The organism is Pseudomonas sp. CCI1.1, from assembly GCF_034348165.1.
GTDB classification, from domain to species: Bacteria; Pseudomonadota; Gammaproteobacteria; order Pseudomonadales; family Pseudomonadaceae; genus Aquipseudomonas; species Aquipseudomonas paracarnis.
The window spans coordinates 5,671,465-5,729,135 of record NZ_CP133780.1 but is presented as its reverse complement, the minus strand read 5'-3'; the positions used below and the strand labels follow the sequence as shown (position 1 = coordinate 5,729,135).

General features: G+C 60.0%; 51 protein-coding genes, 2 tRNA genes and 1 pseudogene (2 of these 54 only partly in view). 35 read left to right on the top strand and 19 right to left on the bottom strand.

Annotated elements, in window-relative coordinates:
- From RHM69_RS25915 to RHM69_RS25890, 6 genes are all read left to right on the top strand, one after another.
- Positions 1-1,402, top strand: partial view of an ABC transporter substrate-binding protein gene (locus tag RHM69_RS25915; protein WP_014716897.1) — the 3' portion only. 197 nt of this gene lie to the left of the window's left edge; 1,402 of the gene's 1,599 nt are visible here — the last part of the coding sequence; its start codon lies beyond the left edge, outside the window; the stop codon is at positions 1,400-1,402.
- 76 nt (positions 1,403-1,478) lie between these two features.
- Complete coding sequence (locus RHM69_RS25910; RefSeq protein ID WP_003171721.1) at positions 1,479-2,489, top strand: ABC transporter permease subunit; 1,011 nt, start codon at positions 1,479-1,481, stop codon at positions 2,487-2,489.
- Positions 2,490-2,499: 10 nt separating this feature from the next.
- Positions 2,500-3,411 (top strand): ABC transporter permease subunit, encoded by a 912-nt coding sequence (locus tag RHM69_RS25905; RefSeq protein ID WP_003188486.1) that lies wholly within the window; start codon positions 2,500-2,502, stop codon positions 3,409-3,411.
- A gap of 10 nt (positions 3,412-3,421) precedes the next feature.
- Entirely contained in the window at positions 3,422-4,390 is a 969-nt protein-coding gene (locus RHM69_RS25900) for an ABC transporter ATP-binding protein (RefSeq protein WP_014716896.1), read from the top strand.
- Positions 4,390-5,361 carry a peptide ABC transporter ATP-binding protein gene (locus tag RHM69_RS25895; RefSeq protein WP_014716895.1) on the top strand — a complete coding sequence of 324 codons (972 nt, stop codon included), beginning with the start codon at positions 4,390-4,392 and terminating at the stop codon, positions 5,359-5,361. Before RHM69_RS25900 ends, RHM69_RS25895 begins: the two co-directional genes overlap by 1 nt.
- Before the next feature lie 393 nt (positions 5,362-5,754).
- The gene (locus RHM69_RS25890; protein ID WP_014716894.1) at positions 5,755-8,013 is read left to right on the top strand and encodes a TonB-dependent siderophore receptor; all 2,259 of its coding nucleotides are present in this window, start codon (positions 5,755-5,757) and stop codon (positions 8,011-8,013) included.
- Between the two features lie 73 nt (positions 8,014-8,086).
- Here RHM69_RS25890 and RHM69_RS25885 read toward each other — a convergent pair whose 3' ends face one another.
- Both RHM69_RS25885 and RHM69_RS25880 read right to left on the bottom strand, forming a co-directional pair.
- A complete protein-coding gene (locus RHM69_RS25885) occupies positions 8,087-8,347 on the bottom strand; it encodes a hypothetical protein (protein ID WP_014716893.1) in 261 nt (86 codons plus the stop codon).
- Between the two features lie 165 nt (positions 8,348-8,512).
- Positions 8,513-10,096: a peptide chain release factor 3 gene (locus tag RHM69_RS25880; protein ID WP_003188476.1), complete on the bottom strand. Its 1,584-nt coding sequence runs from the start codon at positions 10,094-10,096 to the stop codon at positions 8,513-8,515.
- Positions 10,097-10,428: 332 nt separating this feature from the next.
- Between RHM69_RS25880 and RHM69_RS25875 the strand changes: the two genes are divergently transcribed.
- From RHM69_RS25875 to RHM69_RS25855, 5 genes are all read left to right on the top strand, one after another.
- Positions 10,429-11,145 (top strand): ABC transporter permease, encoded by a 717-nt coding sequence (locus RHM69_RS25875; protein ID WP_004372306.1) that lies wholly within the window; start codon positions 10,429-10,431, stop codon positions 11,143-11,145.
- Positions 11,146-11,164: 19 nt separating this feature from the next.
- The gene (locus RHM69_RS25870; RefSeq protein ID WP_014716892.1) at positions 11,165-12,058 is read left to right on the top strand and encodes a glycine betaine ABC transporter substrate-binding protein; all 894 of its coding nucleotides are present in this window, start codon (positions 11,165-11,167) and stop codon (positions 12,056-12,058) included.
- A 12-nt stretch (positions 12,059-12,070) separates the two neighbouring features.
- Positions 12,071-12,724 (top strand): ABC transporter permease, encoded by a 654-nt coding sequence (locus RHM69_RS25865; RefSeq protein WP_003188473.1) that lies wholly within the window; start codon positions 12,071-12,073, stop codon positions 12,722-12,724.
- Positions 12,721-13,878 (top strand): betaine/proline/choline family ABC transporter ATP-binding protein, encoded by a 1,158-nt coding sequence (locus RHM69_RS25860; protein WP_014716891.1) that lies wholly within the window; start codon positions 12,721-12,723, stop codon positions 13,876-13,878. The genes RHM69_RS25865 and RHM69_RS25860 overlap by 4 nt, the downstream gene beginning before the upstream one ends.
- A 444-nt stretch (positions 13,879-14,322) precedes the next feature.
- Positions 14,323-15,486: a type III PLP-dependent enzyme gene (locus tag RHM69_RS25855; RefSeq protein WP_014716890.1), complete on the top strand. Its 1,164-nt coding sequence runs from the start codon at positions 14,323-14,325 to the stop codon at positions 15,484-15,486.
- A gap of 120 nt (positions 15,487-15,606) precedes the next feature.
- Here RHM69_RS25855 and RHM69_RS25850 read toward each other — a convergent pair whose 3' ends face one another.
- Positions 15,607-16,350 (bottom strand): tetratricopeptide repeat protein, encoded by a 744-nt coding sequence (locus RHM69_RS25850; RefSeq protein WP_322255322.1) that lies wholly within the window; start codon positions 16,348-16,350, stop codon positions 15,607-15,609.
- 2 nt (positions 16,351-16,352) lie between these two features.
- On the bottom strand, positions 16,353-17,033 hold the full coding sequence (locus tag RHM69_RS25845) for a Fe2+-dependent dioxygenase (protein WP_003188464.1): 681 nt from the start codon (positions 17,031-17,033) through the stop codon (positions 16,353-16,355).
- Between the two features lie 205 nt (positions 17,034-17,238).
- Here RHM69_RS25845 and RHM69_RS25840 point away from each other — a divergent pair, with 205 nt between their 5' ends.
- Together RHM69_RS25840 and RHM69_RS25835 are read left to right on the top strand one after the other, a co-directional pair.
- Positions 17,239-19,539, top strand: a complete 2,301-nt coding sequence (locus RHM69_RS25840; protein ID WP_014716888.1) for a TonB-dependent receptor — start codon at positions 17,239-17,241, stop codon at positions 19,537-19,539.
- 123 nt (positions 19,540-19,662) lie between these two features.
- Positions 19,663-22,188 (top strand): PepSY domain-containing protein, encoded by a 2,526-nt coding sequence (locus RHM69_RS25835; protein ID WP_014716887.1) that lies wholly within the window; start codon positions 19,663-19,665, stop codon positions 22,186-22,188.
- 123 nt (positions 22,189-22,311) lie between these two features.
- Here RHM69_RS25835 and RHM69_RS25830 read toward each other — a convergent pair whose 3' ends face one another.
- The 4 genes from RHM69_RS25830 to ptsP form a co-directional block, all read right to left on the bottom strand.
- Positions 22,312-23,853: an alkaline phosphatase D family protein gene (locus tag RHM69_RS25830; RefSeq protein WP_014716886.1), complete on the bottom strand. Its 1,542-nt coding sequence runs from the start codon at positions 23,851-23,853 to the stop codon at positions 22,312-22,314.
- A gap of 190 nt (positions 23,854-24,043) precedes the next feature.
- The gene (locus RHM69_RS25825; RefSeq protein WP_014716885.1) at positions 24,044-25,753 is read right to left on the bottom strand and encodes a PTS fructose-like transporter subunit IIB; all 1,710 of its coding nucleotides are present in this window, start codon (positions 25,751-25,753) and stop codon (positions 24,044-24,046) included.
- A gap of 11 nt (positions 25,754-25,764) precedes the next feature.
- Positions 25,765-26,685 carry a 1-phosphofructokinase gene (gene pfkB, locus RHM69_RS25820; RefSeq protein WP_014716884.1) on the bottom strand — a complete coding sequence of 307 codons (921 nt, stop codon included), beginning with the start codon at positions 26,683-26,685 and terminating at the stop codon, positions 25,765-25,767.
- Positions 26,686-29,544 (bottom strand): phosphoenolpyruvate--protein phosphotransferase, encoded by a 2,859-nt coding sequence (ptsP, locus tag RHM69_RS25815; protein WP_032904000.1) that lies wholly within the window; start codon positions 29,542-29,544, stop codon positions 26,686-26,688.
- 284 nt (positions 29,545-29,828) lie between these two features.
- Between ptsP and cra the strand changes: the two genes are divergently transcribed.
- Positions 29,829-30,824, top strand: a complete 996-nt coding sequence (gene cra / locus RHM69_RS25810; RefSeq protein ID WP_014716882.1) for a catabolite repressor/activator — start codon at positions 29,829-29,831, stop codon at positions 30,822-30,824.
- A gap of 2 nt (positions 30,825-30,826) precedes the next feature.
- The gene (locus RHM69_RS25805; RefSeq protein WP_020301289.1) at positions 30,827-31,603 is read left to right on the top strand and encodes a TatD family hydrolase; all 777 of its coding nucleotides are present in this window, start codon (positions 30,827-30,829) and stop codon (positions 31,601-31,603) included.
- Here RHM69_RS25805 and RHM69_RS25800 read toward each other — a convergent pair.
- From RHM69_RS25800 to RHM69_RS25780, 5 genes are all read right to left on the bottom strand, one after another.
- Positions 31,550-31,978, bottom strand: a complete 429-nt coding sequence (locus tag RHM69_RS25800; RefSeq protein WP_019816973.1) for a hypothetical protein — start codon at positions 31,976-31,978, stop codon at positions 31,550-31,552. The genes RHM69_RS25805 and RHM69_RS25800 overlap by 54 nt on opposite strands.
- A 125-nt stretch (positions 31,979-32,103) precedes the next feature.
- The gene (locus RHM69_RS31180) at positions 32,104-32,808 is read right to left on the bottom strand and encodes a methyl-accepting chemotaxis protein (RefSeq protein ID WP_416151978.1); all 705 of its coding nucleotides are present in this window, start codon (positions 32,806-32,808) and stop codon (positions 32,104-32,106) included.
- A 1,477-nt stretch (positions 32,809-34,285) separates the two neighbouring features.
- The gene (gene ampE, locus RHM69_RS25790) at positions 34,286-35,122 is read right to left on the bottom strand and encodes a regulatory signaling modulator protein AmpE (RefSeq protein ID WP_019816975.1); all 837 of its coding nucleotides are present in this window, start codon (positions 35,120-35,122) and stop codon (positions 34,286-34,288) included.
- Entirely contained in the window at positions 35,119-35,682 is a 564-nt protein-coding gene (ampD, locus tag RHM69_RS25785; protein WP_014716878.1) for a 1,6-anhydro-N-acetylmuramyl-L-alanine amidase AmpD, read from the bottom strand. Before ampD ends, ampE begins: the two co-directional genes overlap by 4 nt.
- A gap of 61 nt (positions 35,683-35,743) precedes the next feature.
- Positions 35,744-37,891 (bottom strand): DUF1631 domain-containing protein, encoded by a 2,148-nt coding sequence (locus RHM69_RS25780; protein WP_200599253.1) that lies wholly within the window; start codon positions 37,889-37,891, stop codon positions 35,744-35,746.
- Positions 37,892-38,136: 245 nt separating this feature from the next.
- Here RHM69_RS25780 and nadC point away from each other — a divergent pair, with 245 nt between their 5' ends.
- Positions 38,137-38,985, top strand: a complete 849-nt coding sequence (nadC, locus tag RHM69_RS25775) for a carboxylating nicotinate-nucleotide diphosphorylase (protein ID WP_014716876.1) — start codon at positions 38,137-38,139, stop codon at positions 38,983-38,985.
- A 49-nt stretch (positions 38,986-39,034) separates the two neighbouring features.
- Here the strand turns inward: nadC and RHM69_RS25770 are convergent, their stop codons facing one another.
- From RHM69_RS25770 to RHM69_RS25760, 3 genes are all read right to left on the bottom strand, one after another.
- Positions 39,035-39,340, bottom strand: coding sequence for a DUF6388 family protein (locus RHM69_RS25770; RefSeq protein WP_019816977.1), 306 nt, complete (start codon positions 39,338-39,340; stop codon positions 39,035-39,037).
- A 149-nt stretch (positions 39,341-39,489) separates the two neighbouring features.
- A tRNA-Thr gene (locus RHM69_RS25765) sits at positions 39,490-39,565 on the bottom strand.
- A gap of 64 nt (positions 39,566-39,629) precedes the next feature.
- Positions 39,630-40,043 (bottom strand): pilin, encoded by a 414-nt coding sequence (locus RHM69_RS25760; protein ID WP_014716874.1) that lies wholly within the window; start codon positions 40,041-40,043, stop codon positions 39,630-39,632.
- Positions 40,044-40,244: 201 nt separating this feature from the next.
- Between RHM69_RS25760 and RHM69_RS25755 the strand changes: the two genes are divergently transcribed.
- From RHM69_RS25755 to yacG, 4 genes are read left to right on the top strand one after another with little or no spacing between them, the layout of a single operon-like run.
- Entirely contained in the window at positions 40,245-41,453 is a 1,209-nt protein-coding gene (locus RHM69_RS25755) for a type II secretion system F family protein (RefSeq protein WP_019816978.1), read from the top strand.
- Positions 41,450-42,316 (top strand): prepilin peptidase, encoded by an 867-nt coding sequence (locus RHM69_RS25750; RefSeq protein WP_014716872.1) that lies wholly within the window; start codon positions 41,450-41,452, stop codon positions 42,314-42,316. The genes RHM69_RS25755 and RHM69_RS25750 overlap by 4 nt, the downstream gene beginning before the upstream one ends.
- Entirely contained in the window at positions 42,313-42,936 is a 624-nt protein-coding gene (gene coaE / locus RHM69_RS25745) for a dephospho-CoA kinase (protein WP_200599254.1), read from the top strand. Before RHM69_RS25750 ends, coaE begins: the two co-directional genes overlap by 4 nt.
- Positions 42,933-43,133, top strand: coding sequence for a DNA gyrase inhibitor YacG (gene yacG / locus RHM69_RS25740; protein WP_003188437.1), 201 nt, complete (start codon positions 42,933-42,935; stop codon positions 43,131-43,133). Before coaE ends, yacG begins: the two co-directional genes overlap by 4 nt.
- On the opposite strand, the gene RHM69_RS25735 is transcribed toward yacG, so the two are convergent.
- Positions 43,130-43,345: a hypothetical protein gene (locus tag RHM69_RS25735; protein WP_003171680.1), complete on the bottom strand. Its 216-nt coding sequence runs from the start codon at positions 43,343-43,345 to the stop codon at positions 43,130-43,132. The two genes, yacG and RHM69_RS25735, sit on opposite strands and share 4 nt — an antisense overlap.
- A 64-nt stretch (positions 43,346-43,409) precedes the next feature.
- Positions 43,410-44,099: an energy-coupling factor ABC transporter permease gene (locus RHM69_RS25730; protein ID WP_014716870.1), complete on the bottom strand. Its 690-nt coding sequence runs from the start codon at positions 44,097-44,099 to the stop codon at positions 43,410-43,412.
- Positions 44,100-44,228: 129 nt separating this feature from the next.
- On the opposite strand from RHM69_RS25730, the gene RHM69_RS25725 reads away from it, so the two are divergent.
- Genes RHM69_RS25725 through RHM69_RS25715 form a run of 3 tightly spaced genes read left to right on the top strand, consistent with a single transcriptional unit; the run spans position 44,229 to position 46,445 of the window.
- Positions 44,229-44,858: a DUF1780 domain-containing protein gene (locus tag RHM69_RS25725; RefSeq protein WP_003188431.1), complete on the top strand. Its 630-nt coding sequence runs from the start codon at positions 44,229-44,231 to the stop codon at positions 44,856-44,858.
- Positions 44,859-44,912: 54 nt separating this feature from the next.
- The gene (locus tag RHM69_RS25720; protein WP_014716869.1) at positions 44,913-45,086 is read left to right on the top strand and encodes a DUF3094 family protein; all 174 of its coding nucleotides are present in this window, start codon (positions 44,913-44,915) and stop codon (positions 45,084-45,086) included.
- Between the two features lie 60 nt (positions 45,087-45,146).
- Positions 45,147-46,445: an NAD(P)/FAD-dependent oxidoreductase gene (locus tag RHM69_RS25715; protein ID WP_014716868.1), complete on the top strand. Its 1,299-nt coding sequence runs from the start codon at positions 45,147-45,149 to the stop codon at positions 46,443-46,445.
- A 192-nt stretch (positions 46,446-46,637) separates the two neighbouring features.
- On the opposite strand, the gene RHM69_RS25710 is transcribed toward RHM69_RS25715, so the two are convergent.
- Positions 46,638-46,714, bottom strand: a tRNA-Pro gene (locus RHM69_RS25710).
- Positions 46,715-46,956: 242 nt separating this feature from the next.
- On the opposite strand from RHM69_RS25710, the gene RHM69_RS25705 reads away from it, so the two are divergent.
- From RHM69_RS25705 to RHM69_RS25650, 12 genes and pseudogenes are all read left to right on the top strand, one after another.
- Positions 46,957-47,817: a ParA family protein gene (locus RHM69_RS25705; RefSeq protein WP_008437313.1), complete on the top strand. Its 861-nt coding sequence runs from the start codon at positions 46,957-46,959 to the stop codon at positions 47,815-47,817.
- Between the two features lies 1 nt (position 47,818).
- A complete protein-coding gene (locus RHM69_RS25700; protein ID WP_008437314.1) occupies positions 47,819-48,577 on the top strand; it encodes a hypothetical protein in 759 nt (252 codons plus the stop codon).
- Complete coding sequence (locus tag RHM69_RS25695; RefSeq protein WP_008437315.1) at positions 48,574-49,275, top strand: DUF2786 domain-containing protein; 702 nt, start codon at positions 48,574-48,576, stop codon at positions 49,273-49,275. Before RHM69_RS25700 ends, RHM69_RS25695 begins: the two co-directional genes overlap by 4 nt.
- Complete coding sequence (locus tag RHM69_RS25690; protein WP_020301295.1) at positions 49,272-49,991, top strand: HNH endonuclease signature motif containing protein; 720 nt, start codon at positions 49,272-49,274, stop codon at positions 49,989-49,991. Before RHM69_RS25695 ends, RHM69_RS25690 begins: the two co-directional genes overlap by 4 nt.
- 178 nt (positions 49,992-50,169) lie before the next feature.
- Positions 50,170-51,669: an IS21 family transposase gene (gene istA, locus RHM69_RS25685; protein ID WP_102619021.1), complete on the top strand. Its 1,500-nt coding sequence runs from the start codon at positions 50,170-50,172 to the stop codon at positions 51,667-51,669.
- Positions 51,662-52,465, top strand: a complete 804-nt coding sequence (gene istB, locus RHM69_RS25680; protein WP_029241171.1) for an IS21-like element ISPsy20 family helper ATPase IstB — start codon at positions 51,662-51,664, stop codon at positions 52,463-52,465. The genes istA and istB overlap by 8 nt, the downstream gene beginning before the upstream one ends.
- 169 nt (positions 52,466-52,634) lie before the next feature.
- Positions 52,635-53,234: pseudogene (locus tag RHM69_RS25675) on the top strand (nucleoid-associated protein); the annotation flags it as partial.
- Between the two features lie 33 nt (positions 53,235-53,267).
- Positions 53,268-53,504 (top strand): Arc family DNA-binding protein, encoded by a 237-nt coding sequence (locus RHM69_RS25670; RefSeq protein WP_008437327.1) that lies wholly within the window; start codon positions 53,268-53,270, stop codon positions 53,502-53,504.
- Positions 53,501-55,267 (top strand): ParB family protein, encoded by a 1,767-nt coding sequence (locus RHM69_RS25665; protein ID WP_008437328.1) that lies wholly within the window; start codon positions 53,501-53,503, stop codon positions 55,265-55,267. Before RHM69_RS25670 ends, RHM69_RS25665 begins: the two co-directional genes overlap by 4 nt.
- A gap of 28 nt (positions 55,268-55,295) precedes the next feature.
- Positions 55,296-55,991 carry a DUF2857 domain-containing protein gene (locus tag RHM69_RS25660; RefSeq protein WP_008437329.1) on the top strand — a complete coding sequence of 232 codons (696 nt, stop codon included), beginning with the start codon at positions 55,296-55,298 and terminating at the stop codon, positions 55,989-55,991.
- A complete protein-coding gene (locus RHM69_RS25655; protein ID WP_019816979.1) occupies positions 55,988-57,289 on the top strand; it encodes an STY4528 family pathogenicity island replication protein in 1,302 nt (433 codons plus the stop codon). Before RHM69_RS25660 ends, RHM69_RS25655 begins: the two co-directional genes overlap by 4 nt.
- Positions 57,286-57,671, top strand: the 5' portion of a protein-coding gene (locus tag RHM69_RS25650; protein ID WP_164545322.1) for a hypothetical protein. 298 nt of this gene lie beyond the right edge of the window; the window shows 386 of its 684 coding nt (coding positions 1-386); its start codon is at positions 57,286-57,288; the stop codon falls past the right edge of the window. Before RHM69_RS25655 ends, RHM69_RS25650 begins: the two co-directional genes overlap by 4 nt.

Sequence of the window (57,671 nt, the reverse complement as noted above, 5' to 3'; positions counted from 1 at the left end):
CACAGAAGTGGTGCCTGCCCTGGCCAAAGACCTGCCGGAAATCAGCGCCGATGGCCTGACCTACACCTTCCACCTGCGTGACGACATCAAGTTCCACACCACCGACTATTTCAAACCCACGCGCAACCTGAATGCCGATGATGTGCTTTGGAGCTTCCAGCGCCAGCTGGACCCGAATCACCCTTGGCATAAAAAGTCCAACGTGGGCTATCCGTACTTCGAAAGCATGGGCTTTAAAGAACTGCTCAAGAGCGTAGAGAAAACCGACGATCACACCGTCGTCTTTACCCTGACCCGTCCTGAAGCCCCGTTCCTGGCCGACCTGGCCATGGCGTTTTCCTCGATTCACTCCGCCGAATATGCCGACCAGTTGCTCAAGTCCGGCAAGACCGATGACCTGAACGCCAAGCCCATCGGCACCGGGCCGTTCATCTTCAACCGCTACGCAAAAGATGCCCAGGTGCGTTTCAAGGCCAACCCGGAGTACTTCCGTGGCAAGCCGCCGGCCGACCCGCTTATTCTGGCAATCACCACCGATAGCAATGTGCGCCTGCAAAAGCTCAAGGCCAACGAATGCCAGATCGCGCTGTATCCCAAGCCCGATGATGTACCCAGCGCCAAGGCTGATCCCAACCTGAAAGTGGCGGAACTAGCGGCGATGACCACCAGCTACACCGCCATGAATACCACCCACAAGTACATGAGCGATGCGCGGGTACGTCACGCGATCAATATTGCCTTCGATAAAAAGGGCTACAACGAATCGCTGTACGGCAAAGGCAACGCCGTCGATGCCACCGGGCCGTACCCGCCGACCCTGCTGGGCTTCAGTGACAAGCTGAAAAACCCAGTTCGCGACTTGGACAAGGCGCGCGCCCTGCTCAAGGAAGCCGGCGTACCGGAAGGCACCGAGTTCACCCTGTTTACCCGTAACGGCGGCGGCCCGACCAACCCCAACCCGATGCTCGGCGCCCAGCGCATGCAGGCGGATCTGGCCCAGATTGGCCTGAAGGTCAATATCAAGGTCATGGAGTGGGGCGAAATGCTCAAGCGCGCTAAAGCCGGCGAACACGACATGGTTTCTGCAGGCTGGGCCGGGGATAACGGCGACCCGGATAACTTCCTCACCCCTAACCTGAGTTGCGACGCAGCGAAAAACGGCGAAAACTACGCCCGCTGGTGTAACAAAGAGTTTCAAGACTTGATCGACAAGGCCCGCGCCGACGCTGAACCCGCCGAACGCGCCGCACTCTATGAACAAGCTTTGGCCGTTTTCGAGAAGGACCAACCGTGGATCCCCATGGCCTACCCGAAAATGTTTACCGCCATGCGCAAGAACGTCGAGGGTTATACCCAAAGCCCTCTGACTACCAATAACTTCGCCACCACCCAGGTGAAGTAAATAAGAAAAACGCTCGGCACCGTCGACACTGACGGTGCCGGACCTGCCTAACCGGCTGATTGAGGTACACACCAAGATGTTTAGTTTTATTGCCCGCCGACTGGGGTTATTGATCCCCACGTTCTTCGGCATCACGTTGCTGACCTTTGCGTTGATTCGCATGATTCCAGGCGACCCCGTAGAAGTCATGATGGGCGAGCGACGGGTTGACCCCGAAATGCACGCCCAGGCAATGGAGCGCCTTGGCCTTAACAAGCCGCTGTATGCGCAATACCTGGATTACGTCGGCAAGCTCGCCCAGGGCGACCTTGGCGAATCGTTGCGCACTCGCACCAGCGTGTGGACCGAGTTCACCGCCCTCTTCCCCGCGACCCTGGAACTGTCCATGGCCGCGCTGTTGTTCGCCGGTATTCTGGGCCTGTTGGCCGGGGTGATCGCGGCACTCAAACGAGGATCCCTGTTCGACCACGGGGTGATGGGCATCTCCCTGGCGGGATATTCGATGCCGATCTTCTGGTGGGGCCTGATCCTGATCATGTTCTTCTCGGTGAGCCTGGGCTGGACCCCGGTGTCCGGGCGTATCGACCTGCTCTACGACATCGAGCCACGCACCGGCTTCATGCTGATCGACACCCTGCTGGCCGACGAGCCGGACGCGTTCTGGGATGCGTTGCACCACCTGATCCTGCCAGCCATCGTGCTCGGCACCATCCCGCTGGCGGTGATCGCGCGCATGACCCGTTCGTCGATGCTCGAAGTGCTGCGTGAGGACTACATCCGTACCGCCAAGGCCAAGGGCCTGTCGCCGGCGCGCGTGGTGTTCGTGCACGGCCTGCGTAACGCGCTGATCCCGGTGCTCACTGTGGTCGGCCTGCAAGTCGGCACGCTGCTGGCCGGTGCGGTACTGACCGAAACCATCTTCTCGTGGCCCGGCATCGGCAAATGGCTGATCGAAGCCATTGGCGCGCGGGACTACCCGGTGGTGCAAAACGGCATTCTGCTGATCGCCTGCCTGGTGATCCTGGTGAACTTCGTGGTGGATATCCTCTACGGCTTCGCCAACCCACGCATCCGTCACCAGCGCTGAGATCATGACCATGACCACACCTACTCAAGTGTCAGCAGTCGATCAGAGCCTGCTGTACCCGTCCCCGTACAAAGAATTCTGGCAAGCCTTCTCCAAGAACAAAGGCGCGGTTGCCGGCCTGCTGTTCATGTTGCTGATCGTGTTCTGCGCGATCTTCGCCCCGTGGGTTGCGCCGCATAACCCCAGCGAGCAATACCGAGACTTCCTGCTCACGCCACCGGCCTGGCTGGAAGGCGGGCAGATGCAGTTCCTGCTGGGCACCGACGAACTGGGCCGTGACTTGCTCTCGCGCTTGATCCAGGGCTCGCGCCTGTCGTTGCTGATCGGTTTATCGTCGGTGGTGATGTCGCTGATCCCGGGCATCCTGCTGGGCCTGTTCGCTGGGTTCTTCCCGCGCTTGCTCGGCCCGACCATCATGCGCTTGATGGACATCATGCTGGCCCTGCCATCGCTGCTGCTGGCCGTGGCGATTGTCGCCATCCTCGGCCCTGGCCTGATCAACACCGTGATCGCCATCGCCATCGTGTCGTTGCCATCCTATGTGCGCCTGACCCGCGCCGCCGTGATGGGCGAACTGAACCGCGACTACGTGACTGCCGCCCGCCTCGCCGGCGCCGGCCTGCCACGCCTGATGTTCATCACCGTGCTGCCTAACTGCATGGCGCCGCTGATCGTACAAGCGACCTTGAGCTTTTCCTCGGCGATTCTCGATGCCGCGGCCCTGGGCTTCCTCGGCCTTGGCGTACAACCGCCAACCCCTGAGTGGGGCACCATGCTGGCTTCGGCCCGCGACTACATCGAACGCGCCTGGTGGGTGGTGAGCCTGCCTGGCTTGACCATTTTGCTCAGCGTGCTGGCAATCAACTTGATGGGTGACGGCCTGCGCGATGCGCTGGACCCGAAACTCAAGAACGCCGCCTGAGGAGATTCCCATGTCATTGTTAGAAATCAAGAATCTCAACGTGCGCTTCGGCGACAAGACCGCCGTGCCGGTGGTCGATGGCCTCGACATTTCCGTCGACAAGGGCGAAGTACTGGCGATCGTTGGCGAGTCGGGCTCGGGTAAATCCGTGACCATGATGGCGCTGATGGGCCTGATCGAACATCCCGGCATCGTCACCGCCGATGCCCTGAACTTCGACGGCAAGGACATGCTCAAGCTGAGCAACCGCCAGCGCCGTCAGATCGTCGGCAAAGACCTGGCGATGGTGTTCCAGGACCCGATGACCGCGTTGAACCCCAGCTACACCGTGGGTTTCCAGATCGAAGAAGTGCTGCGCCTGCATTTGAAAATGTCCGGCAAACAAGCACGCAAACGCGCCATTGAGCTGTTGGAAAAAGTCGAGATCCCGGGCGCCGCCAGCCGTATGGACGCTTACCCGCATCAACTGTCCGGCGGTATGAGCCAGCGCGTGGCAATCGCCATGGCCATTGCCGGCGAGCCCAAACTGCTGATCGCCGATGAACCGACCACTGCGCTGGACGTGACCATCCAGGCGCAGATCATGGAATTGCTGCTGGCCCTGCAAAAAGAGCAGAACATGGGCCTGGTGCTGATCACTCACGACCTCGCGGTAGTGGCTGAGACTGCCCAGCGCGTGTGCGTAATGTACGCCGGCCAGGCCGTGGAAGTCGGCCAGGTGCCGCAGTTGTTCGACATTCCGGCACACCCGTACAGCGAAGCGTTGCTCAAGGCGATTCCCGAGCACAGCCTGGGTGCCACGCGCCTGGCCACGCTGCCGGGCATCGTGCCGGGCCGCTATGACCGTCCGCAGGGTTGCCTGCTGTCGCCGCGCTGCCCGTATGTGCAGGACTCCTGCCGCGCCCAGCGGCCGGGCCTCGATCCGAAAAGCAACAGCCTTGCCCGCTGCTTCTACCCGTTGAACCAGGAGGTGGCGTAATGGCCGTCGTACTTACCGCCCGCGACCTCACCCGTCACTACGAAGTGTCCCGTGGCCTCTTCAAAGGCCACGCCACCGTGCGTGCTCTTAATGGTGTGTCTTTTGAGCTGGAAGCCGGCAAGACCCTCGCCGTGGTAGGCGAGTCGGGCTGTGGCAAATCCACCCTGGCCCGCGCCCTGACGCTGATTGAAGAGCCCTCGTCGGGCTCGTTGAAAATCGCCGGGCAAGAAGTGGCCGGCGCCAACAAGGCTCAGCGCAAGCAATTGCGCAAAGACGTGCAGATGGTGTTCCAGAGCCCCTATGCCTCGTTGAACCCTCGCCAGAAAGTCGGCGATCAACTGGCCGAACCGCTGCTGATCAACACCCACCTGTCCGCCGCCGAGCGCCGCGAAAAAGTGCAGGCGATGATGAAGCAAGTGGGCCTGCGCCCTGAGCATTATCAGCGCTACCCGCACATGTTCTCCGGTGGTCAGCGCCAGCGTATCGCCCTGGCTCGCGCAATGATGCTGCAACCCAAGGTGCTGGTGGCGGACGAACCGACCTCGGCGCTGGACGTGTCGATCCAGGCACAGGTGCTTAACCTGTTCATGGATTTGCAGCAGGAATTCAACACCGCCTACGTGTTCATTTCCCACAACCTGGCGGTGGTACAGCACGTAGCTGACGATGTGATGGTGATGTACCTCGGCCGCCCGGTTGAGGTGGGCCCCAAGGAAGACATCTACGCACGCCCGCTGCACCCTTACACCCAGGCGCTGCTGTCGGCCACGCCGACCATTCACCCGGACCCGAGCAAGCCAAAGATCAAGATCGTCGGCGAACTGCCCAACCCACTGAACCCGCCGCCGGGTTGCGCGTTCCACAAGCGCTGCCCGTATGCGACCGAGCGCTGCAGCAGTGAGGAGCCGCTGTTGCGGCCGTTGGATAACCGGCAGGTGGCTTGTCACTACGCGGAGCAATTCGTGGCCTGAAGCAACATTGTTTCCCTCTGTGGGAGCGGGCTTGCTCGCGAATGCGTGGGTTCAGCTACAGATGGGTTGCTGACACACCGTCTTCGCGGTCAAGCCCGCTCCCACAGGGGTAATGCGTGATATCGAGTTCCATCGCCCTTCCCGCCAGATTGCGCATCAGTCTGGCTGGAGGGGCTTTTTTTTGCGCGGTTGTAACAAAAAACATACCGTTTGAACCCATGCCAAAAGCCCTGAAAACATTGAGCCAGAGCGTTTCGAAAAGTGTATAGATTGTAAATGCAATTTACTTCTGTTTGAGAATCAATACCATTACGACGCACGGAGAGCGCTGGATGCACGACAAAAATTCAGACGCCTCTCGTTCAATCGCCCCTCCTAAAGGACTTTGTGGACATGTCGTCTCAATTCAGGCTCAGCCATCTCTCGCTGGCGTTTATCGCTACCCTTTCGTCACCCGCGCTGCTGGCGCAGAGTGTGGAAAAAGAGCGCGATAAAGTGCCGATCCAAGCGACAGACCTGCCGGTGGATGGCACGCCCCAAGCCCTGGTGCTGGGCGAAACGCGTGTATTGGGCACCGCTGCCGAAGAACTCAAGCAGGCGCCCGGTGTGTCGATCATCACCGCCGAAGACATCAAGAAACGCCCGCCCACCAACGACCTGTCGGAGATCATCCGCCGCGAGCCGGGCGTGAACCTGACCGGCAACAGTTCCAGCGGCAGCCGTGGCAACAACCGCCAAATCGACCTGCGCGGCATGGGCCCGGAAAACACCCTGATCCTGATCGATGGCAAGCCGTCCACCTCCCGCAACGCCGTGCGTTATGGCTGGAGCGGCGACCGCGATACCCGTGGTGAAACCAATTGGGTGCCGGCCGAAGAAGTCGAACGCATTGAAATCCTGCGCGGCCCGGCCGCCGCCCGTTATGGCTCCGGTGCCATGGGCGGTGTCATCAACATCATCACCAAACGCCCCACCGACCAACTGCACGGCTCGCTGACCGCCTACACCGCCTTCCCCGAAAACGATGCCGAAGGCGCGAGCAAACGCACCAACTTCAACCTCAGCGGCCCGTTGACCGACACACTGGCGTTCCGCGTCTATGGCGGCCTGAACAAGACCGACGCCGATGACGCCGACATCAACCGCGCAGCACAGGCGACCCCAGACTCGCTGGTGGCCGGCCGCGAAGGCGTGCGCAATAAAGACGTGAACGGCTTGCTGAGCTGGCAGTTCACCCCCGAGCAAACCCTCGACCTGGAAGCCAGCTACAGCCGCCAGGGCAATATTTTCGCCGGTGATACCATGCTCAACGGCGGTGGCGCATTCGTGGAAAGCCTGGTGGGCAAGGAAACCAGTGTGATTCAGCGCAGCAGCTTTTCTGCCACGCACCGCGGCGAGTTCGACTGGGGCTCGACCCTGGCTTCGCTAACCCACGACCTGACCCGCAACGAACGCCTCAATGAAGGCCTGGCCGGTTCTGGCGAGGGTGCGCCGTCTGCCAGCGCAGGCCGTTTCGAGTCGCGCTTGCGCAACACTCGGGCCACCGCCGAGGTCAACCTGCCCCTGAGCGTCGGTGCCGAACAGGTGCTGACCCTGGGCAGCGAGTACCTCTACGAGTCGATGAACGACCCAGGCTCGTTGCGCCCGCAAAGCTATGACCCAGGCACCGGCGGCATCCCCGCCATCCCGGGCGTGAGCCGCAACAGCACCAAGACCACCGCCTCGAGCTACGCCTTGTTTGCCGAGGACAACATCGAGCTAGGCAGCAAGACTGTCATCACGCCTGGCTTGCGCTTCGACGACCATGAGGAATACGGCGGCAACTGGAGCCCCAGCTTCAACGCCTCGCACCAGTTGACCGATGAATTGAGCATCAAGGGTGGCATCGCCCGCGCCTATAAAACACCCAACCTGTACCAGTCCAACCCGAACTATTTGCTGTACAGCCGTGGCAATGGCTGCAACGCCAGCGAAGCCAACATGGGCGGTTGCTACCTGGTGGGTAATCGCGACCTGAAGCCGGAAATCAGCGTCAACAAGGAAATCGGCCTGGCTTTCGACAAGGGCACCTGGCGTACCAGTGCGACGTACTTCCGTAATGACTACAAGAACAAGATCAACGCCAGTAACGAGGCGGCCTTCCGCCTGGGCAACGGTCGCCGCGTGCTGGAGTGGGAAAACAGCGGGCCCGCCTTGGTGCAGGGCGTTGAAGGCAACCTGTTCATCAGCCTGCGCGATGATCTGGACTTGAATACCAACCTGACCTACATGATCGACTCCAAGGACAAGGACACCGGCGAGCCCTTGAGCATCATCCCCAAGTACACCGTCAACACCACGCTGGATTGGCAAGCCACTGACAAGCTGTCATTCCAGGTCAGCGGCACCTATTACGGCAAACAAGAAGCACCGACGCTCAACTCACGCAGCGCCAGCAGTTACGAGCGCAGCGCCCAGCAGGACGTCGACCCGTACGGGTTGATGGGCCTGAGCAGCGGCTACGAATTCAGCAAAAACCTGAGCGTACGCGTGGGCATCAACAACCTCCTGGACAAGCGCCTGTCTCGCAAAGGTAACGCCGACGACGCCGGTGCCCAGACCTACAATGAACCGGGCCGCGCTTACTTCGCGTCGGTGACTACATCGTTCTAAGGCATTGTTTGAGGTCTGAAAAGCGCCTCCCACCAGCTATAGGCTGGCGGGAGGCGCTTTCTTTCTAGCGAGCCTACGTTTGGCTATCGCCTTCGTCTGCGTCTGCGTCGTCGCTGTCGGGCTCGTCGGTAGTAGAGTCATCATCACCCTCGCTGCCGCCCTGGCCCTGATCGCCTGGTTCGGCTTCGGACTTGGCCAACTGCAAGTGCGATGCCTGACCACTGGTCACCACCGCTGCGCTCGGTACCGGGTTATGCGCCCAGGCCGTCGACATCCCCAACGACAACAGCACCAGCACTTTCATCAACAGCACTACGCGTTGAAAAATACTCATGGTCGATTCCGTCCAGTCAGTAAATGGGCTCCGCACGGCAGTCATTAACTGCCACCAGCGTTTACGCTAGTCGCGATGCCGGATTACCGCCAATCCCCAGCCTTTAGGAGGTCAAAATGTGGGAGGGGGCTTGCCCCCTCCCACATTCTCTGAACCGCTCAGACCTTAGTGGTGTTCGCGGGTCGCGCGGAACTTCACATCCGGCCAGCGCTCTTCCATCAACGCCAGGTTCACCCGCGTCGGCGCCAGGTAGGTCAGGTGACCACCGCCGTCGATTGCCAGGTTTTCCACGGCCTTGTTGGAGAACTCTTCCAACTTCTTCTTATCGCTGCAATCAATCCAGCGCGCCGAATACACGGTGATCGGCTCATACGAACACTCAACCTTGTATTCCTCTTTCAAGCGGCTGGCGACCACATCGAACTGCAGCACACCCACGGCGCCGAGGATGATGTCGTTGCTGCGCTCGGGGAAGAACACCTGGGTGGCGCCCTCTTCGGCCAATTGCTGCAAGCCTTGGCGCAGTTGCTTGGACTTGAGCGGGTCACGCAGGCGCACGCGGCGGAACAGTTCCGGGGCGAAATGCGGAATGCCGGTGAAGCCCAGGGCTTCGCCTTCGGTAAAGGTGTCGCCGATCTGGATGGTGCCGTGGTTGTGCAGGCCGATGATGTCGCCGGCAAACGCCTCTTCCAGCTGTTCACGCTCGGAGGAGAAGAACGTCAGGGCGTCGCCGATGCGTACGTCCTTGCCGGTGCGCACGTGGCGCATCTTCATGCCTTTTTCGTACTTGCCGGAGCAGATGCGCATAAAGGCGATACGGTCGCGGTGTTTCGGGTCCATGTTCGCCTGGATCTTGAACACGAAGCCGGTGAATTTCTCTTCCACCGGTTCCACGGTGCGCTCGTTGGCAACGCGGGCCAGGGGCTTTGGCGCCCAGTCCACGACGGCGTCGAGCACGTGGTCGACGCCGAAGTTGCCCAGGGCGGTACCGAAGAACACCGGGGTCAACTGGCCGTCGAGGAACTCCTGCTGGTTGAACTCATGGCAGGCGCCCTGCACCAGTTCCAGTTGGTCGACGAAACGGTCGTACTCGTCACCCAAGTGGGCGCGGGCTTCGTCGGAGTCTAGCTTTTCAATGATCTTGGTTTCGGTGCGTTCATGGCCGTGGCCGGCGGTGTAGACAATGATGTAGTCGTCGGCCAGGTGGTACACGCCCTTGAAGTCGCGGTAGCAACCAATCGGCCAGGTGATCGGCGCGGCCTTGATCTTCAGGACGGCTTCGATTTCATCCAGCAGCTCGATGGGGTCGCGGATATCGCGGTCGAGTTTGTTGATGAAACTGACAATCGGCGTATCACGCAGACGGCACACGTCCATCAGCGCGATGGTACGTGGCTCGACGCCTTTACCGCCGTCGAGGACCATCAGCGCCGAGTCCACCGCGGTGAGGGTGCGGTAGGTATCTTCGGAGAAGTCTTCGTGCCCCGGGGTGTCGAGCAGGTTGATCATATGCTCGCGATACGGGAACTGCATGACCGACGTGGTAATGGAAATACCCCGTTGTTTTTCCATTTCCATCCAGTCGGAGGTGGCATGGCGGTCGGATTTGCGCGATTTCACCGTGCCGGCCACCGCGATCGCCTTGCCCATCAGCAACAGCTTTTCGGTGATGGTGGTCTTACCGGCATCGGGGTGGGAAATAATGGCGAAAGTGCGGCGTTTCGCGACTTCGGCGGCCTGGTGGGTCATGGGAAATCGCCTGGCAGGTGAGTCAAAAAAGGGCGGCGAGTATAGCGCAAACGCGAGGGTACGGACCACCGTTGAGCCCATTGGGGGTGGCTAAATGCGCCCAAGTGTGGAACCTTTTAAAAGGTCGAGACGTCCACTCCCCTGCTATCGCACTCGGAACAGGGGCTGAAATATCAGCAAGTTAGCCTGACGAGGCTGCGCTCATGGCTCGATCGCATACTGCATTGCCAGTATCGGCGAGTTGCTTTTCGCGAACTCATTCAGAGGCAGCCAGGAATGGCAGTGCCGCCGGAAAATGTGTTCGCCGACAAAAGAAAAAAAGGAGTCCGCCTGTGGCTATTCGCTATGGCAAAGGGCTGATAGGAGGCGCGGTTGTCGTCGCGCTCCTGGCCCTGCTGGTCCACTGGATCGGCATCAACACGATCGAACTGTACCGCGACGATTTGTTGTTTTACCTGCAAGCTCACCTGATTCTCGTCCTAGTCTCCATGCTGGCAGCCCTGATTGTGGGCATCCCCGCCGGTATCCTGCTCAGCCGACCCAACATGGTCGGGCGCGCAGAACGTTTCATGCAGATCTTCAACATCGGCAACACCGTCCCTCCCCTGGCCGTACTGGCCATCGCCCTCGGCGTCCTCGGCATCGGCAGCGGCCCGGCCATCTTCGCGCTGTTCCTTGCCTCGCTCCTGCCCATCGTACGCAACACCTACGAAGGCCTGAAAAACGTTCAGGGCTCCCTCAAGGAAGCCGCCACCGGCATCGGCATGACGCCGCGCCAGGTGCTGTTTCGCGTGGAGCTGCCCAACGCCGTGCCGATCATCATCGGCGGTGTGCGCGTGGCCCTGGCGATCAACGTAGGTACCGCACCGCTGGCGTTCCTGATTGGCGCCAACAGCCTGGGCAGCCTGATCTTCCCCGGCATCGCTCTGAACAATCAGCCGCAACTGTTGCTCGGCGCCGCGTGTACCGCGCTGCTGGCATTGCTGCTTGATGGCCTGGTGACCATGGCTAGCCGCCTCTGGCTGGAACGCGGGTTACGCCCGTCTTAAGCCCGGTAAAGGAATTCACATGAAAAAACTGAGCTTGATATTAGGCTGCGTCCTGCTGCTTGCAGGTATTGCGCAAGCCGCCGAAAAACCCGTGATCCGCATCGGCGCCCGGGTGTTCACCGAGCAGACCCTGCTCGCCGAAATCACTTCCCAATACCTGCGCACCAAGGGCTACGACGCCCGCGTGACCGGCGGCCTGGGCAGCAACCTGGCGCGCAGTGCCCAGGAAAGCGGGCAACTGGACCTGATATGGGAATACACCGGCGTGTCGCTGGTGGCCTACAACCATATCGACGAGAAACTCGACAGCGAACAGTCCTACGCTCGGGTCAAAGAACTCGATGGGAAAAAAGGCCTGGTCTGGCTATCGCCGTCGCGCTTTAGCAACACCTATGCCCTGGCGCTGCCGGAGAAAGTCGCCCAGGAACATCCCGAAATCAACAGCATCAGCGACCTCACCAACGCCATGGCCGAGAACACCAAAGAGCACCGTCTGGTCGCCCTGGACACCGAGTTCGCCAACCGCTCCGATGGCCTGGCCGGCATGGTCAAGCTGTACGACATGAACCTGACACGCAAGAACACCCGGCAAATGGACGCCGGCCTGGTCTACACCGCACTGCGTAACGGCCAGGTGTTTGCCGGTTTGGTCTACACCACCGACGGGCGCCTCAACGCCTTTAAGTTGAAGCTGCTGGAAGACGACAAGCACTACTTCCCGGATTACACCGCAGCCCCGGTGATCCGCCAGGAATACCTCGACAAACACCCGCAACTGGCCGCCGAACTCAAGCCTTTGGCCCACCTTTTCGACGATGAAACCATGCGCCAGCTCAATGCACGGGTCGACGTCGACCATGAAAGCCCGTCCGCCGTTGCCGCCGATTTCCTGCGCCAACATCCAATCAACTAAAAAGGAGAAGACATGGAATTTTTGAACGCCTTTTCCCATCTTGATTGGGCCCAGGTCCTGCACCTGACCTGGCAGCACATCACCCTGGTCGGCATCGCAGTGATCCTCGCGATCTTCATCGGCGTGCCCCTGGGCATTCTGATGACGCGCTTCCCGACCCTGGCCGGCCCGTTGCAAGCCAGCGCCACAGTGTTGCTGACCGTGCCATCCATCGCGCTGTTCGGCCTGCTGCTGCCGTTCTACTCCAAGTTCGGCCAGGGCCTGGGGCCAATGCCGGCGATCACCGCCGTGTTCCTTTACTCCCTGCTGCCAATCATGCGTAACACCTACCTGGCCCTCACCGGCGTTGAGCCAGGCATTCGCGAAGCCGCACGCGGCATCGGCATGACCTTCGGCCAGCGCCTGCGCATGGTCGAACTGCCGATTGCGGTGCCGGTGATTCTCGCTGGCGTGCGTACCGCCGTGGTGATGAATATCGGTGTGATGACCATCGCCGCCACCATCGGTGCCGGTGGCCTGGGTGTACTTATTCTGGCTTCCATCAGCCGCAGCGATATGTCGATGCTGATCGTCGGCGCCGTGCTGGTCAGTCTCCTGGCCATCTTCGCCGACCTGCTTCTGCAATGGCTGCAACGCTCGCTGACTCCAAAAGGATTGCTCAAATGATCGAACTTCAAAACCTGTCCAAGACTTTTCAAAGCAACGGCAAGACCGTCACCGCCGTCAACGATGTAAGCCTGACCGTCAACGAAGGCGAAATTTGCGTATTCCTGGGGCCCTCGGGCTGCGGCAAGAGCACCACGCTGAAGATGATCAACCGCCTGATCAAGCCATCCTCGGGCAAGATCCTGATCAACGGCGAAGACACCACCGATCTCGATGAAGTAACCCTGCGCCGTAACATCGGCTACGTGATCCAGCAGATCGGCCTGTTCCCCAACATGACCATCGAAGAAAACATCGTGGTGGTGCCCAAGCTGCTCGGTTGGGACAAGCAAAAATGCCACGACCGCGCCCGCGAATTGATGAGCATGATCAAGCTGGAGCCCAAGCAGTACCTGCATCGCTACCCGCGTGAATTGTCGGGTGGGCAGCAACAGCGCATCGGTGTGATCCGCGCCCTGGCGGCGGATGCGCCGCTGCTGCTGATGGACGAGCCGTTCGGCGCGGTCGACCCGATCAACCGCGAGATGATCCAGAACGAGTTCTTCGAGATGCAGCGCGCGCTGAACAAGACCGTGATCATGGTCAGCCATGACATCGACGAAGCCATCAAGCTGGGTGACAAGATCGCCATCTTCCGCGCCGGCAAGCTGCTGCAGATCGACCACCCGGACACGCTGCTGGCGCACCCGGCCGACGAGTTCGTCAGCAATTTCGTGGGCCAGGACAGCACCCTCAAGCGCCTGCTGCTGGTAAAAGCCGAAGACGCGGCGGACAACGCGCCGTCGGTAAGCCCGGAAACACCGGTGGCCGATGCGCTGGAATTGATGGACGAGCACGACCGCCGCTATGTGGTGGTCACCTGTTCGGAGAACAAGGCGCTGGGCTACGTACGCCGCCGCGACCTGCACCGCCAGGCCGGCACCTGCGGCCAGTACCTGCGCGAGTTCAATGCCACGGCGGCGTACGACGAGCATTTGCGCATCCTGCTGTCGCGCATGTACGAGTTCAACCGCTCGTGGTTGCCGGTGATGGATGCCGAGCGCGTGTTCCTGGGCGAAGTGACCCAGGAGTCGATTGCCGAGTACCTGAGTTCCGGTAAGTCCCGTGGGGGCAAGACCAGCATTGTCTCGCCTGCCGAAACTGCTTTGGCTTGATAGATCGCTATCGCAGGCAAGCCAGCTCCCACAGGGGAATGCATTCCAGCATAAGAATGCAGTTCAAATGTGGGAACTGGCTTGCCTGCGATGAATACACCGCAAATCCATCTGATTGGCCCCATCCGGGGAACATCAATCCGTCACACCGGTCGGTTACATAAGTAGCTGCACGCGGCCGCGCGACGAACGCGTGCAAAAACGCGACATTTTTAGTTGATCCCACGCCCGCCAAGCCCTAAAGTTCGCGCCGAACGTCCATGCTGGAAACGATCCATCCGGCTCAAGTACTGACGACGAGACAGCAAGGCCAAGGGCAGCTTACCCCATGGCCTTTTTGCTTTCGGCGACATGCCTTGGGAAGTAGGCGAACCAAAGTGGGGATACGGAGGACGTTCATTTGCACCCATTGATCAAATTAGTTTGCCCTTAGGAGTTCCCAGCATGTCGATCAACGTCGAAGATTATTTCGCGCGCGCCACTTTTGACAAAATGAAGGCGTTCGCCGACAAGCAAGAAACCCCGTTCGTGGTGATCGACACCGCGATGATCAGCCAGGCCTACGACGACCTGCGCGCCGGTTTCGAATTCGCCAAGGTGTATTACGCCGTCAAGGCCAACCCGGCCGTTGAGATCATCGACCTGTTGAAAGACAAGGGTTCGAGCTTCGACATCGCCTCGATCTATGAGCTGGACAAGGTCATGGACCGCGGCGTCAGCGCCGACCGTATCAGCTACGGCAACACCATCAAGAAATCCAAGGACATCCGCTACTTCTATGAGAAGGGCGTGCGTCTGTTCTCCACCGACTCCGAAGCCGACCTTCGCAACATCGCCAAGGCCGCGCCGGGTTCGAAAGTGTATGTGCGTATCCTCACCGAAGGCTCGACCACTGCTGACTGGCCGTTGTCGCGTAAATTCGGCTGCCAGACCGACATGGCCATGGACCTGCTGATCCTCGCCCGCGACCTGGGCCTGGTGCCTTACGGCATCTCGTTCCACGTCGGCTCGCAACAGCGCGACATCAGCGTGTGGGACGCAGCCATCGCCAAGGTCAAGGTGATCTTCGAACGCCTCAAAGAAGAAGACGGCATCCACCTGAAGCTGATCAACATGGGCGGTGGCTTCCCGGCCAACTACATCACCCGCACCAACAGCCTGGAAACCTACGCTGAAGAAATCATCCGCTTCCTCAAGGAAGACTTCGGGGACGACCTGCCGGAAATCATTCTGGAACCAGGCCGTTCATTGATCGCCAACGCCGGCATCCTGGTCAGCGAAGTGGTGCTGGTGGCGCGCAAGTCCCGTACCGCCGTCGAGCGCTGGGTGTACACGGATGTGGGCAAGTTCTCCGGCCTGATCGAAACCATGGACGAAGCCATCAAGTTCCCGATCTGGACCGAGAAGAAAGGCGAGATGGAAGAAGTGGTCATCGCCGGCCCGACCTGCGACAGCGCCGATATCATGTACGAAAACTACAAGTACGGCCTGCCGTTGAACCTGGCCATTGGTGATCGTCTGTACTGGTTGTCGACCGGTGCCTACACCACCAGCTACAGCGCGGTTGAGTTCAATGGGTTCCCGCCGCTGAAATCCTTCTACGTTTAACCCCACCCCCGATCGTTCCCACGCTCTGCGTGGGAACGCCTCCTGTGACGCTCTGCGTTACGCGCTCAAGTGCGGACGCGGAGCGTCCAGGGCGGCATCCCACGCGGAGCGTGGGAACGATCAGCTCGTAGCTCGTTGCTGGTACAACTCGGCCATGGCGCGAATTCGCGGGTCATCCGCCCGTGCCAGCGCCTTGTGTGCCGTTTGCAGAAACTTGAGATTCCCGCCTGCCAGCGCCTTGTGCAACCACTCCAGCGCCGCGTCGACCTGGCCGCTGCCTGCCAGCACCGCCGCATGGCTGAACTGCCCACGAAAATCACCTGCCTCGGCTGAGCGGCGGTACCACTCAACGGCCGCCTCAACATCCTTGGGGCAATGCTGCCCGTCTTCCAGGTAACGCCCGAGCAGGTTCATCGACTTGGCATGGCCCTGTTCGGCAGCCTGGCGATACAGCGCCAGTGCTTGCGCCTGGTCTTCAACAACGCCACGGCCGGTAGCCAAGAGGTTGGCGTAGTTGTACTGCCCCCAATCCAACCCGGCGTGTGCCGCCAGACGATATTCCCGTGCTGCGGCGGCTTCATCGACAGCGCAGCCCCAGCCATGCTCCCGGCAACGCCCGATCATATTGCGCGCCATCAGGTGCCCGCCCTGCGCGGCAATCTGGAACCAGCGCAGCGCCAGGGCCTCATCGCGGGCAATGCCGCGCCCTTTCAGCAAGATTTGCCCGAGCAGGGCCTGGGCATCGACCACGCCTGCCTTGGCCGCGATCAGAATGGCCTGGGCGGCGCGCACCGGGGAGTCATCGAGCATGCTCTGCAATTGTTCGACATTGAGCACTTCTTCGCGGCGCAATAAAAAGCCCATGCTCAGACCTCGACCCAGCGGCGCAACAGGTTGTGGTAGGTGCCGGTGAGCTGGATCAGCGCAGGGTGGTCGGGCACGTCGCGGGTCAGTTGCTGGATCGCGCCGTCCATTTCAAACAGCAAGGTGCGCTGGCTGTCTTCGCGCACCAGGCTTTGGGTCCAGAAGAACGAGGCATAACGCGCGCCACGGGTCACCGCGTTGACTTTGTGCAGGCTGGAGCCGGGGTACAGCACCATGTCGCCGGCGGGTAGCTTGACCCGTTGCAGGCCGAACGTGTCCTGGATCTCAAGTTCCCCACCGTCGTAGTCGTCGGGGTCGCTGAAGAACAACGTGGACGAAAGGTCGGTGCGCACGCGCTCATGGCTGCCTTTGGGTTGGCGCACCGCGTTGTCGATATGAAAGTCGAAACTGCCGCCAGCGGTGTAGCAGTTGAGCAGTGGCGGGAAGACTTTATGCGGCAGCGCGGCCGACATGAACAGCGGGTTGCTCCACAACCGTTCCAGCATCGCCGCGCCGATTTCCTTGGCCAGGGGGTGGCCTTCGGGTAATTGCAGGTTGTGCTTGGCCTTGGCCGACTGGTGCCCGGCGGTGATTTTGCCGTCAGCCCATTCGGTCTCTTCCAGGGCTTGGCGAATGCGCAGCACCTCCTCGCGAGAGAACAGGCCGGGAATGTGCAGCAACATGAGGCAATACCTGCGATCAGAGAGGCGCCAATGGTATTGATTCTTATCCTCCCTGTAAAACACGGGGACGAACGAGAGCGCAAAATCCGTAACAAAAAAGTGTAAAGAATGTAAATTCGATGCGAATAGCAATATCTCGCAATTGATACAAAGTCTTGTTGGCCCTATATTCCGCGGCCTCACATCCTTGGGGAAGGGACACGTCATGTCGCGCACTACACTAATAACAACCGCCAGTTCACCGCGTATGCTGGCCTCGGCCATCGGCGTTGCACTCAGCGCCAGCTCTGCCGCCCACATGGCGCAGGCAGCGGAAAACACCGAGCAAAAAGGCGAGCGCACCCCTATCTCCCTCGGCGCCACCAACATCACCGGCCAGGAGCAGGACAACACCTCCTACCAGGTGGAAAAAGCCTCGTCGCAGAAGTACACCGCGCCGCTGGTGGACACGCCGCGTTCGGTCACTGTGGTGCCGCAACAAGTCCTCAAGGACACCGCCGCCACCTCGTTGCAGGACGCCTTGCGCACCGTACCGGGTATCACCTTCGGTGCCGGTGAAGGTGGCAATCCTCAGGGCGACCGTCCGTTCATCCGTGGTTTTGATGCCCAGGGCGATACCTACCTCGATGGCGTACGCGATACCGGCGGCCAGAGCCGCGAGATCTTCGACATCGAGTCCATCGAAGTCAGCAAAGGCCCGAACTCTTCGTTCGGTGGTCGTGGTTCGGCCGGTGGCAGCCTCAACCTGGTGAGCAAGACCCCACAAGCGCGGGACTTCACCAACGGCGGCTTTACCTATGGCTCCGACCAGACCCGCCGCTACGTGCTCGACGTGAACCGCCAGTTCCTGGACGACAGCGCGGCATTCCGCCTGAACCTGATGAGCCATGAACAAAACGTGGCTGGCCGCGATGCGGTGAACTACGACCGTTGGGGCGTGGCACCGTCGCTGACGTTTGGCCTGGGCACGCCGACCCGCGTCAACCTCAGCTACTACCACATGGAAAGTGACGACCTGCCGGATTCGGGGATTCCGTATGGCTATGGCTCAGCGACCGCCACGGCCCACGCGCATGACAAACCCAACGACGGCGGCGACAGCAACAACTTCTACGGTTTGAAAAGCCGTGACTTCCGCAAGACCCGCGCCGACATCAGCACGGTCTCCATCGAGCACGACCTGAACGACAACATGACGCTCAAGAACACCCTGCGTCACGGCAGCACCGGCCAGGACTATGTGCTCACCCAGCCGGATGACAGCAAGTTCAACGTCAACCGCTACGGCACCGTCTGGCGTCGCGCCAACAGCCGTGTCTCCACCACGACCACAACCACCAACCAGACTGACCTGTTTGGCAGCTTCCAGGCCCTGGGCTTCAAGCACACTTACTCTACTGGCCTGGAGTTCACCGGTGAAGAAACCCGTGTCAGCGGCTACACCGTCAGCCCTAACGCCAACCCAGTGTGCACAACGGCCAAGGGCAGCCTGGGCGGCCAGTGCACGTCGCTGAGCAACCCGAACCCGGACGACGCCTGGAACGGCAGCATTGCGCGCAACTATATGGGCACCAACACCAAAGCCACCAGCCGCGCCGCGTACGTGTTCGATACCATCGAGCTCGATCCGAAATGGCTGCTGAACGTGGGCCTGCGCTACGACACCTTTGACACCGAAGCCAACACCAACACAGTGCCGAGCGCGACGGTAAAAGCCCGCAGCAAGATCAAGGACGACAGTCAGTTCTTTAACTGGCAGGCCGGCCTTGTCTGGAAGCCGGTGGAGAACGGCAGCATCTACGCCTCGTACGCCACATCGGCCACGCCAGCCGGTGGCCTGATAGGCGAAGGTTCCGACGGCAACCCGCTGTCTGCCGGTGCTGCCACCAGCGACTTGCAGCCAGAAGAAACCGTCAACTACGAACTGGGCACCAAATGGGACCTGTTCCACGACCGCCTGTCCCTGACCGCAGCCGTGTTCCGCACCGAGAAGAAAAACACCCGCATCCTGGTGGATGCACTCACCTACCAGAACGCCGGTGAATCTCAGGTCGACGGCATCGAGTTGTCCGCCAGCGGCAAAATCACCGAACAATGGCAGGTGTTTGCGGGCTACAGCTATCTGGACAGCGAACTGGTCAAATCCGGCCTCAACGGGCGTAACGGTGTCGTGAGTGCGGGCTCCAACAAAGGCAATCAGATGCCCAACACGCCGAAGAACTCCTTCAGCCTGTGGACCACCTACGAGATCACGCCCAAGCTGACCGTCGGCGGCGGCGCCTTCTACGTCGATGAGGTTTACGGCGATGTCGGCAACACAGTGTATGTACCCTCCTACACCCGCTACGACGCCATGGCCAGCTACAAGCTGACCAAGAACGTCGACCTGCAACTGAACGTGCAGAACCTGACCGACAAAACCTACTACGACAAGGCCTTCTCCACGCATTTCGCCAACCAGGCGGCGGGGCGTACGGCGTTGTTGACCACCAGCTTCCACTTCTAAAAGCGGTAAAGTTCCAGCCAGAAGCCCCACACATCGGATGCGTGGGGCTTTTGCGTGTTCCCAGGCAACTCACGGCATAATGCGCGCCGTGATCAGATATCCAGCTAAGCGAGGCGCTCCGACGTGTTGAAGAAAACCCTGTTCCAGTTGCATTGGTTCTTCGGCATCACGGCCGGGCTGGTGCTGGCCTTGATGGGGGTCACCGGGGCCGCGTACTCGTTTCAGGACGAGATCCTGCGGGCGCTCAACCCCACCGTGTTGAGCGTGCAGAAACGCGAGGCCGGTGTACTGCCGCCCGCCGAGTTGGTACGCAAGCTGGAAGCGGCCGAAGGCAAGACCGTGGCCATGCTGTGGGTAGAAAGTGAAAGCGGCAACGCCGGCCGCGTGTCCTTCACCCCGCCACCGGGCGAGCGCCGTGGCCAGATGCGCTACTTTGACCCGTACACCGGCGACTACATGGGTGACGCGGTCGGCCAGGACCTGTTCGGTTTTATCCTGCAATTGCACCGCTTCCTCGCCATCGGTGACACCGGGCGCAACATCACCGGCGCCTGCACCCTGATCCTGCTGTTTTTCTGCCTCTCCGGCCTGTACCTGCGCTGGCCGCGCCAGGTGAAAAGCTGGCGCGTCTGGCTGACCCTGGACTGGCGCAAAAAGGGCCGCAGCTTCAATTGGGACCTGCACTCGGTATTCGGCACCTGGTGCCTGTTGTTTTATCTTTTGGCGGCGTTGACCGGGCTGTATTGGTCCTACGACTGGTACAACCGTGGCGTGACCAAACTGCTGTCCGACGCGCCGCAGAACGAGCGCATGCGCAAGCGCGGTCCCCCGCCCTCAGGCCCGGCTCCGGTGGCCAACTATGACGCGATCTGGAGCAGCATCTACAGCAACGCCGGTCCCGACTTGAGCGCCTACAACATTCGGATGCCCGCGGTCGCCGGGCAACCGGCCACCGTGTATTACCTTCTCACTTCATCGCCCCATGACCGTGCGCTGAACCAGATCAACCTGGACCCGGCCACCGGCGAGGTCAAATCCCACGAGCGCTACGCCAGCAAAAGCCTCAAGGCGCAGTTGCTGACCAGTGTGTATGCGCTGCACACCGGCAGCTATTTCGGCCTGGTCGGGCGCATCGTCCTCACCGTCAGCTCACTGCTTATGCCGCTGTTTTTCATCACGGGCTGGCTGCTGTACCTGGACCGACGCCGCAAAAAGCGCCAGGTCCGCGATGCCCGCAAAGGTTTGACAGATAACCACAGCAATGCCCCGGCCTGGCTGATCGGCTTCGCCAGCCAGAGCGGCTTTGCCGAACAACTGGCCTGGCAAACGGCCGGGCAACTGCGGGCTGCGGGCCTGGCGGTGAAGGTGCAGCCCCTGGGCAGTGTCAGCCGCGACGACCTCAGCCAATCACAGAACGCGCTGTTTGTGGTCAGTACCTTTGGCGACGGCGAAGCCCCCGACAGCGCCCGAGGTTTCGAGCGCAGCGTGCTCGGCCATTCGCTGCCCCTCACAGGCTTGAACTACTCGGTGCTGGCCCTGGGTGACCGGCAGTACGAACATTTTTGCGGCTTTGCCCGGCGCCTGCATTTCTGGCTGACCAACCAGGGCGGCACCCCGCTGTTTGCCCCGGTGGAAGTCGACAGCGGCGACGCAGTGGCCCTGCACACCTGGCAACAGCAACTGGGCCAGCTCACCGGGCATGCGCCGGCAGCGGCCTGGCCGACGGCCCAGTACGAAAACTGGACCCTGAGCCAACGCACCCTGCTCAACCCCGACAGTGTCGGCTCGCCCGTCTACCTGCTGGGCCTCACATCCACGTCTGCACACAGCTGGCTGGCCGGCGACCTGGTGGAAGTCCTGCCGCGCAATTGCCCCTGGGCCATCGAACACTTCCTGGCCGGCCTGGGCTTGGTCGGCAGCGACGGTGTGGTGATCGACGGCGTGGCCCACACCCTTGATCAAGCCCTGGCCACGCGCCAACTGCCGGACAACCGCACGCACCTGGTCGGCCTGCACGCCCAGGCATTGGTGGACGCGCTGGTCCCCCTGGGCATGCGCGAATACTCCATCGCCTCGATTGCCAGCGACGGCGTGCTGGAGCTGATTGTGCGCCAGGAGCGCCACCCCGACGGCAGCCTGGGGCTTGGCTCCGGCTGGCTGACTGAACACGCCGCCCTCGGCTCGGCCATCAGCCTGCGCCTGCGGCGCAACAGCGGCTTCCATTTGCCCGACGCGCCTGTGCCACTGATTCTGCTGGGCAACGGCACCGGGCTTGCGGGCCTGCGCAGCTTGCTCAAAGCACGCATTGCCGACGGCCAGCAGCGAAACTGGCTGCTGTTCGGCGAGCGCAATATCGCCCACGACTACCTGTGCCAGGACGAACTGCAAGGCTGGCTCGCCAGTGGAGACCTGGCCCTGCTGGACCTGGCATTTTCCCGCGATCAAGAGGAGAAGATCTACGTACAGGATCGCCTGCGCGAGTCAGCGGATGTGCTGCGCAAATGGCTGGCGGATGGCGCGGCGATTTATGTGTGTGGCAGCTTGCAGGGGATGGCGACGGGGGTGGATCAGGCACTGGCAGACATCTTGGGCAAGGAGGCGCTGGAGCGCCTGATCGAACAGGGCCGCTATCGTCGGGATGTCTACTGACCCCGCTAATTTGATCGTTCCCACGCTCCGCGTGGGAATGCCGCCCTGGACGCTCCGCGTCCGCTCTTGACGGCGTGACGCGGAGCGTCACAGGATGCGTTCCCACGCAGAGCGTGGGAACGATCAGGCCGGTTGCAGTTTTTGCTCGAACACTGAAACCCCGTCCAAGTCCCGTAGCATCACCGTCAACTCCGCCGTCTGCCCATCTATCTGCACTTCACCAAAAAACTGAAAGCCCGCAAACGGCGAGGTATTCTGCGCCGGTGGCGCCTTCTGGAACACCACGTGCGGGCCAAAGGTTTTATCCAGTGGGTTGGGCCCGAAACTCCCAGCATTCAACGGCCCTGCCACAAACTCCCAGAACGGCTCGAAATCCTGGAACGTCGCACGGTCAGGGTGATAGTGATGCGCTGCACAGTAATGCACATCGGCCGTCAGCCACACGTGGTTGCGCACCTTATGCTCATGCAGGAACCCCAGCAGTTCGGCGATCTCCAGCTCACGCCCTTGCGCCGGGCCAGGGTCGCCATTGGCGATCGCTTCCCAACGCGCCACGCCGGGGCTGACTTCACCGTCGGGCACGCCCAGACCGATGGGCATGTCGGCGGCGACCACCTTCCACTGCGCTTGCGAGGCCTTGAGCCCGCGTTTGAGCCAGTCCAACTGTTCCCGCCCGAGGAAGGGTTTTTCCGCGCCCAGGTTGTCATCATTCGGCCCACGATAGCTGCGCATATCCAACACAAACACATCCAGCAGCGGCCCATAACTGAGCTTGCGATAAATGCGCCCGCCACCGTCGGCGCTCTGTCGGCGCATGGGTGAATATTCCAGCCAGGCCTGGCGGGCACGGCCCACCAAGGTATTGATGTCGCGGGTCTGGTAACGCTCATCCAACTGCTTGCTCGATGACCAGTTGTTGATCACCTCGTGATCGTCCCACTGCCAGATCTGCGGTACCTCGGCATTGAAGCGGCGCACGTTTTCATCCAGCAGGTTGTAGCGGTAATTACCGCGATATTCATCGAGGGTTTCCGCGACTTTGCTTTTGGCTTCGGTGGTAATGTTGCGCCAGATGCGCCCGCCTTCAGTGGTGAGCTGCGCGGGGACCGGGCCGTCGGCATAGATGGTGTCGCCGCTGTGGATAAAAAAGTCCGGCAGGCGCAGGCGCATGGCTTCATAGATGCGCATGCCACCGATGTCCGGGTTGATGCCGAAGCCTTGGCCGACAGTGTCGCCGCTCCACACAAAACGGATGTCACGCCGCTGTTGCGGCACGCTGCGCAAGTGGCCGAACCAGGGTTCACTGGCAATGCCAGTCTGGGCGTCTTCGAAATGCACGCGGTAGAAAATCGCCTGGTCGACCGGCAGCCCGGTGAGCTCGACACGGGCGGTAAAGTCGGTGCGGCTGTCGGCTAGGGGCGAGACGAATCGGCGCGGGTTGCTGAACACGCTGCGGGTATCCCACTCCACCACCATCTTCGCCGGGCGGTCACTGCGGCTCCAGATCATTGCGCGATCGCCCTGCAGGTCGCCCGATTGCACGCCGTCAGTGAGTTGGGGTCGGTCCTTCACCGAAGCGATCACCGCCGGCGCCAGGCCCGGCAACAACAGGCCAGCGCCCACGGCTTGCATCACACGGCGGCGACCGAGATCGAAGTGGCTCATGCAGGTGCCCTCTTGAGTATCAAAAGGGCCACTAAAGCATGATGGGATGAAGCGGATGTGACACCGATTAGCAGAACGGTCGAGTTCACCTGTGGGAGCTGGCTTGCCTGCGATGCAAGCACCTCGGTGTATCAGGCAAACCCCGTCGAGGCTATCGCAGGCAAGCCAGCTCCCACATTTTCTGCCAGTGTCAGGCAGTCACGGCCAGTTCGGCCGCTTCCGGTCGCTTGAGCACGGCATACACCAAACCGGTCAACACACTGCCCGCCACAATCGCCAACAAGTACAACAACGCATGGTTCATCGCATTCGGAATCACCAGCACAAACAACCCGCCATGGGGCGCGGCGAGTTTGCAGCCGAAGTACATCGACAGCGCACCGGTCAACGCGCCACCGGCGATGCTGGCCGGAATGACGCGCAGCGGGTCTTTGGCGGCGAAGGGAATCGCGCCTTCAGAGATAAAGCACAGCCCCAGGATCATCGCCGCCTTGCCGGCCTCGCGCTCGGTCTGGGCGAACTTGCGCCGGGCCAGCAACGTGGCGATGCCCATGCCAATCGGCGGCACCATGCCGGCGGCCATGGTCGCGGCCATCGGCGCGCCGCTCGACGCGGCCAGCAGGCCAACCGAAAACGCATACGCCGCCTTGTTGATCGGCCCGCCCAAATCCACACACATCATGCCGCCGAGCAGAATGCCCAGCAGCACCGCGTTGGTGGTGCCCATGGTGCTGAGGAAATCCGTCAGGCCCGTGAGCAAGCGGGCGACCGGTGGGCCCACCAGGTAGATCATCACCAAGCCGGTAAACAGGCTCGCCAATAACGGGATGATCAGGATCGGCTTGAGCGCTTCCAGGCTCTGAGGCAGTTGCACCGTGCGGCTGATCAGCTTGACGCAATATCCGGCGACGAAACCGGCCAGGATGCCGCCGATAAACCCAGCCCCCAGCGTCCCCGCCAGCAGCCCGCCGATCATGCCGGGCGCAAGGCCAGGACGGTCGGCAATCGAGTAGGCGATGTAGCCCGCCAGCAGCGGCACCATCAACAGGAACGCCTGGTCACCCACGGATTTGAGCGCCGCCGCCAAGGTACCGGGCTGCTCGAAAGCATGGATGCCGAAGACAAACGACAAGGCGATCAGCAAGCCCCCCGCCACCACCATCGGCAACATATACGACACGCCGGTGAGCAGGTGTTTGTAGACGCCGGTTTTCTCCGCCTTGGCCGGTGCACCGCCGGCCGCACTTTCCACCGCGCCTTCGGCCAGGGCTTTGTTGAGGATGGCTTCGGATTGCTTGAGGGCAATGCCGGTGCCACAGCGGTAAATCTTCTTGCCGGCGAAACGCTCGGTGGCCACCTCGATATCGGCCGCGAGCAACACCACATCGGCATCGGCAATCGCTTGCGGGCTTAACGGCGTGCGAGCGCCCACCGAGCCCTGGGTTTCGACCTGCAGGTCATAACCCAGGCGCTGAGCAGTCTGCTGCAAGGCTTCGGCGGCCATGAACGTGTGGGCCACACCGGTGGGGCACGCGGTAATTGCGACGATACGCGGCGCAGCCTTGGCCGCCACCGGGGCGGCGTCGGCGACATACACCTGGGCTTCTTCGGCGCCCCGGCGCAGTACGCCTTCGACATCCGCCAACGCCTGGGCCGGCGTGCTCTGGAACACACGCTTGCCGACAAACCGCTGCATATCCACCGGGGTACTGCTGACCAACAGCACCCACTCGGCATCATCAATCGTCGCCTGGGACAACTGGCGCTCCGGACGCTGCACATCGACGACTTCAACACTGGTGTGCAAGCCCATGCGCTGGGCGGCGGCGTCCAACAAGCGGGCGCACAGCACACTGGTGACCATGCCGTTCGGGCAGGCGGTAACAATGGCTAACTTCATCACAAACCCTCTTATTGTTCTGTCAGCGTGCGTACTTCGACGCCGCTTTCGAGATGCGCCAACTGGGCGTCATCGCTGATGCCAAAACCGATCTGTGTCACCGCCATCGCGGCAATCGCCGTGGCCCGGCGCAGGGTGTGCTCCGGCGTGTCGCCACTGAGCAAACCGTGGAGCATCCCGGCTAGCAGCGAGTCGCCGGCACCCACGGTACTGGCCACTGCCACCTTGGGCGGCGTGGCATGCAGCGCCGCACCCGGGCGGTACCAGGTCACACCTGCGGCCCCGTCGGAGACCACCACATGTTCGACGCCTTGCTGATGCAGGCGGCTGATGGCATCGGTGGCGTTACCCAAGGCCTCGGCCAACTCTTCGGTATTGGGTTTGACCAGCCACGGGCCAACCTCCAACCCCAGGCGCAGCGCTTCGCCGCTGGTGTCCAGGGCGATTTTTAAACCGAGGTCTTTCAACGCCTCCAGCAAACCTTTAAACCACTGCGGGCTGACGCCGCGCGGCAAGCTACCGGCCACCACGACCGCATCGAACTCCGGGCCAATGATCGCGACCATCTTGAGCAGCGCTTTTAGCGCCTCTTCAGTCACCAGCGGCCCCGGTGCATTGATGTCGGTGACACGCCCATCCTGTTCGGCAATCTTGATATTGCTCCGGGTTTCGCCGGGAACCCGGATGAAGGCATCGCCAAACCCACGGCGCTTGATCAGCGCATTGAAAGCCTGGGGGTTGGCACTGCCGAGGAACCCGCCCACGCTGACGTAATGGCCCAGGTCCGCCAGCACTTGCGCCACATTCACGCCTTTGCCGGCCGCGTGGGTGAGCATCGCTTCACTGCGATTGACCTCACCGGGTTGCAGGTGCGCCAGACGTACCGTGAGGTCCAACGCCGGGTTCAGCGTCAGGGTCAGAATATTTGCCATCTACACGGCCTCCACTAGGGCACGCACTTCGGCGGGCGAACCCACTGCCAGTGCTTGTTGCGCCAGGCCCTGGGCCTCGCTCAGACTGAATTCACGCACTCGCGCCTTCACTTCAGGAATGCTGCGGGCCGACACGCTCAACTCATCCACGCCCAGGCCGACCAGCACCGGCACCGCCAGCGGGTCCGCCGCCAACTCGCCGCACACACCTACCCATTTGCCGTGGGCATGGGCGGCGCGCACGGTGATGTCGATCAGTTGCAGGACTGCCGGATGCAAGCCATCGGCCTGGGCCGACAGGGTCGGGTGGCCGCGGTCGATGGCCAGGGTGTATTGGGTCAGGTCGTTGGTGCCGACGCTGAAGAAGTCGACTTCCTTGGCGAGGACCGGCGCCAGCAACGCGGCTGAGGGCACTTCGATCATGATCCCCAGTTGCAGGTCCGCCACCGGGATCTCCAGGCGCAGGCGCTCGGTCATGTCCCGGGCGGCGCGCCACTCATCCACGCTGCCGACCATGGGGAACATGATGCGCAGCGGGCGGTTATCCGCAGCACGCAGCAGCGCCCGCAGTTGCGCTTCCATGATCTGCGGGCGTTGCAACGTCAGGCGAATGCCGCGCACACCCAGGAAGGGGTTTTCCTCTTCGGCGATCGGCCAATAGGGCAAAGGCTTGTCGCCGCCCACATCCAGGGTGCGCACCACCAACGGGCGACCATTGAGGCCGTCGAGTACGCGACGGTATTCGGCCTCCTGGGTGGCCTCGTCCGGCGCCTGGGGGTGGGCCATGAAAATCAGTTCGGTGCGCAGCAGGCCAATGCCTTCGGCGCCCTGCTCCACGGCACTGGCCACCCCGGCGCTTTCGCCAATGTTGGCGAACACTTCCACGGCGTGTCCGTCGCGGGTCAGCGCCGGTTCATGGCGTTGGGCCGAAGCGGCTTGCAAGCGCTGCTCGCGGCTGTCGCGCTCCACGGTGGCCCGTTGCAGGGTGGCGGCGTCGGGGTCCACATGCAGGCGGCCGCGCTGGCCATCGAGCAACAGCGGCGTGCCCGCGTTGAGCAATAACACCGCAGCGCCAGCGCCGACCAAGGCCGGAATGCCCAAAGCGCGGGCGACAATGGCGCTGTGAGCGGTGGCGCCGCCCCGGGCGGTGAGAATGCCGGCAACGCGGGCCGGGTCCAGGCGCGCCACGTCCGAAGGGCCGACTTCTTCCATCACCAGGATGTAGGGCTCGCTCGGTTCCTGCACGCTTTGGACGCCGCACAACTGGGCCAGCACGCGGCGGCCGATGTCGCGCAAGTCGGCAGCACGCTCGGCCAGCAAGGCATCCTGCAAGGCTTCCTGCTGTTTGGCGGCGGCTTCGATCACGCTCATCCAGGCGGCTTCGGCGCTTTCGCCTTGCTTGAGGCGGGTGTCGACTTCGTCGGTGAGTTCCGGGTCGTCGAGCATTTCCTGGTGCGTGATGAAAATCTCGCGGATGGCCTTGGCCTGGCTACGCTCGATCAAGCCCTGGATATCCGTGCGCACCTCGCTCAAGGCCGTGTGCAGACGCTGGCGTTCGGCGGCGGCGGACTCACCGCGCAACGGGTAATCGAACACTTGCGGCACCTGGATATGGGCCGGGCCGATGGCGATACCCGGTGCGGCGGCAATGGCCTGGAGTTGGCTACCGCTCAGTGGCGCGCTGAGCACCGGTTCGATATCGACCTGTGCTGGCTGTGCGCTCACGGTGGGCAAGGGCTCGACCTCTTCGCCAAGGCCCTCTTGCACGGCGGCCAAGAGGGCGGGCAGTGCATCGCCGGCCACCGTCGGCTCGGCCACGAACTCCAGCACCTGACCACGACGTGCGCCGAGGCTGAGCAACTTGCTCAGGCTTTTGACCGACACGGCGCCCACCGCGCCATCGACGATGCGCACGCGGATATCGCCATCAAAACTTTTCGCCAATTGCGCCAGGATCTTGGCCGGGCGCGCGTGCAGGCCGTGGGCGTTGGCCAGGGTAATACGGGCGCTGGGCCAGTCCGACGGCAGTTCACCGCCCAGCACTTCCAGCACCGCGCGGCTGCTGGTGGCGCGCCCCAACTCCTGGCCGCGCCCTTCAATGAGCAAGGCACACAGGCGTTCAAGCAGGGTCTGGTGCGCTTCACCGAGGCTCGCCAGGCAGAACAGGCCGTGCAGGGGCTGGCCGAGGTAACGCATGGGTTTGTCCGGCGTCACAAAGGCCAGGCCCGGACGCTTGACCGTCTGCTCGCTGTGCAACCACCACAGGCCATCGCCCAGGGGCAGCGCGTCGACCTGCTGCAATACGGCTGCAAAGCCATTGCTCACGCAGTCGGCCTGGCGCAGCAGGCGCGCACCGCGCCACACCAACTCTTCAAAATCATCGGCCGACACGCCCAGGCTGATCATCTGCGCATCCAGCGCCAGTTCCTGGGGCGCGCCTTGCAACAGTTTCAACAGCGCTTCGGCGCTGCCGGCACGGCGCAACGCCTGGCCCAGGTCGGTTTCGCCGAGGGCACGGGTGAGCAGTTGCAACAGGCGCAGGTGTTCATCGGATTTAGCCGCGATGCCAATCGCCAGGTAAACGATCTGGCCATCGCCCCAGTCCACCCCTTCGGGGAACTGCAGCAGGCGCACACCAGTGGAAAACACCTGGTCGCGGGTTTCTGGCGTGCCGTGGGGTATAGCGATGCCTTGGCCGAGAAAGGTCGAGCCTTGGGCTTCACGGGCCTGCAGGCCACTGAGATAACCTTCGGCAACCAGGCCATCGGCCACCAGTTTGTCAGCGAGCAGGTGCAAGGCAGCAGACTTATCCACAGCCACCTGGCCCATGGATATCTGCTCTACAGTGAGCTCAAGCATGCCGTTCTCCTAGTTAGTGCGACGGGCGCACTAGGTATTGTTGTAGGTAAATAAGTTCGAAATTAACTGACTGAGCGGTCAATTGGCAGTGATCACTCAGTGGCGAACATCGTAAAAATACGCTTGCTGAAACGTTTAATCTAGAATTTATGGCAGATTACGCGTTAATTGCGCAAGCTTGAAGGGCCACTCGGCGCTTGCTGTGGGACATTGGTCGAATGCTGGAATCGGTTACGATTGGACAAAATGTCGGGGCGAGCGCCAAAAAACAAGGAAATCCCGGTTTGAAACTCAGTGATATCGCACGTCTGGCCGGTGTGTCCGTTACCACCGCCAGCTATGTCATCAACGGCAAGGCCGAACAGCAGCGCATCAGCAACGCAACCGTTGAGCGTGTGCGTGCCGTGGTCCAAGCCCATGGCTTTACCCCCAACCCTCAAGCCGCCGGGCTGCGCAGCCGGCATACGCGAACCTTGGGGTTCATCCTGCCAGACCTGGAAAACCCCAGCTACGCACGCATCGCCAAACTGCTGGAACAAGGAGCACGGGCGCGGGGCTATCAGTTGCTGATCGCCAGCTCCGATGATGAAGCGGACAGCGAACGCCAACTGCTGCAACTGTTCCGGGCGCGGCGTTGCGATGCGTTGTTCGTCGCCAGTTGCCTGCCAGCCAGCGATGACAGCTATCGCGAGCTGCAGGCCAAGGGGCTGCCGGTGATTGCCATCGACCGGGAGATGGAGCCGAACCAGTTCTGCTCCGTGGTCAGCGACGACCACCAGGCCTGCAGGCAACTCACCAGCAGCCTGCTGCAACCGTTGCCCAAGCAGATCGCACTGATTGGCGCGCGGCCCGAGCTGAGCATCAGCCAGGCACGTACCGCCGGTTTCCGTGATGCGCTGCAAGGCTTTACGGGCGAAGTGATTATCGAACAGGGCGAAGCCTTCAGTCGTGACTGCGGCCGAGAGCTGATGGAGCAACTGCTGCAACGCTTGGGGCATTTGCCGGACGCGCTGGTAACCACCTCCTACGTACTGCTGCAAGGCGTGTTTGATGCGCTGCATGACTTCCCCCTCAAGTCACGTCCCCTGCGCCTGGGCACCTTCGGCGATACCCAGTTGCTGGATTTCCTCCCGCTGCCGGTCAACGCCATGGCCCAGCAACATCAATTGATTGCCGAGACCGCCCTGCGCCTGGCCCTGGCCGCCATTGAAGAAGAACAGTACCAACCCGGCGTGCATGCGATTGGCCGGACTTTCAAGCAGCGTATCCACGAGGCCTGAGTGTGGAGCTGATCGACACCCACACGCACCTGGACTTCGAGGACTTCGACCAGGATCGCTCGCACGTCCTTGCCCACAGCCGTGAACTCGGCGTGCGGCGCCTGGTGGTGCTGGGGGTGTACCAGAAAAATTGGCAGCGGCTGTGGGACTTGGTGCAACAGGACGAAGGCTTGTTCGCCGCCTTCGGCTTGCACCCGGTGTATCTCGAGGAGCATCGCCCCGCCGACCTGCTGGAGCTGGGCGACTGGTTGACGCGCCTGCATGGCCACCGGCAACTGTGCGCCGTGGGCGAAATTGGCCTGGATTACTTTCTCGAACAGTTGGACCACCAGCGCCAGCAACAGTTATTTGAAGCCCAGCTGAAACTCGCGGTGGATTTCCAACTGCCGGCCTTGCTCCACGTTCGCCGCAGCCACGCCGCCGTGATTGCCACCCTCAAGCGCATCCGCGTGCCCAGAGGCGGCATCATCCACGCGTTCGCTGGCAGCGCTGAAGAGGCGCGCGAGTACATCAAGCTGGGGTTCAAACTGGGCCTGGGCGGCGCTGCCACCTGGCCCCAGGCGCTGCGCATGCACCGGGTACTGGCGCAGTTGCCACTCGACGCCGTGGTGCTGGAAACCGATGCGCCGGATATGGCTCCGGCCATGTACCCCAACCAGCGCAATAGCCCGCAGCATCTGCCAGATATCTGCACGGCCCTGGCCGAGCGCATGGGTATCAGCCCTCTATCGCTCGCTGAGACGAGCACACGCAATGCGTGCGAGCTGTTCAACTGGTAGCGGACTGATCACCTGCAACTTCAAGATCATTGTCTGTCGATGCCGGGCATAGCGCACCACCAGCAAATGGATCAGCACGGCGACCAGCGAAACGTTCAATTGCCCGATCACACTGAGCAGCCCCAACCATTCAGCGAACAAGGCCACCAGCAAGGTCGCGCATGTCAGCATGATCATGCTCGGCCGCACCAGCGCCCATTGGTCCAGGGCCCTGAACTGCCGCAACTGCTTGGCGCACCCCAACTGCAACCCCGAGTGGCAATACGTACAGTCAAAAGGCACATCAATGGCAATGGCATTCAGTTGCCAAGGCTTGAGTTCAAACGTCATGTCGCACTGGGCGCAATGCCCTTTGATACCGATTGCAGCGGCCATCGTCGTGTCTCCTCGTGACCGTGACGGATGAAATAAATTTTCACCTATTCACGCCGCGATAAAACACGCCCAGGCAAATCAAGACATCGGCTACAGGGTCGGTAGCTACATCCTTCAGAACCTCCCTACACCCGAAACGCACCAATCAATTGCTTCAACTCAACCACCTGGATTGCCAACTGCCGACTGGCCGCTTCCGTGTGCTGGGTGCCTTGCGCTGCATGCTCGCCAGCACGGTTGATTTCGACAATGTTCTGGTCGATGTCGTGGGCGACCGCCGTTTGCTGTTCCACGGCGGCGGCGATCTGCTGGTTCTGGTCGACGATCATCCCTACCGCTCCCAGGATATTTTCCAGGGCTTGCTGGACTTTTTCCGACTGCCCCACCGTGCCATTCGCCATCTCATGGCTGCTGCCCATAGCCTTCACCGCCGCGCCGACGCCGCTGTGCAAGCGGCTGATCATCTGCTCGATTTCCTCGGTAGAGTGCTGGGTGCGCCGAGCCAGAGTGCGCACCTCGTCGGCCACCACCGCAAACCCGCGCCCTTGGTCACCGGCGCGCGCGGCTTCGATGGCCGCGTTGAGCGCCAGCAGGTTGGTCTGCTCAGCAATGCTCTTGATCACTTCCAAAACGCTGCTGATGGACTGGCTGTCGGCTGCCAGCTGGTTGATCACCCGCACCGATTCGTCGATCTCCGCCGCCAGGCGTGCGATGCCGCCTTGCTGGGATTGCACCAGCGCACGCCCGCTGACCGTTTCATCATTGACGCTCTGGGCACTGCTGACCGCCGCCGCCGCGCTGCGCGCCACCTCTTGGGCGGTGGCGGACATCTGGTTCATCGCCGTCGCCACTTGTTCGATCTGGCTGCGCTGGCCGGACACCGCCTGGTTACTCTGTGCCGACACCGCCTGCACCTGGCCGGCCTGCAACTCCACCTGGCTGACCGTATGCCCAACGCGCTCGATCAGGTCATGAATCTTGGCCACGGTGCCATTGAACACCTGGCCCAGGTCGCCCAATTCGTCACGGCTGTGCGCAACGAAAGTGACGGTCATATCGCCCGCCGCCACTTTGTCCATCATCGCCCCCAGGCGGCGCAAGGTGGTGCGAGTGGAAACAAAGAAACCGGCATAGAGATAGAAAATCAGCGCAAACACCGTCGCCAGGGCCGTGACCAGCAACACCATGTGCAGACGGTTCTGCGCCAGGCGCTGCTGCAACTGCTGCCCGAGGAACGCCAGGGTGGCGTCATCCAATTGATAGGTCTTGGCCATTAGTTGGCTGACGCCGTCATAAAACCCCTGCCAAGGCGCGTCGAGGGTTTCGGCCATCACCACCTGCTCTTCGAAAAACTCACTGCCTTGCTTGAGGCTCGCCTGGCTGGCTTGCGCCGACACCTCGAGGGCGGCGTGCGCGGCCTTGCTGGCGCCCAGCGCGTCCTGCAGCTTCAGGCCATATTCACCATGGAGTTTTTCCAACTGCTGCAGCAGTTCGTCAAAACGGGTACTGGAGGACGAATTGATAAAGCCCTGCCCCAGGGAGTACGCGCCCATCGCACGGCCTTCACCCAAGACCTGGGTGACCTGAGGGGTGACGGTGGTGACCAGGTCGCTGAGCTGGCGCAGATCACTTTGCGGATCACGGTTCAAGCCGGCCTGGCTGGCAATAATCTGGCTGAACATCTGGGCCTGGTTGAGTAACTTGCCGATCAACGCTGCTTTGTTGAGCAACGAGGTTTCCTGTTGCTGAGCCTTGAACGCAGCGATCAACTCATCGCGCTTACTGTCGAAGACGGCAACGTGCTCGGGCTGGGTCGCGATCGCGTGCAAGCCCTGCAAGCGCTCCACTACACTGGCTTCCAAGGCGCTGATCCTGGCCTCCAGGTCTGCCGCTTTGCCTGACTGGCCGAGGGTGGCGTTGATCTGTACCTGGTTGTTGAGGGTTTCCAACTCCCGACGCAACGCCAGACTGCTGCCGAGCAGGTCAAGGCTTTGCAGTTCGACGCGGGTGCCCTGGTATTCGCGCCACGAGTCGCGCACCAGGTAATAGTTGGTCGCCAGCATCGGCAGCAGGAACAGCACGCTGATCAGGCTGAACTTCATGCCGAAGCTCAGGCGGTTCATCAGCGCGACGGCGGGATAAAGCAAGCTCTTCACAGGTGACCTCCCCTTCTTTTATTTTTATTGAGGCGCAGGGCGACGGCAGATAGCCACTATTTGGCGCTCTATCTGTATAGCTCAATTCGAAAGGGAGTTTTGTAACGTAAGGTTAACGGCGGGAGTGATGGATGCACCCCGCCGCTATTACTCAGGGCAACACCGTCCAGATGGCAAACCCGGCATACCACAGCACTGCCGCACGTAGCAGCAGCTCCCACAGGCGATCCAGGCTGTTGATGCCATCGGCCCCCACCACGGGGGGAGGAATTTCCGCGGCGGCCAGGCCGACTTTTTCCATCAGTTGGGCAGCGCTGATGTCCCAGCTCAGCAGTTCGTGGAGCATCACCCGGCTGACCCCGACGAAATTGCCCACCAAGGCAAAGCTGGCCGCCAGCAGGCGTACCGGCAACCAGTCAAACGCGTGGCGCAATTGCGTGGCGCGCTCGGCCACCAAGGGGTTCTGGCTGTTTTCGCTGACCAGCGCCAACAGGCGGTACGCCAGGGCGGCCACCGGGCCCAGCAGGAAATACCAGAAAATCACCGCGAAAAAGCTTTGATACGCCTGCCACAGCAGGTAGCCCTGAACACGCTCCAGCAGTTGCTCGCCACTGTCGGCGCCAAGCTTGAGGTCGCGTTCTGCCACATGCTCGGCCGCTTGCAGGTCACCGCGCCGCCAGGCATCGCGAAACGGCCCCAGCCCGGCCAATAGATCGCCACGGCCCAGGCTGTAGATCACCACCAGCAAGTGCACCGGCAATGCCAACAGGCCATAGGCCACTGGCTCCAGGACCAGCAACAACAACGCCAGCAACGCCACCGGCAGCAGCACCAATACCAGCAGGATCAACCAGGGCCGCTTGCCCATGCGCGGGCTCGATTCCAGCTTGGCCAGCTCACGCAGCCATCCACCGTCACGCTGCAACCGCAGGCGCAAGGCCGAGAACTTCTCGATCCATACCGCCAGCACCAACACCAGGAAACTCATCGTTCGTGTCCTCCATCCTGCAGGGCGCTGCGAAAGCGCATCCAATCAAAAGCGGGGCCCGGGTCGGTCTTGCGACCCGGAGCGATGTCGCTGTGACCACAAATACGTTGATGGGTGATCGCGGGGTAAGCGGCCAACAGTTGGCGTGCCAGGTCGATCAACGCCGCATACTGGGCATCGGTGAACGGTAGGTCATCCGTACCTTCCAGCTCGATTCCCAGAGAAAAATCGTTGCAGATCTCGCGCCCCTCAAAGACGGAAATACCGGCATGCCAGGCCCGGTCACGGCACGAAACAAATTGCGTCACAGTGCCGTCACGTTCAATCAGAAAATGCGCAGACACCCGTAGGCTGGCAATCCCTTCAAAGTAGGGATGTTCTGAGATATCCAGGCGGTTCTGGAAAAACTCCTGCACCTTACCGGTGTTGAACTGCGCCGGAGGCAAACTGATGTTATGCACCACCAACAGCGAGATTTCGCCTTCAGGGCGCTCGTTGAAGTTGGGCGAAGGGCAATGACGAATGCCCTGGCACCAACCGCTGGCGGGGTCCAACTGCATACAGGCTCCTTGAGTGAGACGAGGTGTGACCAGTATGCCGCGTTCCACCCTGCGGTTGCGATCACTTGCCGCGATTGAGTTGCCGCAGGTCGCCCACCACGGCGGCTAGTGCACGTTCGAACAGCGGGCCATCATTCAAGGTATGCAGGGCGCCCTGCTTGAACGCCAAGGCTAACTGGCCCGCGCTTTTCTCCAGCACCTTGAGACCCGCTCGGCTGACAAAAATATAGGTATCGGCGGGCGGCATGATTGCGGTCAACTTGCAGCGCAGGTTACCGGCTTCATTTTGCAGCAACGCTACCCAGTCACCGACGCGCAACTGCTGGGCCTTGAGCAGGTCGGGGTCATCAGGGGGCAGTGGTTCGTCGGCAGCCGGCGGGCCAGCCCACAGGGCAAAAGGCTCACGGACTTCAACCAGCGCCTCACTGTCGAGCGGCTCAACATGCATGGCCTGCAACCGCAGGAAGAACTCGCGGGTACTGAAAGGATCGAACGCCGCATCGGCCAACCCACTACGCAATGCCTTGAGCAGCCCGGGTAATTGCTCGAGCAAACGCCGGCCCGCTTCGGTGTCTTCACGCAGGCCGACGCTCCAGACCAATTCATCCAGGGTACGCAGCGCCGTCTGCCACTGCAGCGAGTGTTCACCGTGCTTGAGAACGGCCACTAACAGCACCTGGCTCCAGGCCTGCTGTACAAATTGCAGCACCGATTGCGGCAAGGTTTCGCCCACGAGCCGTCGTTTGAGCACGTGCGCCACACGCTGGCGCGCCACCTTGATATGCAGATGCTCTTGCTCGACGTCACGGGTATATCGCTCAAGGCGTTCGCTGCGCTTGCGCTCTTGGGCTATGAATTCGCTGAAGGTGGTGAGTAACTGGGAGAAAATCGTCGGGTCTTCGACGAACTCATTCAGCAAGCGCTGTACGAGTTGCTCGATACACAGGTAGAGGTTGTCCCGTGTGTGGTCATGGGGCGAACTCCAGCCGATGACGGCGCTCGCGATATCATTGAGCAAGCGCCGCGCGGGATGCTCCGCGCAACTGAACAGACTTTTGTCCAGCACCGCCACTTTCAGCAGCGGGATCTGCAAGCGAGCGATCAGCGCCTTGAAAGCGTCCGGCACACTGCTGTCATCGAGCATGAACTCGAACAGCATGGCGACCAGATTGATCACATCTTCGTCTGCTTCTTCTAACACCCGCGACTTGCCACTTTTGACACTGACCCGGGTGAGCAGCTGTTCCAGCTGGTTGCGCAGGTCGAAATCGTCCTCGCACTCCGGCTCCGGTACATATTGCTGCAGATGCGACAGCAGACGCAGCAGATCGCGGCTGACAACGGGTTGCGGTTCGGCGCTGGCTTCAAGGGTCGGGGCCACGCTGCCACGCACGGCTACCAGCAACTTCTGCAAGGCACTGAACGCTTGCTGGCCGCTTTTATCCAGCGGCGGGTCGGCCATCGCCTGGCCGGTGCAATGCTGGTGCTCCCGGGCCGCACGTCCGCCGGCTCGACGGGATGGGAGCGCCTTGAGTTCCGGCAATACGCCAGTGGCGATCAGTAATTGGTTGGCCTCGCCATACAACAAGTCTGCGTCACTGAGCACGTATTTCTCAAATAGCTTGAGCATGACCAGCTTGACGCGGATTTCCACCCCCAGGCTGCGCCCTGCTTGCAGGAAAAACTCGCACAACCGCGCCGGGCCCAATGGGTTTTCAGGATCGTCCAGGCGCCTGCCGAGCAATGCACTTACGCGCGCGTTCAACTGCCCCAGCGCCAAACCATCACGGTGATGCACACGACCGAGCATCGCCTCCAGGGCCACGGCTTTTTCCACGTCATCGGCGCCGGTGCCGGGGACCTCCTCATAAGACACCACCGGCACCAGGTGTGCCCCGCTGCACCGGGCCTGGCCAAGGTTGGCGAACGCCACGAACAGCTGCTCCATGAACACGCGCTCAAAGTTCTTGCGCTTGAGGCGCAGGTCGCGCATGGCCTCGAAAAAAATATGATGGTCGACGGTGCTACGGGCCTTTTCGGCCATTTCGAACAGGGTGTCGTCGGCGTTATCGAACAGTTCCTGCAAGCCTTGCTGCAGCTGTTGCGCAGCCTTGTCACGCACCTGCAGCAACACCACCGGCAGGCGCGCGAGCGGCGATGGCGTGGCCTGCGCCCTGTTGATAGGCACCACCTTCCCGTCATTGTGCATCCTGGCCTCCTGAAACGGCGGTTTTGAGAGGTGGAGAGACGGAGCGCAGGCCCGGCAGGCACTGCAAATACCCGATCACCACCAAGACGTCAAAGCTATGACGCCAATTGCAAGGCGCGAGATTATCTTGCAAACGAGGGCAGTTGCGCCAGCACACTCTGACTTTGTGCGGTAAATGAGTGGCGAGCCTGGGTTAGAACGCACGCTGGCCCTATAATCGAGGCACTTTGTTTGTGGAGCCTGTTATGCCGAACCTCCGTCTTGCCGACCTCACCGCCGAAATCGAAGCCAACGTGCGCCGCGCACTGCTGGAAGACATCGGCAGTGGTGACATCACCGCACAGTTGATCCCGGCCGAACGGCTGGCCAAGGCCACGATCATTACCCGTGAGGCGGCTGTTATCGCCGGCACGGCGTGGGTGGACGCAGTGTTTCGTCAACTGGACCCTCGGGTTGCCGTGCATTGGCAGGTGGCTGATGGTGAACGGGTGAGCCCCAACCAGGCGTTGTTCCACCTTGAGGGCCCTGCCCGCTCGCTGCTCAGTGGTGAACGTTGCGCGTTGAATTTTCTGCAATTGCTGTCAGGGGTTGCCACCCGTGCGCAATTTTTGGCGGACTTTGTCGCCAGCACCCAGGTCAAGCTGCTGGATACCCGCAAGACATTGCCCGGCCTGCGTTTGGCGCAGAAGTATGCGGTGACCTGCGGCGGTTGCCACAACCACCGCATCGGGCTGTATGACGCATTCCTGATCAAGGAAAACCACATCGCCGCCTGCGGTGGTATTGCCCAAGCAATCACCGCCGCCCACAAGATCGCGCCGGGCAAGCCCGTGGAAATCGAAGTGGAAAACCTGGAGGAGTTGCGTGAAGCCCTGTCGGCGGGTGCCGACATCATCATGCTGGATGAACTGAGCCTGGACGACATGCGCGAAGCCGTGCGCCTGAACGCCGGCAAGGCCAAACTGGAAGCCAGCGGCGGGATCAATGAAACCACCTTGCTGCCTATCGCTGAAACCGGCGTGGACTACATCTCCATCGGTGCGATGACCAAGGATGTGAAGGCGGTGGACCTGTCGATGCGCCTCAGTATCTGAAAGATGCCGTAACTGTAGGAGCGAGCAAGCTCGCTCCTACAGGCTGCTTTTAAACTACAAGATTATTCATCTCGCAGTACTCTTCCCAATCGACACCCAGCACCTCGGCCGCCTCTTTGTGCAAGGCCAACCGCGCAGCTTCGAACTCTTGTGGTGTCGAGGTGTACTTGAGGGTCAGCTCCCAAGGCTGGTAGCCCTGACTCTCGGCCTCATCTTCGAATGCCCACTGAATCTGGTCGCGCTGATCGTCGGCACTCAGGTCCTTGATCTCTTCTTTAAGCTGCGGCGTGTCCTCAAGGTAGCGCTTGAGTGCTTGTTCGTGCCGAGCGGCCTGGGTCATTTCGGTCGTGGTCATGTTGTTCTCTTAGATCGAGGAATGGGAATGCATCTGGGTCTTCAAGGTTGCGCAGTTACAAAAGAGCGGGCGCAAATGCCCGGCTCACCTGGCCTTCAGAACCATTCTGGGATCATCTGAAAACATTGCCGTTGAAACAGTGGTGCCTGTGGTGCCCGAGACAGGAATCGAACCTGCGACCTTCGCGTTACGAGTGCGCTGCTCTACCGGCTGAGCTACACGGGCGGTGGGCTAAAGCTAGCACTGCATTGGGCATGCAGCAACTTGCTCGCTCACCGCCCGGCGACTGTCACGCGCCGTTGGCGCCGCAGCCCTTGGCAGCGTACTGCGGCTCTACCGTGGTGGCACAGCTCCAGCCGGTGGTGGCGCTGCGGGTCAAGGTGATGGTCTTGCCGAGCACGGGCGCGGGCGCATCGAGGATTTCACAACGCAGGGTGCCTGCGCCCGAGGCCACATCGCCTGTCACCTCGATCGCGCAGTTGGCGGTAGGGCTGGTGCCCCCGATGAGGGAAAGGGTCGGCGTGGTGCCCTGGTTGATGACGTCCTCATAGCCGGCCTTTAACGCGCTGATTTCAGCCAACCCCGCGGTGAACTTGGCCTTGGCCTGGTGCTTGGTGTACATGGGCAGGCCAATGGTGGCCAAAATGCCGATGATTGCCACGACGATCAATAACTCGATCAAGGTAAAACCTTTTTGACGCATCTCTTTCACTCTCCAGAATAGAACCATGACAAGGCACGTCCTGCGCCCCGTAGTGTGCAACGGCGCCAGTGTACTCATCCCCACGCAGTCCATCGCCTGCGAGACGCACAATCTGACATTTTATCGCCTAGCGCCAGCCTGTCCGAATCCGCCGCCTGACTAAGCTATAAATTCTTCACGACCTGGGTGCGTCAACCTCACATGAACGACACGTCGACAATTTATGCCTGGGAAGGCATCAACCGCAAAGGGCGCCGGGTGTCCGGGCAAATCGCCGGCCATAACCTTGCGCTGATCAAGCTACAACTGCGCCAGCAAGGGATCTGCCCTGAGCGTGTGCGCAAGAAATCTTATGGTTTACACATCTTCAAGACGCGAATAACGCCTGCAGATATCGCCCTGTTCACTCGCCAGTTGGCCACCTTGCTCAAAGCCGGCATCCCGCTGCTGCACGCCTTCGACATCATCAGCGAAGGCGTCGAAAACCCACAACTGCGCGAACTGGTCAAGGCGTTGAAACAGCATATTGCCAGCGGCCACCCGTTGGCCGCTGCCCTGCGTCAATATCCCCGCCATTTCGATGAGCTGTACTGCAATCTGGTGGCGGCTGGCGAAATGGCCGGCGCCCTGGAAACCCTGCTGGAGCGCGTGGCGATTCATTTGGAAAAAAGCCAACGGCTCAAAACCAGGATCAAGAAAGCCATGACCTACCCTTTCGCGGTACTGGTAATTGCCACAGGGGTGAGCACAGTGCTGTTGATCCATGTGGTGCCGCAATTCCAGAACTTGTTCGCCGGGGTCAACGGCCAATTGCCCGGGTTTACCCTGGGGGTCATCGCGCTGTCGGAACTGCTGCAACAGGCGTGGTGGATGCTGGGGCTGGGTGTGGGCGCGGCGCTGGTTGTGGGGCGCCACGCCTACCGTACTTACCCGGGGTTTCGCCATTGGTGGGCAGCAGGTTTGTTGAAAGTGCCCATGGCAGGCAAACTGCTGCACAAATCTGCGGTCGCCCGCTACGCTCGTACACTTTCCACCACCTTTGCGGCGGGCGTCCCTCTGGTACAGGCATTGGGTTCGGTGGCCGGCGCCGTCGGCAATGGCCCCTTCAAACAGGCAATCGAACGTATGCGCCACGATGTATCCACAGGCATGCAGTTGAATCAATCGATGCATAACAGCGGCCTGTTCCCAGGCATGGCGATCCAGATGACCGCAATCGGGGAAGAGTCCGGCACCCTGGACCGCATGCTGGAAAAAGTCGCGAACCACTACGAGTCAGACGTGGATACCTTGGTCGACAACCTCACCAGCCTGATGGAGCCGCTGATCATGGTCGTATTGGGGGGGATTGTCGGCGCGCTGGTAGTGGCCATGTACCTGCCGGTGTTCCAATTGGGGACGGCATTTTGAGCCTGCTGCTGAGCGAACATCCCTGGGCGTTTGTTGGCCTGGCGCTGGTGTTGGGCCTGATCGTCGGCAGCTTCCTCAATGTGCTGGCGTGGCGCCTGCCCAAAATGCTCGAGCGGGAATGGCGTGCCCAGGCCCATGAGATTCTCGACTTGCCAGCCGAGCCCGGTGGGCCGGCCTATAACCTGATGCGTCCGAACTCCTGCTGCCCGCGCTGCAATCAACCGATTCGGCCTTGGGAAAATATCCCGGTGCTCAGCTACCTGTTGCTCCGGGGGCATTGTGCCCACTGCCGTGAGCCCATCGGCCTGCGTTACCCCCTCACCGAACTCGCGTGCGCGCTGATCTCAACCGCTGTCGCCTGGCACTTCGGCTTCGGCTGGCAAGCCGGCGCGGTGATGCTGTTGAGTTGGGGCTTGCTGGGCATGAGCCTGATTGATCTGGACCACCAACTGCTGCCGGATGTGCTGGTGCTGCCGCTGCTATGGCTGGGGCTGATCCTCAACAGTGCTGACCTGTTGACGCCACTGCCCGATGCAGTGTGGGGTGCGGTTATCGGCTACATGAGCTTGTGGTGCCTGTTCTGGCTGTTCAAGCTGGCCACCGGCAAAGACGGCATGGGCCATGGCGACTTCAAGTTATTGGCCTTGCTGGGAGCCTGGGGCGGCTGGCAGATTCTGCCGATGACCCTGCTGATGGCCTCGCTGCTGGGCGTGCTTGCCGGGCTGATCCTGCTGCGTTTGCGTAAGGCCCAGGTGTCAGCGCCGATGCCGTTTGGCCCCTGCCTGGCAATTGCCGGCTGGATTGCATTGCTCTGGGGTGGTCAAATAACCGACTTCTATTTGCAGTCTGTCGGTTTCAGATGACCACTTCTGTTGCAACACCCTGGATTCTTGGGCTCACGGGCGGCATTGGCAGCGGCAAAAGTGCTGCGGCCGAGCACTTTATCAAGCTGGGCATCGACCTGGTGGATGCCGATCACGCCGCGCGCTGGGTGGTCGAGCCTGGCCGCCCGGCCCTGGCACGCATCGCCGAACACTTCGGCAGCGACGTGCTGCAAGCCGACGGCCAACTGGACCGTGCCGCGCTGCGCAAACTGATCTTTGAGGTCCCGCAAGAGCGCCTGTGGCTGCAAGCCTTGCTGCACCCGCTGATCGCCGATGAAATTCGCAGCCACCTGGCACGCGCCCAATCGCCCTACGCGATCCTGGTGTCGCCGCTGCTGATCGAGTCCGGGCAGTACAGCATGACCCAGCGCATCCTGGTGATCGACGTGCCGCAATCACTGCAGATTCAGCGTACCCTGCAGCGCGACGGCATCAGCGAACAACAGGTGCAGGCGATTCTCAAGGCCCAGTCCAGCCGCGAAGACCGCCTGAACCATGCCGATGACGTGCTGGTCAACGATAAGGACCTCGCCTGGCTGCACGGCGAGGTCGAGCGACTGCACCACTTTTACCTTACTTTGCGTGGAGGCCGATCATGAGCCAACCCCTGACCGTCGACTGCCCAACCTGCGGTGCACCCGTGGAATGGAAAGCGACCAACCTCAACCGACCGTTCTGCTCGGACCGTTGCAAGCTTATCGACCTAGGCGCCTGGGCCGCGGAAGAACACAAGATTCCCGTGGCCCCTGACGCCGAAGATGAACTGTTTTCCGAAGACCTGCCGCCGCGCCACTAAGGGCGCATAAAGGCATATTCCTGCTGGTCGTCGAGGTTCTCTGCAAGGTATTGCAACTCGTCGGCCAGGTCTTCAAAACTGCGTACACCCTTGCTTTGCTGCACGACCGCACTGAGCATGGCCCGCAAGGTCAAGCCGGGGTCAAAACCGATTTCCTGCGCTGCATCCTGGCTTCTGCGCAACTCCTGCCGTGCCCACTCGTACACACTCATTGTCCGTGCTCCTGAAAATTTTGCAGAGCATGGACCCGCGCCGCGGCCTGGCATTTGACCTGGATCAACGCCGCGAATCGTCGTCCTTCCACGGCGCCGAGAGGTAGCGAGCGCGGTTGAACGTCTCCAGCCATTCCGGGCAAAACACCACCAGCGCGCTGATGACCATGCCGTTGATAAAGGCTTCGGGAAAGATGATCAGCCACAGGTAACCGACAAAATCTTCCAACCACTCAGGCATCGCAAAAAGACCGTCGAACCACAACAAGCCCAAGCCGGCCAACAGGCATAGCAATGCCGAGAGGGCGGCAGCAAAAAAGCCCGAACAGAAGATATACACAAAGGGGTTTCGCGGTTGCGCCCGCTCTACCAACAGCGCGCACCCTTCGGTGACCAGCACCGGCAGCACGATCAGCAGCAGGCCATTGACGCCAAGCGCGGCCAGATCCTGGCGCCCCAACAGCATCAAGCCAAGCTGGGCGGCAAAGCCACCGACGATTGCCAGCGGCCAATCCAGCAGCAAGGTCACGGCGGTCATGCCGATAAAGTGGTAGGACACGCCGGTATCGAAATCCCGTCGCACGAGCCACAGCATGAACAGCGCGAACACCGTGCCGAACAGCAAATGCTGGCGCCGACGGTCGGCAAACAGCTCCACCCATGGCGAGCGCAGCATCGCCCACATCAACACGGGCGTATACACCAGCCAGCCGAGGCCGAGCGTCTGGGGTGCCAGAACCGCTGCACTGATCACGGATGCTCTGCCTTTACCAAAAACCTCATCACACACCTCGTCCCTGGGCCTGCTCCACATCAGCATTCTACACCCGCGTTTTTAAGGCAAGACTTCCTGTGGTCATCATTTGAACGCTAAGCTGCGACTATGGATGACTCAGATTATTTGCGCCTGCTCACCGTAGCAGCCGAACAAGCCAATGCGTTTCTGTCCAATGCCCGCAAGTGGGAGCGTGAGCGTTGGGTCTGCCAGCGCCTGCTGCAAGGCTTGAACGTGCCCTACCGCGTCGAAGAGTTTCACGCTGCGGGCCAGGAGCCGCCCGACGTGTTGTTTCGCGACGCCAGCTTCGAGGTCTTTTTTGTGCTGGACGAGGGCCGTCGCCTGAACGACGAGTGGCGCGATGAGTTGCTGCGCAGGCGCAGTGCTTTCTCCTTGAGCCAACTGGTACGGCGCGAAGCCAAGCCACGGCGCATTCCCGCCCATGAATTCCTGCTGCGCCTGGCCCCCACACTGCGCAAAAAAGCCCACAACTACAAAGAACGCGGCATGGACCTGGGGGAGTTGGACCTCATTGCGTTTACCAGCCTCAAACGCGAAGTGCTGGACCTCAACAGCCATTTTCCGCCGCCGACCGAATACCTGCGCCAAGGCTGGCGCTCGCTGTCACTGGTGGGGCCAACCTTTGCCAGGGTGCTGTTTGCACATCCCGACGCGCCGGACTTCTTGCGCAACAACCTGGGCCGCAGCATAGTGTTTGATGTCGGCATCAGCCTTTGATGCCCCTGGCTGTAACGTGGCGCCCCTTTGCAACGTCTACCTGACGAGGCCTTTATGACCAGCCGCCTGAAACCCGATGACCAAGAGCGTGTCGAAGAGTACCTGCGACTTACCCAGCACAGAGTCGAGCGCAAGCCTTTCCGGCCGTGGCTGCTCCTCTGCGTGGTGCTGGTCGTGGTAATCGGGCTCGGTGCGCTGAGCCGCCTATTGAGTTACCTGACGCTATGAGCCGCCTGGCGCTCGCGAGGGTAACTGCTCCGATTTCTTTTAGCCTTGCGAGATATCCCTATGACCCATCGTATTATTATCGTCGGCGGCGGTGCCGGCGGCCTGGAGTTAGCTACCCGCCTGGGTAAGACTCTGGGCAAGCGTGGCAAGGCCAGCATCACGCTGGTCGACACCAACCTGACCCACATCTGGAAGCCGTTACTGCACGAAGTGGCGGCCGGCTCACTGAACTCCTCTGAAGACGAACTCAACTATGTTGCCCAGGCGAAATGGAACCACTTCGAGTTCCAGCTAGGGCGCATGAGCGGGCTTGACCGTGAGCAGAAAAAAATCCAGCTGGCCGCAACCCTCGACGAAGAAGGCCGCGAACTGGTGCCTGCCCGCGTGCTGGGCTATGACAGCCTGGTGATTGCGGTAGGCAGCACTACCAACGACTTCGGCACTGAGGGCGCAGCGCAACATTGCCTGTTCCTCGATACCCGCAAGCAGGCCGAGCGCTTCCATCAGCAACTGCTCAACCACTACCTGCGCGCCCATGCCGGACAGACCGACGCCGTTGAACAGATCAGCGTCGCCATCGTGGGCGCCGGTGCCACCGGGGTCGAGCTGGCCGCCGAGCTGCATAACGCCGCCCATGAACTGGCTGCCTATGGCCTTGACCGTATCAAGCCAGAAAACATGCACATCACCCTGATCGAAGCCGGCCCGCGGGTATTACCTGCACTGCCGGAGCGGATCGGTGGGCCAGTGCACAAGACCCTGGAGAAACTAGGGGTGACGGTACTGACCAACTCGGCGGTCAGTGAAGTAACTGCCGACGCCTTGATCACCAGCAGCGGCCAGGTGATTCCGGCCAGCCTCAAGGTCTGGGCGGCCGGTATCCGCGCCCCCGGTTTCCTCAAGGACATCGACGGCCTGGAAACCAACCGCATCAACCAGCTGCAAGTCCTGCAAACCCTGCAAACAACCCGCGACGAAAATATCTTCGCCTTTGGTGATTGCGCCGCCTGCCCGCAGCCGGGCACCGACCGCAATGTACCGCCACGGGCCCAAGCGGCTCACCAACAGGCCTCATTGCTCGCCAAGTCGCTGAAGCTACGAATCGAAGGCAAGGAGCTGCCGACCTACAAGTACACCGACTACGGCTCGCTGATCTCGCTGTCGCGCTTTTCCGCGGTGGGTAACCTGATGGGCAATCTGACGGGCAGTGTGATGCTGGAAGGCTGGCTGGCGCGGATGTTCTACGTGTCGTTGTACCGCATGCACCAGATGGCGCTGTATGGGTTCTTCCGCACGGCGATGCTGATGCTGGGCAGCAAGATCGGCCGCGGCACCGAGCCACGCCTTAAATTGCACTAACAACCTGGTCTCGAAGGAGGCCTGGCAAATGTGGGAGCGGGCTTGCTCGCGAATACGGTGGTTCAGTCACAGATGTACTGACTGACACAGCGCATTCGCGAGCAAGCCCGCTCCCACTTTATTTTGCGGTGAATTCAGAATTTGCGAGCACAAAAAAAATCCCCGTATCTTTCGATACGAGGATTTTTAATATGGTCGGGGTAGGGGGATTCGAACTCCCGACATCCTGCTCCCAAAGCAGGCGCGCTACCGGACTGCGCTATACCCCGGTAATAAAAAGGCGACCTTTCAGTCGCCTTCTTCGATCAGCGCTTTTGGCCTCTGATCTTAAGATTCGATTCCAGCGTTAACTGGTCTCAAAAATGGTGGGTCGTGTGGGATTCGAACCTACGACCAATTGGTTAAAAGACAATTGGTTTTAGTGCTTCATAGCCCAGGATCGTGTTCGCTACACATAGCTGTTTCCGTGGCCTCGCAGCCTCTAATGAACCCACATTAGAGGCTCCAAACCATGAAAATCTCTGCGGTCGTTTCGACCAAAGGCGGCGTAGGCAAAACTACCATCGAGGCCAACCTCGGCGCTTTTTGTGCGGATGCAGGCCTGCGCGTGCTCATGATCGACCTAGATCCTGCACAGCCTTCGCTCTCCTCGTATTACCAATTGGTCGATGAAGCTCAAGGAGGCATCTACGACCTGCTGGCATTCAATATCACCGAATCAGCCAAGATCATATCCAGCACCACGATACCAAACCTGTCGCTTGTCATTTCCAACGACATCAACAACCAACTGAACAGCCTGATCCTGCAAGCACCTGACGGACGGTTGCGACTCGCCAACCTGATGCCGGGCTTCAAAGATCATTTCGACCTGGTACTGATTGACACCCAAGGCGCCAGGTCGGCAATGCTCGAAATGGTGGTCCTAGCCTCTGATTTGGTCATATCCCCACTTCCGCCCAATATGCTCGCTGCACGGGAGTTCAGCCGGGGATCCATGCAGATGCTGGACGGCCTGCGCGCCTATGGGCGCCTGGGCATGAAAATCCCTCCTGTGCGGATCGTCGTCAACAATCTCGACCAAACCACCGACGCGCAAATGATCGAGCAGTCGGTACGGGAAATTTTCCAGGACAATGACGAAATCAACGTTCTGGAATGCGTCGTCCCCTCCGCAGTGGTGTTTCGTAACAGTTCATCCCTGGGCGTCCCAGTACACCGCTTGGAATACAGACAGCCTTCCAACCGCATATCCCCTGCAGCCCTTGTCGTGATCCGCCAATTGGCCATTGAGCTTTTTCCAGAATGGCGTGACCGCTTCGAGGCCATGACCGAGGAAAAGGTAGCTAACTTGGTGAGGGAGGGTCGTTGAAATGGCGAAGCCCTCCATTACCGACGCCCGCAGTATTACTGCAAACCTCATCCTAGAGGTTGGCAAGTACTACAGCGCTCAGCAATTGCGCAGCTTGCAAGCCAAGCTCAGTGGAACCGCACGAGAAATCCGAGCCCTGACAAGCGGTTACCAATTACCCGGTCGGATTGGCGCTCAGTTGAGCGTTGACCAGCTTCAGCTTTTGCAGGACGCCGCGAAGCTTATCGAGTCAGTGAACTCGAACATTAAGCACGCGAAGGAAAAGCGCGGCCGCGACGAAAACCAAGCCAAACGCCGTCAGCAAAGTCGATATGCCGAAGCCAAACGCCTGGTAGCTGAAACATATTTAGAACCCTTTGCTCCTGAGCCAACGGCTTTGGACCCTCTTCTAGATATTCTTAAAACAGCGCTGACGCTTAATCGAGCAGACGTTTTCAGGAATGGTTATTCCCCTAGGGAGTTCAATCTCAGGCTCCGTGATTACCTGTCGCCTGCCAGAACTCGAAAGCTCATTGGCTGGACCAGCCCAAGTGCTTTTTGGATAAGCACGGTTCTCTCTCTTCGTAATGACGTTGTGCAAGCTGTTGAGCAAGAGATTGCTTACGACGATGGGTCAAGTGTTCAAGACCGCCTTGATGCCCTGAAACAGAAGGTTGCGGACTGCCTTGCCCGGACTCACCTCTCTGCTGATGAGGAAGAAACACTTCGCCTGTGGTCAGAGGCGCTCTCCCCCCGCCTCCAACAGGAAGGGGGTGAATGATGGACAAGCAAAAAGTCCTCAGCAAGGTCGCCAAACTCATGGCGCTGGCCAAGTCACAAGGCGCTGCCCCAAACGAAGTGGAAATTGCACTTCGTCAAGCTCGCCATTTGATGAATCAGTACAACTTGGAACACACCGAAGTCGCTGCCCATACAATCGAAGAATCCATTGTGGGTACCAAAACCCGTCGGGCACCGCAGGATTGGCTGCACAACCTGGCCTCAATCTGTTCCCAAGCCTTCGATTGCAGCCACTTGGCGTATTTCAATCCGCTACTTGGCTGGTCCTTCAAGTTCTTGGGGAAAGGTATTTCACCCGATCTGGCAGCTCACACCTATTCAACGCTGCATCACCAGCTTGTCGCAGCCCGACGAGCTCATGTTGCCCAGCAGAAGCGCTGCCAACTGAAAACCAAACGTCACCGCGGCCAACTGTTTGCCGAGGGCTGGCTCAATGCCGTCGCCTCTAAGGTGAACCAGTTTGCAGGTGGGATAGACGAAAACACTGCGCTGGAGATCCAAGCCTACCTGGAATGGCATCATCCAAAACTAACGCTAGCCATTATCAAGCCCATCGAAGCCAAAGGTCATGACACCCGCTCTTTGCAAGCGGGATGGGACCAGGGCAAGCATGCCAGGCTGCATCGTGGTGTCGGACAGCAGTCACAAGGAGCCCTTGGGCATGGAGGGAGCCAATGAGAACTCATTCGCTTTCACCTTTGGCCATGGCGGCGCTGGAACAAGCCAGATCCCAACTTGGGCTTGCCCCGGTTCACAAACACCATGTTTGGAGTGAGGCAGAAGAGCGCTCGCTCATTGCCCGCTATCCCAATGAACCGACTCAGGTCCTAGCCGCCGAATTGGGGCTCAGCGTCTATCAGGTCTATGCCAAAGCCAAACGGCTGGGCTTGAGCAAAAGCGCCGAGTTTCTTCGCAGTAGTCTCTGTGGCCGGCTTGACGGCAAGTTGGGCGCAGAATTCCGCTTTCCCAAGGGATCCGTCCCATGGAATAAGGGCCTTAAGGGGCTCCCCTCCTCTGGCCGTATGACTCAGACGCAGTTTAAGGCCGGCAATAAACCGGGGAACTGGCTGCCTATTGGCAGCCTGCGCACAACTCCTGACGGTTATCAGCAGAAGAAAATCACCGATACCGGTTACCCACCCGTTGACTGGAAAGCCGTGCATGTACTGCTTTGGGAGGAGCATCACGGACCAGTCCCTATAAACATGTGCGTGTGCTTCAAGGACGGCAACAAGGCCCATATAGCCCTGAATAACCTGGAGTTGCTGACGAGAGCAGAACGTATGCGTCGGAACACCATTCATCGGTATCCGGAAGAGCTGAAATCCGCAATACGCGCTATCGGCAAACTCAAACGCACCATCCGGGAGGTTGAACATGAAGAACAAGATTGAAGATCTACGTAATCACCTGTTCGTCGCGATCGAGAGCCTCCTGGACCCAGAAAGACCAATGGATGTTGCCGCTGACCGAAAACTGACCCAGTAGAGGCTCTTCTGCCGACTGAAAACTGACCCAGGTGTTCAACTGCTTCTGCTCACTTTTCGAGCAGGAGAACACAGGGTGATCAGCATGGAAATGTTGGGAAAAATCCGGCGGATGTACTTCCGCGACAAGCTCTCGCTGCATCAGATAGCCAAGCGTACCGGGCTGTCGAGAAACACCATCCGAAAATGGGTCAGAGCGCCCGAAGCCATTCAGCCAGCGTACCAACGGTGCGCAACCTTCAATAAGCTCAGCCCTTTTCACGAGACCCTGGAGCAGGCGCTCAAGGCCGATTCGTTCCGGCCAAAACACAACCGCAGGAGCGCCAAAGCACTTTTTGAGCAGATCAAAGCCGAGGGTTATGACGGCGGTTACAGCCAGCTCACGGCGTTTGTGCGCTCTTGGCGAGGCGAGCAAGGCAAGTCTTTACGCGCTTTTGTACCGCTGACGTTTGCGCTCGGTGAGGCCTTTCAATTTGACTGGAGCGAAGAAGGTCTGCTGATCGGTGGTCTTTTTCGACGTATCCAGGTCTCCCACATGAAGCTGTGTGCCAGCCGCGCATTCTGGTTAGTTGCGTACCCCAGCCAAGGCCACGAGATGCTGTTTGATGCCCACACCCGTTCGTTTGGAGCGTTGGGTGGTGTGCCGCGTCGCGGCATCTACGACAACATGAAAACGGCTGTCGACAAGGTCAACAAAGGCAAAGGGCGCACGGTCAACGCCCGGTTTTCCGTGATGTGCGCGCACTATCTGTTCGATCCGGACTTCTGCAACGTGGCCTCTGGCTGGGAAAAAGGCATCGTCGAAAAGAACGTTCAGGACAGCCGGAGGCGAATCTGGCTCGATGCTCAAAACTGTATGTTTCACACCTTCGAGGAACTGAATGTCTGGCTCGGCCAACGTTGTCGGTCGCTCTGGAGCGAACTGGTGCATCCGCAGTACAACGGGCTGACGGTGGCCGAGGTCTTAGAGCTGGAGCAGGTCGAAATGATGCCAATGCCGACGGCATTTGATGGCTACGTCGAGCGTACCGTGCGGGTCTCCAGCACCTGCCTGATCAGCGTGGCGCGAAATCGCTATTCAGTGCCATGTGAGCGCGTCGGCCAGTGGGTCAGTAGCCGTTTGTACCCTTCGCGGATCGTGGTCATTGCTGACGAAACGGTGATCGCCAGTCACGAGCGCCTCTTTGATCGAGATCAGGTCAGTTTTGACTGGCAGCACTACATCCCACTCATCGAACGCAAGCCTGGTGCATTGCGCAACGGTGCGCCATTTGCTGATCTGCCAAAACCGTTACGGCTTCTCAAACGAGGACTGAGGCGTCACACCAACGGTGATCGAATCATGATGCAGGTACTGGCTGCTGTGCCAATTGCGGGGCTCGAACCTGTGCTGGTGGCGGTGGAGCTGGTACTTGAATCGGGAAGTCTGAGCGCCGATCACATCCTCAATGTCCTTGCCCGCCTGACCTCCACCGCACTACCTCCCAGTGTAGAAACCAGCCTGCAACTCAAGGTCGCGCCTGTTGCCAATACAGCACGCTACGACCGGCTCCGTGCGACCGATGAGGAGAATCGCAATGCGTGACCTAATGACTGAACTCAAAGAACTTCGCCTGCACGGCATGGCCAGTGCTTGGGAAGAACTGGTCTCTCAAGGAACAGCGTCGACGGCTTCATCGAAATGGCTGCTGGAACATCTGCTTCAGCAGGAACATGCGGATCGCGCGGTGCGCTCGGTGAATCATCAGATGAACATGGCAAAACTCCCCATGCACCGTGACTTAGCTGGCTTTGACTTCAGCGCTTCCAGCGCTGATGCCCGGCTGGTCAGCGATCTATCCAGCTTAGCGTTCACTGAAACGGCGCAGAATGTCGTGTTCATTGGCGGCCCTGGAACCGGGAAAACACACCTGGCCAGTGCCTTGGCTGTATCCGGAATCACGGCCCACAACAAACGCGTGCGCTTCTTTTCCACGGTGGATCTGGTGAATCTGCTGGAGCGTGAGAAGTACGATGGCAAGGCAGGGCGAATCGCCCAGGGACTGCTTCGCACAGACCTGGTGATACTGGATGAGCTGGGATATTTGCCCTTTAGCCAAAGCGGCGGTGCCCTGTTATTTCACCTGCTGTCCAAACTGTACGAACACACCAGCGTGGTCATCACCACCAACCTCAGCTTCTCGGAATGGTCGAGTGTGTTTGGCGACGCCAAGATGACCACCGCGTTGTTGGATCGGCTGACACATCACTGCCACATCGTCGAAACGGGCAACGAGTCCTACCGCCTACAACACAGCACCTTGGCCGCCCAGACAAAGATCAAGTCACGGGAACGAAAGCGCAAGGACGGAGATGATGTCGAGGACGATGAGCCATTTTGATCCGCACCATAAATACCCTGCTGCATGCCTACATGCGGTGGGGGTTGATGCGTCTTGAATCGGCCCACTGCTGCTAAGCTTATCCACAATTGCTGGGACAGAAATCAGCAATCCGTCCTGGGTCAATTTTCAATCGGCAGGGTGGGTCAGTTTTCAATCAGCGCCAACAGATCTGGACGTCACTCCTTCACGCCACCTGGACGTTGGCCAGTTGCACCTGGCAGCGCGTATCAACTTGTCCGAGTGGCAGAACAACAAGCAATCCAAGCAGTACATCTCGTACATCAAAGGCAAAAACGGTAAGAAGATCTCGGGGTATTTCAGCGACTTCATTGGCTGCATGGAAGGCGTCGACGGCCCGGGCGAAACCCGCGCCCTCCTCAAGGCGTTCAGCGACTTCGTTGAAAACGAAGACCTGCCAGACGAATCGGCCCGCGAGAAAACCAAGGCCCTGGTGGACTACGCCACCAGCCAGGCCAAGCTCGGTGAACCCATGGGCCTGGAGGAACTGTCAGGCTTGATCGATGAAGATCGCCCCAAGGCGTTCTACGACCATATCCGCAATAAGGACTACGGCCTGTCGCCGGAAATCCCCCTGGATAAACGCACTCTCAACCAATTCCGTCGGTTCACCGGCCGTGCCGAAGGCTTGTCCATCAGTTTTGAAGCGCATCTGCTAGGGGACAAGATCGAGTACGACGAGGCGTCCAATTCATTAGTCATCAAGGGGTTACCTACCCAACTCACTGATCAGTTGAAACGTCGCTGAACACACTTTCTACCCTAGGCATCGGAGCCCACCATGAGTAACAAACCACAGCGTCTGCATGAAGAAAAATTCGTTATTCGCCTGCCCGACGGGATGCGCGAACGCATCGCGTTGGAAGCACGTGAAAACGCCAGGTCGATGAACTCAGAAATTGTTTATCGGCTGGAGACAACTGCCGAACTTGAAGCTGCTCTGGATCGTGCTTTGAAAATCATTGACCAGCTTTTGGCGGCAAGCCCGGCTTATGAGCAGCCAGGAGCCAGAGTATGAAAGCGTCTTTGGCCCAAACCATGAAAGATAAGCTGTTGCTGCCGGCGTTTGAATCGAAGTCGCCGGTGGCAGCGCGAATGAGCGACCCCATCGTCGATACCCCCATGCTGTTGACTCTCGACGAAACGCTGCCGTATGACGAAAACCCAAGGACGACTCGTAACCCGAAGTACGATGAAATTAAAGAGTCGATACGAAATCGGGGACTCGATACGCCACCTCCCGTCACTCGTAAACCTGGGGAAGATAAGTACCGGATCCGCAACGGCGGCAACACTCGCCTGGCAATTTTAAACGAGTTGTATCGTGAGACCGGCGACGAGAAGTACTTCAAGTTTCACTGCCTATTTCGACCCTGGGACGCCGTTCGGGGCGAAATCATCTCGCTCACCGGCCACTTGGCTGAAAACGACCTCCAAGGCCAGCTCCTGTTCATTGAGCGGGCTATTGGGGTCGACAAAGCGAGAGCGCTGTATGAAACAGAGGCAGGGGAGTCTATCTCATTACGTGAGCTTTCACGGCGGCTGTCAGCGGATGGCTACCCGGTCTCCGCGTCTCACTTGAGTCGTATGCACGACACCATTCGGTACTTACTGCCAGCAATTCCAGGCGCGCTGTACTCTGGACTGGGAGTAGACAGAATCATAAAGCTTCTGTCTTTGCGCAAAACAGCTCTTCAGTGCTGGGATCGCAATTATCAAGAGCAGGAGCAGCACCTTGATTTCGATACGCTTTTCCAAGATGTACTGTCCCAGTTTGAGGGCGACGCTGAAGAATTTCTATTCCAGCGATTTCAGGACGAACTGATAGATCACCTTAAAAAGCCGCTGAACCTCGGCTACGAGCAAATACTGTTGGAAATCACTCAGAACCAGGACCAATTGCGCCGGTCTACGCCGGTTCTTGAGCTGCCACAGTACCCTGCATCGCAATTTGAGGGGGGGACTCAACTTAACGTTTCGAACAATGGCATTGAGGCTAATCAGAACCCTCTACAACTACCCCCTACTACTTCGGGGGGCAGCACACATAAGACGACGCCCTCCAAAGAGAGTCCTTCACCTCAAGGGGTGCAACAGCAACTGGCCCCAACTCCGCAGGAGCAAATGAGCCCACAAGAGCGCCAAGCACGTATCGATGGGCACGTTGCGAGCCCTGTGAAGACTTCTCCCAGAGTCGACAAGATGAAACGGGAGCTCGCTGCGCTTGACGGTGAGGTCTTGCCCGACTTCGCCTCCAATGCCTTGGTGGCCATCCCTGTTCAAGCTGGCGGACTCAATCCCATTTCTGACCTTTGGTACATCGAACGCGAAATAGACAATACCGCGACCCTGCGTCAGCACATCGCTCAATTGGCTCGCGAAATAGCCAGCTCGGTCAAAGCCCCAGGTCAATTTATCGATATCGATGGTGGCGTCGGGTTCAGCTACCGACACCCCGAAGCGGAAGTCGAAATTACTGCCACAGCCCAACATACCTTGACGCTGCTCCAGTCTTTGAGCGGCTCGATGGCCATCGTACTGAAAATGATTCAGCAGCAACCCAAGCTTCAAATCGACGCGTTGGCTGACTTTGAGTTCGCAGCCGGACTGGGCCAGATCTTACTGGGCCAGCCTCACACAAAAGATCAGCCCCCTGAAAGTGAATGCCGTCTCAGCGACGGCGCTCTAGTGAAGCTGTTCCGCATTATTCGTCTCGCAAGACGTTTGATTGACCTGGAAATCCAGTCAGTCGCCAACAACGGTCCGAATTCAGCCAGTTAACACACGGACTCTACAAGGGGGAGTCGTCATGTCCAAGACACCAATAAATGAAGCAATCCTGTCACAGGTGCTTCATCACATGCGTAATGGCCAACTTCGGCGCTGCATCGAAATGGGCCTGGAGCCAGAGATATTGGCTCAGCTCCAACAACCTTCAGTACTGAGCTTGCTGCTTAACACTCCCGTGTCTTGGTGCAACGTCACCATTGATGGGGACATGGTAAAAAAACTACTGTCAGGCGCGCAGCGTTCTGATGAAGAAGTGCGCATGATTGAACGTGCGCTGCGACTTGGCGCGACCACTCAAATGCTGCAACAGTTCTTCGGGCTGTCTCCGCAGGATGTGGCCCTTCAACGCCTAATGATCGGCGTGACGGCACGTCGTGGCCGTTGGCGCGAATTCAGTGAGGAGATGGACGCTCAGCTTTGGTACCGATGGACGCACCTAATGCAAGAGCATCAGGTAGAGCTTGGCGACAGTCTCGCGTTGCTGGACATCGCCATGTTGGTCGCCGAGGAACTCAATGCTCCACAGGATACTAGCCCAGATGAGACCCACGAAAACCTCAGCCTGGCCATCATCTGGCATCGCATTCAGTCCTGGATAAAGGAAGGGCTTTACCCTCCTGCAAACCCTGGCCTTCCGAGAAGGCTACAGCTTGTGTCTTCTCAACGACTTGCACAGCCTGCAGCGACATCGGTGGAAGGTGACTCTGTATTATGAGGTTGTCTCGGCTTCCCTTGTCGACGCTTTTAGACTCGGCCTCGGGTCACCTTGAAGCTCATTTGCTTCAGAAAAAAGAGTCGGCGCCTCCGGGGATTGAAGGGTCTTCCCCCTACTCCGGAATTATTTTCAGCGGGAACCCACACGAAACGGTTCCTCGCCGATTGCTTTTGGATGATCGCTTAACCCCGCTTGAAAGAAACACCTGGCAGGTATTTCGCCTACTGATCAATGACGACGGCCTTACGGCGTTCCCTACCTATGACCAACTGCGGCCATATTTGGGTATGCAACCCGGTAGGCCTGCCTCGCGTGAAACTGTATCAAAAGCATTAGTGACCTTACGTCTCACCCGTTGGCTTAGCCTGGGGCGACGGGTGCGCAATGATCTGAGTGGACAAGTGCAAGGCAACGTCTACCTGCTTCACGACGAACCGGTCACACCGGCCGAAGCTATAGAGTTCGACAAGGACTACTTGCAGCTACTCGCGCAGTCAATGCAGCACCAGACCAAGGTGATTCGCGAAGTGGCAGAAATTGCCTGGAAGGAATTTGCAGCTGATCCTGATGTTGGCCAACGCTTACCTAGCAGGCTGGACATCATCGAATCCCGCATGAATAGCCAGGCCTGGACCAAAGCGCAGGCTCCAGTCGTTCTTAAAGCGACTGAGTTCGGAATCCGAACTCAGCAAAATATAGCTCTATCTCCACTGAGTTCGGATACCGAACTCAGTGAAAAAGGCGAAGAGCGAATCGCTTTGGAGCAGAGTTCGGATGCCGAACTCAGCCGTAAATCACTGAGTTCGGACTTAGTTCGGCATCCGAACTCATATAGTACGTATACAGATACACACAAAGATGTTTGTAAAAGCTCTGTACATGTACCGCCCACACCAAACGACATCGCTGCCGATTTGCTCGGTGCACTGCATCGACTACCGGTCGAGCAAAAACAGAACGCGGTCCTGGCGCTGCAAAAGGTTCCAGCAGAGTTGAAAACCGCGCTCATCAAACAATGGGTCCACCGCTGTGACTCGGGAGGGGTCCGAAACCCGCTTGGATACTTAATGACGCTCGTCGGCATGGCCGTTCGCGGCGATTTCAACAGCCAATGGAACCCTGACGACAAGGCAAAAGCGAGCCCCGAGCGTCAAGACGCTTCAGCCCCGCCAGAGGGCGCAGAGCAGCCGACGAAGACGCTAACGCAGACGCGTAGCCCTGAGTCGATACAAACCGCAAAACACACACTCAGCGGAATGCTGCATCTGCTGAAGCCTAATCGGGGTACACATCCATGATGTCAGGTGGACAACCAGAATATCGTGGTAACGCGGCCCAGAGCGAAGCGGTCGTGACCGGAATCTGTGCCAGCTACACAGCAAGTGTTGCGGCCCGCAACACCCTGACAGGAACCGAAATACGCCGCGGCCGCCACGCAAGTGACTCGGCCCAAATCACTTGCCCAGGATCCGGCATTCGTGCCAGCGACACGGCAAGTGTTGTGGCCCACAACACCCTGACAGCATCCGGCACCGGAGGTGGCCGCCATATAAGTGGTGCGGCCCGCACCACCTTGGCAGGATCCGGCATCCGTGCCGGCGACACGGCAAGTGTTGTGGCCCACAACACCCTGACAGCATCCGGCACCGGAGGTGGCAGCCATATAAGTGGTGCGGCCCG

Excerpts from the sequence above, each read along its gene's own strand:
- RHM69_RS25910 (WP_003171721.1), top strand. The coding sequence starts at position 1,479 with ATGTTTAGTTTTATTGCCCGCCGACTGGGGTTATTGATCCCCACGTTC.
- RHM69_RS25905 (WP_003188486.1), top strand. The coding sequence starts at position 2,500 with ATGACCACACCTACTCAAGTGTCAGCAGTCGATCAGAGCCTGCTGTAC.
- RHM69_RS25900 (WP_014716896.1), top strand. The coding sequence starts at position 3,422 with ATGTCATTGTTAGAAATCAAGAATCTCAACGTGCGCTTCGGCGACAAG.
- RHM69_RS25895 (WP_014716895.1), top strand. The coding sequence starts at position 4,390 with ATGGCCGTCGTACTTACCGCCCGCGACCTCACCCGTCACTACGAAGTG.
- RHM69_RS25890 (WP_014716894.1), top strand. The coding sequence starts at position 5,755 with ATGTCGTCTCAATTCAGGCTCAGCCATCTCTCGCTGGCGTTTATCGCT.
- RHM69_RS25885 (WP_014716893.1), bottom strand. The coding sequence starts at position 8,347 with ATGAGTATTTTTCAACGCGTAGTGCTGTTGATGAAAGTGCTGGTGCTG.
- RHM69_RS25880 (WP_003188476.1), bottom strand. The coding sequence starts at position 10,096 with ATGACCCACCAGGCCGCCGAAGTCGCGAAACGCCGCACTTTCGCCATT.
- RHM69_RS25870 (WP_014716892.1), top strand. The coding sequence starts at position 11,165 with ATGAAAAAACTGAGCTTGATATTAGGCTGCGTCCTGCTGCTTGCAGGT.
- RHM69_RS25865 (WP_003188473.1), top strand. The coding sequence starts at position 12,071 with ATGGAATTTTTGAACGCCTTTTCCCATCTTGATTGGGCCCAGGTCCTG.
- RHM69_RS25860 (WP_014716891.1), top strand. The coding sequence starts at position 12,721 with ATGATCGAACTTCAAAACCTGTCCAAGACTTTTCAAAGCAACGGCAAG.
- RHM69_RS25855 (WP_014716890.1), top strand. The coding sequence starts at position 14,323 with ATGTCGATCAACGTCGAAGATTATTTCGCGCGCGCCACTTTTGACAAA.
- RHM69_RS25850 (WP_322255322.1), bottom strand. The coding sequence starts at position 16,350 with ATGGGCTTTTTATTGCGCCGCGAAGAAGTGCTCAATGTCGAACAATTG.
- RHM69_RS25845 (WP_003188464.1), bottom strand. The coding sequence starts at position 17,033 with ATGTTGCTGCACATTCCCGGCCTGTTCTCTCGCGAGGAGGTGCTGCGC.
- RHM69_RS25840 (WP_014716888.1), top strand. The coding sequence starts at position 17,239 with ATGTCGCGCACTACACTAATAACAACCGCCAGTTCACCGCGTATGCTG.
- RHM69_RS25830 (WP_014716886.1), bottom strand. The coding sequence starts at position 23,853 with ATGAGCCACTTCGATCTCGGTCGCCGCCGTGTGATGCAAGCCGTGGGC.
- RHM69_RS25825 (WP_014716885.1), bottom strand. The coding sequence starts at position 25,753 with ATGAAGTTAGCCATTGTTACCGCCTGCCCGAACGGCATGGTCACCAGT.
- pfkB (WP_014716884.1), bottom strand. The coding sequence starts at position 26,685 with ATGGCAAATATTCTGACCCTGACGCTGAACCCGGCGTTGGACCTCACG.
- ptsP (WP_032904000.1), bottom strand. The coding sequence starts at position 29,544 with ATGCTTGAGCTCACTGTAGAGCAGATATCCATGGGCCAGGTGGCTGTG.
- RHM69_RS25800 (WP_019816973.1), bottom strand. The coding sequence starts at position 31,978 with ATGGCCGCTGCAATCGGTATCAAAGGGCATTGCGCCCAGTGCGACATG.
- RHM69_RS31180 (WP_416151978.1), bottom strand. The coding sequence starts at position 32,808 with ATGTCCGCCACCGCCCAAGAGGTGGCGCGCAGCGCGGCGGCGGCGGTC.
- ampE (WP_019816975.1), bottom strand. The coding sequence starts at position 35,122 with ATGAGTTTCCTGGTGTTGGTGCTGGCGGTATGGATCGAGAAGTTCTCG.
- ampD (WP_014716878.1), bottom strand. The coding sequence starts at position 35,682 with ATGCAGTTGGACCCCGCCAGCGGTTGGTGCCAGGGCATTCGTCATTGC.
- RHM69_RS25780 (WP_200599253.1), bottom strand. The coding sequence starts at position 37,891 with ATGCACAATGACGGGAAGGTGGTGCCTATCAACAGGGCGCAGGCCACG.
- nadC (WP_014716876.1), top strand. The coding sequence starts at position 38,137 with ATGCCGAACCTCCGTCTTGCCGACCTCACCGCCGAAATCGAAGCCAAC.
- RHM69_RS25770 (WP_019816977.1), bottom strand. The coding sequence starts at position 39,340 with ATGACCACGACCGAAATGACCCAGGCCGCTCGGCACGAACAAGCACTC.
- RHM69_RS25760 (WP_014716874.1), bottom strand. The coding sequence starts at position 40,043 with ATGCGTCAAAAAGGTTTTACCTTGATCGAGTTATTGATCGTCGTGGCA.
- RHM69_RS25755 (WP_019816978.1), top strand. The coding sequence starts at position 40,245 with ATGAACGACACGTCGACAATTTATGCCTGGGAAGGCATCAACCGCAAA.
- coaE (WP_200599254.1), top strand. The coding sequence starts at position 42,313 with ATGACCACTTCTGTTGCAACACCCTGGATTCTTGGGCTCACGGGCGGC.
- yacG (WP_003188437.1), top strand. The coding sequence starts at position 42,933 with ATGAGCCAACCCCTGACCGTCGACTGCCCAACCTGCGGTGCACCCGTG.
- RHM69_RS25735 (WP_003171680.1), bottom strand. The coding sequence starts at position 43,345 with ATGAGTGTGTACGAGTGGGCACGGCAGGAGTTGCGCAGAAGCCAGGAT.
- RHM69_RS25725 (WP_003188431.1), top strand. The coding sequence starts at position 44,229 with ATGGATGACTCAGATTATTTGCGCCTGCTCACCGTAGCAGCCGAACAA.
- RHM69_RS25720 (WP_014716869.1), top strand. The coding sequence starts at position 44,913 with ATGACCAGCCGCCTGAAACCCGATGACCAAGAGCGTGTCGAAGAGTAC.
- RHM69_RS25715 (WP_014716868.1), top strand. The coding sequence starts at position 45,147 with ATGACCCATCGTATTATTATCGTCGGCGGCGGTGCCGGCGGCCTGGAG.
- RHM69_RS25705 (WP_008437313.1), top strand. The coding sequence starts at position 46,957 with ATGAAAATCTCTGCGGTCGTTTCGACCAAAGGCGGCGTAGGCAAAACT.
- RHM69_RS25700 (WP_008437314.1), top strand. The coding sequence starts at position 47,819 with ATGGCGAAGCCCTCCATTACCGACGCCCGCAGTATTACTGCAAACCTC.
- RHM69_RS25695 (WP_008437315.1), top strand. The coding sequence starts at position 48,574 with ATGATGGACAAGCAAAAAGTCCTCAGCAAGGTCGCCAAACTCATGGCG.
- RHM69_RS25690 (WP_020301295.1), top strand. The coding sequence starts at position 49,272 with ATGAGAACTCATTCGCTTTCACCTTTGGCCATGGCGGCGCTGGAACAA.
- istA (WP_102619021.1), top strand. The coding sequence starts at position 50,170 with ATGGAAATGTTGGGAAAAATCCGGCGGATGTACTTCCGCGACAAGCTC.
- istB (WP_029241171.1), top strand. The coding sequence starts at position 51,662 with ATGCGTGACCTAATGACTGAACTCAAAGAACTTCGCCTGCACGGCATG.
- RHM69_RS25670 (WP_008437327.1), top strand. The coding sequence starts at position 53,268 with ATGAGTAACAAACCACAGCGTCTGCATGAAGAAAAATTCGTTATTCGC.
- RHM69_RS25665 (WP_008437328.1), top strand. The coding sequence starts at position 53,501 with ATGAAAGCGTCTTTGGCCCAAACCATGAAAGATAAGCTGTTGCTGCCG.
- RHM69_RS25660 (WP_008437329.1), top strand. The coding sequence starts at position 55,296 with ATGTCCAAGACACCAATAAATGAAGCAATCCTGTCACAGGTGCTTCAT.
- RHM69_RS25655 (WP_019816979.1), top strand. The coding sequence starts at position 55,988 with ATGAGGTTGTCTCGGCTTCCCTTGTCGACGCTTTTAGACTCGGCCTCG.